The sequence below is a fragment of the Lysinibacillus sp. NPDC059133 genome (genome assembly GCF_042755925.1).
Lineage (GTDB): Bacteria > Bacillota > Bacilli > Bacillales_A > Planococcaceae > Lysinibacillus.
The window spans coordinates 1-57671 of the sequence record NZ_JBHZDH010000014.1 but is presented as its reverse complement, the minus strand read 5'-3'; the positions used below and the strand labels follow the sequence as shown (position 1 = coordinate 57671).

Genomic DNA, 57671 nt, shown 5'->3' with positions numbered 1-57671 from the left:
CACCAGCTACTCCAGCAAAAGCTGAAGAAGCACCAGCTGCACCAGTAAATAACGACCCATCGTTACATAAAATTGTATCTCCGATGGTTGGTACTTTTTATCAATCTTCAAGCCCGGATGCACCAGCTTACGTTAAAGTGGGGGACAAAGTTGGGGATGAAACAATTGTATGTATCGTAGAAGCTATGAAACTATTCAACGAAATTGAAGCAGAAGTTCAAGGGGAAATCGTTGAAGTACTTGTTAAAGACGGTGAATTAGTAGAATACGGACAACCATTATTCCTTGTAAAAGCTGAGTAAGGAGTGCACAACTATGAAAAAAGTTTTAATTGCAAACCGCGGCGAAATCGCTGTGCGTATCATTCGTGCTTGTAAAGAGTTAGGTATTCAATCTGTTGCCGTATATTCAGAAGCAGACGCAGACGCATTACATGTGAAATTAGCAGACGAAGCATATTGCATCGGACCAAAGCTATCAAAAGATTCATATCTTAGCTTCCCAGCTTTACTTAGCGTGGCAGAAAAAACGGGTGCGGACGGTATCCACCCAGGTTACGGTTTCGTATCTGAAAACGCTGACTTCGCTGAAGCTTGTGAAAACGCAGGTATTAAATTCATTGGACCTTCATCAGATTCAATTAAAATTATGGGTATTAAAGACGTTGCACGTACAACAATGGAAGCAGCAGGTGTTCCACTTGTTCCGGGTACTGGTATTGTTCCAGATATCGAAACAGGTAAAGAATGGGCTGCTAAAATTGGTTACCCAGTGATCATCAAAGCAACTGCCGGTGGTGGCGGTAAAGGTATCCGTGTAGCACGTACAGAAGAAGACCTTGTAAAAGGTATTGAAATTACGCAAAAAGAGGCTGCTGCAGCATTCGGTAACCCAGGCGTATATTTAGAAAAATTCATCGAGTACTTCCGTCACTGTGAAATCCAAGTATTAGCGGATGGCTATGGTAACGTTGTACATTTAGGTGAACGTGACTGTACAGTTCAACGTCGTATGCAGAAATTAGTAGAGGAAGCTCCGTCTCCAGCGCTATCTTCAGAGCGTCGTGCAGAGATGGGTGCGGCTGCCGTTAAAGCTGCTGAAGCTTGTAACTATGAAGGTGCTGGAACAATCGAGTTTATTTATGACTATCGAGAAGATAAATTCTACTTCATGGAAATGAATACTCGTATCCAAGTAGAGCATCCAGTAACTGAAATGATTTCTGGTGTAGATCTTGTACAACAACAATTAAAAATTGCATCTGGTGAAAAACTTCCTTTCACTCAAGATGATATTCAATTAAATGGATGGGCAATTGAATGCCGTATTAACGCAGAAAATGCTTATAAAAACTTCATGCCATCAGCTGGTACTGTAGATACTTACGTAACTCCAGGTGGCTACGGTGTACGTATTGACTCTGCAGTCTATGCTGGTTATACAATCCCACCATACTATGATTCTATGGTTGCAAAACTAATTGTTCATGCCAATACACGTGAAGAAGCGATTGCGAAAATGAATCGTGCGCTTAGCGAATTTGAAGTATCTGGTCCTGGTATCAATACAACAATTCCATTCCACCAAGCATTGATGAACAATGACGTTTTCAAATCAGCGCAATTCAATACGAAGTTCCTTGAAGAGAATGATGTTTTGGGGACAAGTAAGTAATTGATTTGTGGATTTAGGGAATAGAATAGGGAATAAAACACCTATTAAAGTTCGCAATTTTATGACCTTCTAACTTTTATTAGTTAGGAGGTTTTTTTTGTCTAAAAATAAGCAGAGAATAAGGATAAGTCTTTTCTAAGTGCTTGCTAGGGTTGTTATAAGCTAACTCAAAGTTAAAGCGGTAGACCTTATCGTGTTGCCTGTAGCAACAGTCAATCTCATTTATGCGCAATACCCATTCCACCACCAATTCATGATTTTCTATGTTACAATATCTTGTAGATAGAATTTTCAGTTATTTGAGAGGTGGGTTAAACTTCATTGAAAAAATTGTTATTTTTAGTGCTTTTGACAATATTTCTTTTAACAGCATGTAATTCATCAACGTTAAGTTTTAGTGAAATTGAGATTGTTCCAGATAAAGTGCAAAAGGCAATTGATGGAAAATATACACTTCAAAAAATCAATGTAGTAGATAAGGATATTTCTTATGTCGTTTTTCAATCAAAAGGAACGGTTACATCCGATCTTGAAACGCAAGGTGATACATTAATAATAAAGTTAGATGTTACGAATCAACAGGTTAATGCAATAAAACAGCATGTCTATAAATTAACTTTAGACCCAGACCTTGATACGATTGATATTCACATCAATGGTAAGTCAACAACTATTGATAATGTAACAGGGATAAAAGAAGGCTATTAATGATTTTCAACAGCCATCACACATAAAGAGGCGTTTACAAATAATGAATAGGGTGATTGTATGGAGGGATTTGAACTTTCATTTAAAAACAAAGCAGTACGAGTTTGGTTTTATACGATGCTACCTGCAATTATTTTAACTATTGTCCTTGATATTGTTTTGCCCAATGAGCAAAGTAGATATGTTTCATTAAGTTTATCATTAGTTACAATTTTATACTTTGTCTGGTTTGTGATTTATTCTAAAAAGAAACGCAAATAATATTTAAGATGGTGAAGAAATCTTCATAGATTTCTTCGCTTTTTGTTTTTATCGAGAGATTAATTTATTTGATCGCTAAGTTTTGTTGATTTATCGAATAAAACTTCGGGTTTATCGCCTAACTTTTTAAATTTATCGACATAAAGGTATATGATCTCGTTTGCAGAAAATGCATTACAGGGTGGATGTTAGTAATGGTATCAAGTAGTGGTGTGTTATTATTAGCTCCGGATTATTTAATGTGTAAGGGTTGAGTTCATAATTGTACAGGACTTAATCCTTTTCTTCGCTTTTTTATGTTTATCGAGGAAATATTTGAATTTATCGAATAAAACTTCGGGTTTATCGCCCAACTTTTTATATTTATCACCCGACTTCTTAAATTTATAGACATAAACCTGATCCAAATAAATTAAAGCGTCTTTACGAAGCCAAACCTTCCTTTTTATAGTATAATAAGCGTAAGTACAGCATTTGTTTGTGATGTGTAAGGGAAAGGATGATATTTGTATGGCAGAGAAAGTAGGACAATCTTTCGTACAACCAACGCCTTCTGGTAAAGAAGAACTTGGGAAAATTGAAGTAGCAGCGGAAGTTATCGAGGTTGTTGCTGGAATCGCAGTGAACGAGGTAGAAGGGGTTGCTGCCACTCGCGGTAATATTGCTACAGGCGTAGTAGAACGCTTCGGTAAAAAAGTTCACAATAAGGGCATTAAATCGGGTGTTACTGAAACTGGTGAGATTGCCATTGATGTATTTTGTTCTGTAAAATACGGCTATACAATCCCGAAAGTGGCGAAGGAAGTACAAACTCAAATTCGCCAAGCAATTTTAAATATGACAGCACTTGAAACAGCTGAAGTGAATGTTCACATTACGGGCATTCTCTTTGAAAAAGAAGAAGTAACTGTACAAGAATAAAAAGAAGGGTTGCCTATAAGGGCAATCCTTCTTTTTTAACGTTGTTAATGGAAATTGTTCAGCAGTGATTAGTATTGCTATTTTATTATATTTCAATATGCTTTGGTTTTCTCCAGAACAAAGCAAGGATAACGCCGAGTGTTAAAACAATTGTCGCAAAGTAATATGGGTAGTTCAAATTGATATCGAACAATACTCCACCTAAAATAGGGCCGAAGATATTACCAAGACTTGTAAACATGGAGTTCATGCCACCAACGAACCCTTGTTCATTACCAGCTATTTTTGATAAATAAGAGGTAACGGCAGGACGAATTAAATCGAAGCCGACGAAAATAAAGAATGTGACAAATAATATTGCGAAATAGTGGCTTACAAATGTCATAGCAAATGTTAAAACAGCAGATAGGACGAGTGAATAACGGATAAGATTAATCTCGCCCATTTTCTTTGTTAGCCAATCGAATAAAACTAGCTGAGCAAGTGCCCCGACTACTCCACTTCCCGTAATAATAATCGCGATATCTGAAGGTGTAAATGCGAATTTATGATCCACAAATAGGCTAAATAACGATTCAAATGCAGCTAAACCAAATGATAATACGAAAATAAGCACGAATGGAATAAGGTATAGTGGGCTAAAAATACGCTTCATACTGCCTAAAATTGATGGTGCAGATTGTTCATCATCGGTAGCACGTGTCGGTTCTTTTAGTAAAAAGAATGACAAGAGCGCTGCTAAAAATCCGAGTATACCAGCAGCATAAAACGGTAAGCGCGTTCCGAATTCGGCCAAAAATCCACCGATACCCGGTCCAATAATAAAGCCAGTACTAATCGCTGCGCTCATGTAACCCAATGCCTTTGGACGTTGTGACAAGGTTGTAATATCAGCGATATATGCAGTTACCGCAGGCATGATGAAAGCAGCACTGATACCACCTAACATACGTGAGATAAAGAGTATTTCAACTGTGCGTCCAAGCCCGAATAATAGCTCTGAAAAACCGAATATAAAAAGACCCGCAACGATCATAATTTTACGGCCAATGTTATCCACCATTTTACCAGAAATCGGCGAGACGATAAGTTGAGTGATAGCAAATGCGGCCACCATATAACCAACGACAGAGCCTGAAATTTTCAGCTCATTCATAAGTGTTGGTAGCACAGGTATAACTAAACCAATACCTAAAAAGGCAATGAATAAATTCGATAATAAAATACTTAAGGTTAAAAGTTGTTTCTTATTCATATTGTTCTCCTTCAATCTTTCACGATACATGAATCAAAGTCTACTAGAATATTTCCAAGTAATACAATAAACCCTATAGTAACTATAGAGTCAAAAGATTTGTTTTAACTTTTTATAAGTGTGGAAGTATTCGTTCGTGGTTATACAAAATGTTATATATTTCTTTCATACGATGTCAATGGAGCAGGCATATTTATTTCTCTACGTTCATTCATAAAATGCCCTTACTGGTAAGAGCTAAAGAAGTTTCATATCGCATCAAAATGAATTTTATATTTACAAGTATCGCAGTAAAATAGGCGGAATTTGCGTTCGTTCTTTTACGGCTTGTACATATAACTTCATAATGCGTAATGAACACCTAAAAAAATGATGTTTAATTTCCTTAATTATAACATTCTTGGTATTTAAACAATAAAGGTTGATTTTTAATTTCAATATATTTCTTAGAAAAGTTAATTGCAGGGTGTTAAAATAAGCAAAAAGTTGCTTGAAAAAGGTATCAGATTATTTAAAACTTGCTTGAATTCGTGTTTCTCTCACGAATTTATGCTATTATAAACCTTAATGCCACTTAAGAAGGAGAGCTTTACATGAAACGACATGAAGCACGCGAAAAAGCGTTGCAAGTTTTGTTTCAGCTAGACAATACCGATCTAACAGTTGAAGAAGCAATGGGTCATATCAAAGGCCAACCAACAAATGTCTTCTACGAAAAGATTGTTACTGGAACAGTTGAACATTTGGAGGAAATCGATGCTACTTTAGAACAGCATCTTGAAAAGTGGTCACTTGCCCGTTTACCTAAGATTGAAAGAACGGTTTTACGTCTAGCTGTATACGAAATTTTATACATGCCAGAAACACCAAAAAGAGTAGTACTTAATGAAGCAATCGAGTTATGCAAAACATTTGGAGACGATGGCTCGTCGAAATTTGTCAATGGCGTACTTTCTAAATTTACAGAACAATAACATGTGTTGAATTGGAAGGAGTAACTAAGGTCTATGTCAAGTGCAATTATTAATGGTAAAGAAATTGGTCAAGAAATTCGTAATTCAGTAGCAGAGCGAGTAACGCGTTTAAAAGAGCAAGGGTTAACACCAGGCTTAGCGGTTGTTTTAGTAGGAGACAACCAAGCCTCGGCTACATATGTGAGAAATAAGCAAAAGTCTTGTGAAGCCATCGGTATGTTTTCTGAGCTAATCAAACTACCAGAAGAAACTACACAAGAATCATTATTAGCACAAATTGAATTATTAAATAATCGTGAAGATATTCATGGTATTTTAGTACAATTACCACTCCCAAAACATATTGATGAGGATATTGTTATTGCCACAATTGCTGTTGAAAAAGACGTTGATGGCTTCTCACCAGTAAGTGTTGGGAAAATGATGCTTGGCCAAGAAACATTTTTGCCTTGTACCCCGTTTGGCGTAATGAAGCTTCTTGAATATTCAGGAATCGAAATAGCAGGAAAGCATGCGGTCATCGTAGGTCGTAGTCATATCGTTGGAAAACCAATGGGACAACTTCTACTACAAAAGGATGCAACCGTTACATATACGCATTCCAAAACACCAAATTTACCTTCATTCACTAAACAAGCAGATATATTAATTGCGGCAGTTGGACGTGCAAACTTTATTACGAAGGAGCATGTTAAAGAAGGCGCAGTTGTTATAGATGTTGGAATTAATCGTGATGAAAACAACAAGCTTTGCGGTGACGTAAACTTCAATGAGGTTGATGGAATTGCGTCTCATATTACACCTGTACCAGGCGGTGTAGGACCAATGACAATTACTATGTTACTATTCAACACAGTTCAAGCTGCAGAAAATAAGCTTGCACATATAGTTAAGCTATAATTTTGAATGACTCTTTATAAAAAGCTATCTCAATTTTATTGAGGTAGCTTTTTTGTAAGTATTTCGAGAACTTTCTCTTCGTTTTTAACGTCTAATATAATGTTTGGGTCATACATAATAAGGAGGTTTTTATGGAAAGCATAGATTTAATACTGATCATCAAACATATTATTATCGGTCTTGTACAAGGATTTACAGAGCCAATTCCTGTATCATCTAGCGGACATGTTATGATTGCAAGTGAAATTCTTGGTCTTGGTGAGCAAGGTTTTACATTTGCTATTTTAACGAACACAGCTTCTTTACTGGCTATTGTCTATATTTATCGAGAGGATATTGTCCGACTCATCACAAATTTTTTCCTTTATCTTAAAACAGGAGAGAATCGTTATAAAGCTGATTTTCGTTTCGCCATTTTCATAGTAATTGGTTCTATTCCAGCGGGCGTTTTAGGTGTTTTGTTAAGCGATGTTATTGCGGATAATGTTAGTATGACGACGATTGCACTTATGCTATTTGTGACAGGTATTGCCCTATGGCTAATCCGTAATATGCGTGGTACGAAAAGGGATGCGGATTTGACTGCGAAAGACGCCATCATCGTAGGTCTTGGTCAAGCTGTAGCATTAACACCTGGTATTAGTCGTTCAGGAGCAACGATTATTTCAGCCATTGCAGTTGGTATGAAACGGGAAACCGCTTTGCGATTTTCCTTCATGCTCTATATTCCTGTAAGTCTTGGTGGGGTTGTCCTTGGGATTTCTGATTTTTTAGGTGAGCCAAATAAAGGTGCATTAGCAATTCCTTATGCTGCGACATTTATTGCGACATTATTTATGACTTATTTTGCAATGCGTTGGTTTATGGGAATCATGAAAAGTGGCAAGCTTAGCTACTTTACATATTATTGCTTTCTTGTAGGTACGCTTCTGTTAATATTTTATTAATTTAAAAAGCCTCGTAACTTTATTAAGTTGTGAGGTTTTCTTGTTTTTGAAATAATGAAATGGTAGGTATTCTTCGTGAATGTCTTAGCGTTTAAATGAGGAGGTTACTGTTCCAGGCTACTCGCCATAATCGAAAAGAATAGACTTATAACAGTGAAATGATTGTACCTTTGCTTTTACTACTGCTATGTTTCGGTTTTATTGCTGGCGCATAGAAAACAAATATTGCTGCTCTTTTCGCTTTTGATTCCGTCACTTGGGCGGTTCAATCCGTCGTTCCGGCAGTTCTTACCGTCACTTTGACAGATCTATCTGTCGCTTCGGATTCTTACCGTCGCTCGGGCGGTTCAATCCGTCGTTCCGGCAGTTCTTACCGTCACTTTGACAGATCTATCTGTCGCTTCGGATTCTTACCGTCGCTCGGGCGGTTCAATCCGTCGTTCCGGTAGTTCTTACCGTCACTTTGACAGATCAATCCGTCGCTTCGGATTCTTACCGTCGCTCGGGCGGTTCAATCCGTCGTTCCGGCAGTATTTACCGTCACTTTGACAGATCAATCCGTCGCTTCGGCAGTACTTACCGTCACTTTGACAGATCTATCTGTCGCTTCGGATTCTTACCGTCACTCGGGCGGTTCAATCCGTCGTTCCGGTAGTTCTTACCGTCACTTTGACAGATCAATCCGTCGCTTCGGCGGTTTTATCCGTCCCCTGGAAAGCGCTCAGTCAGAACGGAAATTAACCCCTCGTTTTGCCGAAAAGACATACTTTATCTAATACGAAATCTTAAGATATGTTATAGTAAGGTTTTCAATTCTATACAAGACAGTCGTTTTTTTAACCGAAACTGCATTTTGACACGTCAGGCGCAATAAAAAATGTTATGATAGGTGTAGTTTTGTGAAAAACTTGATTTTAGTAAAGGAGCCGGAAAAATGTCATCTGCTTCTTATTTAACTGTAAAAGCATTAACAAAATATATTAAACGGAAATTTGATGCTGATCCGCATTTACGTGAAGTCTATGTAAAGGGCGAGCTATCCAATGTCAAGATTCATCAATCAGGGCATATTTACTTTACATTAAAGGATGATGGAGCACGAATTGCGGCTACAATGTTTAAATCAGCAGCCGGAAAGTTGGCGTTTGAACCCAAGGAAGGTATGCAAGTATTTATCCGAGGGGATGTAAACGTTTACGAAGGCTACGGTACATATCAATTATATGTACAGGAAATGCAACCAGATGGAATCGGTAGCTTGTTTGTTGCCTTTAACCAGCTGAAAGAGCAGTTACAAAAAGAAGGGCTTTTTAAACCTGAGTGGAAACAACCAATTCCGAGGTTTCCGGAAAAAATCGGTGTTTTAACGTCGACAACAGGTGCCGCCATTCGAGATATCTGTACAACACTAAAGAGACGCTATCCACTTGCTGAAATTTTTATTTATCCTACCCTTGTACAAGGAGCACAAGCAGCGCCAAATATTGTTCACAATATTGAGCGCGCAAATAGCGATGAGAGTTGCGATGTACTGATTGTTGGGCGGGGCGGTGGATCGATTGAGGATTTGTGGGCATTTAATGAGGAAGTTGTCGCACGAGCGATTTTTGGAAGTCGTATCCCTATTATTAGTGCGGTAGGTCATGAAACGGATACGACTATAGCAGATTATGTAGCTGATTTGCGTGCGCCGACACCAACGGCAGCGGCTGAAATGGCTGTACCTGATCAACAGGATTTATTTCAGCGGGTACTTACACAAAAATCACAGCTCCATCAAATAGTAAGAGCGCAACTTATGGCAGAACGACAACGTCTAAATAAGCTACAACAATCTTATCCGTTGTCAATGCCAGAACGTCTATATCGACCTTTCACGGAAAGACTAGCACAGCTTGAGTCGGGATTGCAAAAAGCAATGCAAGTCGATTTGATGAAGAAAACAGCGCAGTTTCAACAATTACGTAGTGCGGTAGAGCAGCACTCACCGAAAAAGGCATTAGCTTTCCATCAACGAGAGCTAGAAGCACACGTCCAACAATTAACTCGTGCTACAACGCATTATGTAACGAAGCAAAAACAACAATTTGAGGCAACCGTCAGAACTTTAGAAGCATTGAATCCGCTTGCCATTTTGACAAGGGGCTTTACGGTAGCTTATAAAGATCATCAAATGTTAAAATCAGCAGCTGATGTAAAGCTACAGGATCAATTAACACTTTCCTTCCATGATGGAAAGGTTATTGCTGATGTGGTAAAGATCTTGCCAAAAAATGAGGGGGAATAATTGTGGCAGAGAAACAACAAAATTTCGCAGAAGCTATGACGTCACTTGAGGAAATTGTCCGCCAGCTAGAGCAAGGTGATGTGCCGCTAGAAAATGCGATTGATTTATATAAACAAGGTATGGAGCTATCACAATTTTGCCATAGCAAGCTGCAACATGCTGAAGAGCAGTTAATTTCTATTGTCCAAGAGACAGGTGAAACTACAGCATTTGATCCGCTAAAGGGAGAGAACTAAGAAATGAACGAGCAATTAAAGCATTTTATTGAAAGCAACATACCACAAGTTGAAGCTGAAATGTTTGCACTAGTTGAGAAAATTGATGCGCCAGCCAATTTAAAAGAATCAATGCTTTATTCATTAAAAGCTGGAGGTAAACGTATTCGCCCTCTTTTCGTATTGGCTGTTCTTGAACTCTATAATCAGAATTTAAAGGATGGTTTAACTGTAGGATCAGTCATTGAAATCATCCATACGTATTCGTTAATCCATGATGATTTACCAAGTATGGATAATGACGATTTCCGTCGAGGAAAGCCAACAAACCATAAAGTTTATGGCGAGGCATTAGCGACACTTGCAGGTGATGCGTTGAATACACTTGCATTTGGCATTTTAGCACGCATGGATGTATCCGCTGAAAAACGTATTGAACTTGTCAATCTGTTAAGTGTAGCAGCTGGTGCAGAAGGTATGGTTGGGGGTCAAGTACTCGATATAGAAGGTGAAAAGCGTCAGTTGAACTTAGCTGAGCTTGAGCATGTCCATATTAATAAAACGGGCGCTTTACTACGATTTAGTATTGAAGCGGGAGCGGTGTTAGCTGATGTAACGCAAAAAGAGCGCGAAACTTTAAAGGAATATGCGCATCATATCGGCCTTGCCTTCCAAATTCAAGACGATATTTTAGATATTGAGGGAACTACAGAAGAACTAGGTAAAACTGCAGGTAAAGATGTAGCAAGTGATAAAAGCACATACCCAGCTCTTTTAACTTTAGATGGGGCAAAAGAAAAGCTTGCTGAGCATTATCAGCATGCTAATAACGCACTAGATAAATTGCCAGTGGATGCCAGCTTATTACGTGATTTTGCAGCCTATATTGTTCATCGTAAAAACTAGGAGAAAAACGAGGCGTTAAAGGCATAGAGTATGCTAGAATAGGTGAGGGCGTTTGCCAATGTGCAAACAATAAAGTGTTCGTACTTTTAGCATATTGATAACACTGTTATAATGGTGGAAACACAATTACGGTGAATAATTTATTGAAAAGGTGTGTGAGAAAGGTGGATTTAAATCAGATAACTAGTCCAGCCTTTTTAAAAAGCTTAGATAAGAAGGGGCTTGAGCGACTTGCACAAGAAATTCGTACCTTCTTAATCGAAAAATGTTCTGTCACAGGTGGTCATATCGGACCGAATCTAGGTGTTGTGGAGCTAACAATTATGCTCCATAAAATGTTTGACAGTCCACAAGATAAGTTTTTATGGGATGTTGGCCACCAAGCTTACGTGCATAAAATTTTGACAGGTCGTGCAAGTCAATTTGATACATTACGTCAGTTCCAAGGGCTTTGTGGTTTTCCAAAGCGTGTGGAGAGTGAACATGATGAGTGGGAGACAGGTCATAGCTCGACATCTTTGTCAGCAGCCATGGGTATGGCAGCAGCACGTGATATCAAAAGTGAAAAGAACTTCGTGATACCAATTATTGGGGATGGAGCTTTAACTGGTGGTATGGCACTAGAGGCATTAAACCATATCGGCCATGCTAAAACCAATATGATTGTCATTTTAAACGATAATGAAATGTCAATCGCTCCAAACGTCGGAGCGTTACACAATGTTCTGGGACGTCTTCGTACAGCCAAGGAATATTCAAAAGCAAAAGAAGAACTGGAATCCCTCATGAATAAGATTCCTGTGCTAGGCGGTAAGCTTGCTTCAACTGCAGAGCGTGTCAAAGATAGCTTAAAATATTTAGTGGTATCAGGTGTGTTCTTTGAGGAGCTAGGCTTTAAATATCTAGGACCAATTGATGGACATGATTTTGAAGCTCTTGAGACAACATTATCACAAGCTAAAAAAGTAAAAGGCCCAGTGCTCGTTCATGTGATTACGAAAAAGGGCAAAGGTTATAAACCTGCTGAAGATGATACAATTGGTAACTGGCACGGGACAGGTCCTTATAAAATTGAAAACGGTGCATTTGTAAAGTCAGAGGCGAAAGGTCCAGCGTGGAGTAGTTTGGTTGCCGAGACTGTTCGTAAAATTGCCCATGAGGATAAACGAATTGTCACAATTACTCCTGCAATGCCAGTAGGCTCAAAACTACAAGGCATCCAAAAGGATTTCCCAGAGCGTTTCTTTGATGTTGGGATTGCCGAACAACATGCAGCCACGATGGCAGCAGGTCTAGCAACACAAAAAATGAAGCCATTTTTAGCTATTTACTCAACATTCCTTCAACGTGCCTATGACCAAGTACTACATGATATCGCACGTCCAAACCTTAATGTCTTTATTGGAATTGACCGTGCAGGCTTAGTTGGCGCAGACGGTGAAACACATCAGGGTGTATTTGATATTGCATTCCTTCGTCATATCCCAAATATGACAATTATGATGCCAAAAGATGAAAATGAAGGTCAACATATGGTGAAAACAGCCATTGAATATAATGATGGTCCAATTACGTTACGTTATCCACGTGGTAATGGTATAGGCGTTCCGTTAGATGATGAGCTTATGACGTTACCAATTGGTAGCTGGGAAGTATTACGCGAAGGGAAGGATGCTACAATCTTAACCTTTGGTACGACGATTCCTATGGCAATGGAAGCAGCCAATATTTTAGCGCAGCAAGGTGTAGAGATAGAAGTAGTCAATGCTCGTTTCATTAAACCAATGGATGAGGATATGCTTCACCGTATATTAACAAGCCGTAAACCAATATTGACGATTGAAGAGGCAGTTCTACAAGGTGGTTTTGGTAGTGGTGTATTAGAATTTGCCCATGACCATGGCTATTTAACTGCAATAATCGATCGTATGGGAATCCCTGATCATTTTATTGAGCATGGTAATGTAGATCAGCTTCTCGCTGAAATTCATATGACGGCTGAAGATACAGTGGCACGTTTGCATGTGTTACTTCAACAAAAACAGCAAGTAGGTTTGAAAAAATAATGACAAAACATCCAAAAGAACGTGTAGACATTTTACTTGTAGAGCGTGGGCTATGCGAAACGCGAGAAAAAGCAAAGCGCTCTATTATGGCAGGGCTTGTTTTTTCTAAAGAAATTCGCATCGATAAGGCGGGAGAAAAAATCGCTATAGATGCACCACTACAAGTAAAAGGCTCTGATTTAAAATATGTTAGTCGTGGCGGCTTGAAACTCGAGAAGGCGCTACAAATTTTTGATATGTCTGTAGAGGGGAAGCTAATGCTTGATATTGGCTCCTCTACAGGAGGATTTACCGATTGCGCATTACAGAATGGTGCAAGACATTGCTATGCATTAGATGTTGGTTCCAACCAACTAGCATGGAAAATCCGTTCTGATGAACGTGTAACTGTAATGGAAAAAACAAATTTCCGGTATACGACAGCGGCAGATTTAACAGATGGCTTGCCAGATTTTGCAACAATTGATGTTAGTTTTATTTCATTATCGCTTATTTTACCTGTCTTAAAAACAGTGTTAATGCCAGGTGGCGATGTAATGGCACTGGTGAAGCCTCAGTTTGAAGCTGGGAAAGAGAATGTCGGTAAAAAAGGCATTGTACGTGATAAAAAAGTACATTTAGCAGTTTTAGAAAAGACAGCTGCAATGGCGACAGAGGTTGGCTTTGTCGTGAAGGATGCTTCGTTTTCACCAATTACAGGAGGCGAGGGGAATATTGAATTTTTATTCCATTTAGTGAATCCTATTGGTGATGAAGATATCTCTGCATATACAGCTTTTAATGCACTCGTAGAAGAAGCGCATAGTGCACTAAAATAACACGTGCTCGTTTATAGAGCCGTGTTTTTTCTTGTGCTTTTATGTTTAAAATGGTAGTGTAAATATACAAATATTCAACTATTTATAAGAGGTGACCGATATGAACAAAGGACAGCGACATATACGAATTCGGGATATTATCGCCAATCATGAAATCGAAACACAAGATGATTTAGTCGATTTTTTAAAAGATGCAGGCTATAATGTGACACAAGCAACCGTATCACGTGATATTAAAGAACTTCATCTTGTTAAAGTACCTTTACAGGATGGACGCTATAAATATAGCTTGCCCGCAGACCAACGATTCAATCCTATACAAAAATTACATCGTGCGTTAGCTGATGCTTTTGTCAGCATTGACGGTGCATCACACTTTTTAGTAATGAAGGCTCTTCCTGGTAATGCCAATGCTATTGCATCACTACTTGACCATTTAGATTGGCCTGAAATTTTAGGGACTATTTCTGGAGACGATACTATTTTAATTATTTGTCGTAATGAAGATGAGCGTGAAAATACTAAAAATCGCTTATTAGACATGCTATAAAATAGCAGGGTAATTTGATACAGAGGTGACATTTTGTGTTAAGAGAGCTTAGTATAAGAAACTTTGCCATCATCGAGGATTTAACCGTTAGTTTTTCAGGTGGTTTAACTGTTTTAACAGGTGAAACAGGGGCAGGGAAATCCATTATTATCGATGCAGTGCATTTACTTGCTGGCGGACGAGGAAATACCGAATTTATTCGTCATGGCGCTAAAAAGGCTGAATTAGGTGGTTTATTTCAAATTTCAAGTTCTGAGCATCCTGTTCATAAGAAACTTGAAGATGCAGGCATTGAAATTGAAGAAGATACCATTATTTTACGCCGTGATTTAAATGATTCTGGAAAAAGTGTTTGTCGAGTAAACGGTAAACTTGTGCCATTATCTGTTTTACGTGATATAGGGGCTAGCCTTATCGATATTCATGGTCAACATGAAAACCAAGAGTTAATGGATGAGAAACAGCACATCTATTTACTTGATCACTTTGCCGAGGAACAACTTACACCAATTCAAGAAGCATACAGTTCTCAATATGATGAATATCGTTCACTAAAAAAAGAATTAGCTTCGATTTCGATTGATGAGCAGTTAATGGCGCAACGTATTGATTTGTATCAGTTCCAAATGAAAGAGCTGGAGGATGCCAATTTAAAGCTTGGCGAGGAAGATGAGCTTCTTGATGAACGTCGTCGTCTAATGAATTTCAATAAGATTTTCGAACGCTCCAGTGCAGCTTATGAAGCAATTCAAGGTGAATCAAAAGGCCTTGATTGGATTGGCAATGCAATGGGTGCTTTAGAGGATGCTGCGACTATTGACGAGCAATTTAAAGAGGCATCAGAATCTGTCACGACTGCATTTTATGCGTTACAGGATGCTGCTTACCAGGTCAAAAATGTATTGGATGAATTAGAATTTGATCCTGCTCGTTTAAATGAGGTTGAGCAACGTTTAGCCTTATTACAAAATTTGAAGCGCAAATATGGCTCAACAGTCGAAGAGATTTTAGCGTATTACGATAAAATTAAAACAGAGCTTAATGAGCTTTTAAATCGAGACGAAATTTTGCAAGTGAAAGAACGAAAAGTGCTGGAAATGGAAGCAGTACTTGATGAGCTTGCTGCAGAACTTTCTACTGTACGGAAGGGTGCTGCACATAATTTAAGTGAAGCTATTATGGCCGAACTGCGTGAATTACATATGGAAAAAGCGAAATTTATTGTTAATTTTGATGAATTACCTTTCTTTGATGCGAACGGAAAAGACCAAGTAATTTTTTATATTTCTACGAATGTAGGCGAGCCGCCAAAATCTTTGCCAAAAATTGCTTCTGGTGGGGAATTATCGCGTATGATGCTTGCGTTAAAGACGATTTTCTCATCCTCAAATGGCATTACATCTATTATTTTTGATGAGGTAGATACAGGTGTAAGTGGTCGAGTAGCGCAAGCAATCGCAGAAAAGATTGCAGCAGTATCCATTAACTCTCAAGTTTTATGTATTTCGCATTTACCGCAAGTGGCTGCGATGGCCGATCATCATTATTTTATTAAAAAAGAAGTCGAGCATGATCGAACATTTACGTCATTGCTGGAAATAGATACAAATGCTCGTATCGAAGAAGTCAGTCGCATGATATCTGGAGCGGAAATTACAGATTTAACATTGCAGCATGCAACAGAGCTCTTAAAAATGGCGAATGAACGAAAAAAACAAATGAGATAGCAAAGAATCCAGAAACAGTTCGTTGTTTCTGGGTTTTTTCTTTTTGCACAAATATTTACCGCTTATAAGAATTCCACAACAACACATAGTAAAAAGACAAAAACAAAAAGGAGGTGTCGTATGTATCGTCGTTGGCGTCAATTTGTCATTTTACCTATGCTCATTGTTTTATTATTCATGCCTGTAAAGGTTTTTGCCGCCAAAAAGCTTATTCCGATGGGCGAAGCAATTGGGATTCAACTTCAGTTATCACATGTGTTTGTAGCGCATGATGTGCTATTAGCTTCCAATCAATGGATGAAGGGAGGCGCTGTTATTGAAAAAATAAATGATATTACTGTAAAAACGCTTGCAGATGCCAAAAAAGCTGTTGCTCGACAAGGACAACAGAAATGGACGATAAAAAATGAAGGAAAAGAAGTGACACTTGAGTTACAGGAGCAAGAAGCTGAACATGTTATTTCCTTTCTAAAAGATGAAACAGATGGAGTAGGAACATTGACATACATTGATCCAGAGACAAAAAATTACGGTGCGTTAGGCCACCAAATCGTTGATTCAACCTTACAAGAAGCCCCTATTTTCCATGCTGGCTCCATTTTTTTAGCTTCGATTCAACAAATTCGTAAAAGTATACCTGGCCAACCTGGCTATAAAATATCCTCCATTGAAAAACATCAGGATCGATTAGGGAGTATAGATAAAAATACAGTTTATGGAATTTTCGGCCGTTGGGAAGACGGTTATCAAAAAAGTTTACCTAAAGCAATTGAAATTATGCATGAAAAGGATATAAAAGCAGGGAAAGCAGAAATCTCTACGGCGATCGAGGGCAGTAAAGTGGAAACTTTTTCAATTGAAATTATAAAGGTTGAAAATGAACGCCTTGAATTCATAGTCACTGACAAAAAGCTCATTGAAAAAACAGGTGGTATTTTACAGGGAATGAGTGGCAGTCCTATCATTCAAGACGGTCGTTTTGTAGGTGCGGTTACGCATATGTTTGTGGAGGAGCCGAAAAAAGGAGCGGCCATTACTGTAGCGGAAATGTTAAAAAAATCATCTTAAACGAAGGAGCTGCCAAGAGGTGGCTCCATTCTTTCGTGAAAATATATTATTGTTCATCAAGTATTTCGTTTATTTATGAAGTGATTAGCGATACGTGAACTGCCCCCCACTTAAAACCTAACGATTTTGAAGTGCGGGCTTCTCGACTCATCGTTGCTTTTAGTAGCCAACGAAAACTGACCGAGCTATCCCTCTTGTTCCAAAAGTTCTTTTTGCTACGCTAAGGATAATAACCGCAATCCTTCATGTTTAATGTTGATGGCGGCATTCCAGTCCCTGTCTGCTACAAACCCACAATCACAGTGGAACACACGCTCAGAAAGGGATAGAGATTCCTTTATTTGACCACAATAGGAACAAGTTTTGAAGATGGAAACCACTTGTCTATTTTGATCAACTTTTTCCCTTGCTCCTCTAACTTGAACCTAAGAAATGTTGGAAACATGCCCCATGCATTATCTGCATTTTTACCGAAATGGAGGGCTCGTGACATCCCCTTCATGCTGAGGTCTTCGATCACCACGCAATCATAGCGTTTTTTTCCAAGGATTGACGATAGAAATGTGGGTAATTGGCTGTCTTACCTTCTTCGCTATCGACAAATAAGCCATTCATGGAAAAATCTAATCCAACAACATCTTGTACTTCTTTTTGTATAGGTCGATGTTCATATTCGGTAAGAAAGGAAACATAGTAATTTCCCGTTTTAGTTCGAGATACCGTACAAGACTTGATGTGATGATGAGACGGAATTTTTTGATGTTGTTTTATTTTTACAAGTTTCAGTTTCGGTAATTTGATAGAGCCACCAAAAAGCATAATGTTTCCGTTTACCACATCGGTTGTGTAGAATTGTTTTGCCTTACGATTTTTGAACTTCGGAAATTCAACACGACCAGAAAAGAAATTGTTGTATGCTTTTTGCAAGTTCAGTTGAGCGTTTGCCAGTGCAAGGCTGTCTACTTCTTTAAGCCATGCAAATGCTTCTTTGTACTTGGCAGGAGTCGGGAATTTTTGCCTCTTTAACGCTTCCTTGTCGTCCTTGAATTGCTCATACATTTCTTTTCGCTCCGAAAGCATTTTGTTGTAGACAAAACGAACACAACCGAAAGTTTTCGCAAGAAGTTTCTCTTGCTCTTGCGTTCGATACAGACGAAACTTATAGGCTTTGTTTGCCATATCGAATCACCTCACTTCATGCCTTATTTTCTTATATAAGCATTGATGACCATATCGTGATTCCATTCGACCAAGAAGATATTGTAATCTTCATTCCAGTCGAACAGACATATCTTTCGCATAATCAGAAATGACATCATCCTTCACTTTTCTACGGTATTTTACGACTAGAACAAGAACACTGAATGATTATTATTGTACAATTTTTTTGATATAACAATCTTTAGCTAATTATATCATGGCAAAAAAAGAGACAACTGCTACACCTAACCGAAATTCATCTCTCACTTTCACTGATGCTGTCACATCACGTTTTAGAAGTGGGAAACTTATTTCGGAGGGAATTTTAAAAAAAACTGTAGTTTTATCTCCATTTTTTCACTAAAATAAATTGTATAAGCATTTGACGCTTTGCAAATATTTATCATAACTTGTCGATATTAAAAGAAAGTATCGGACTACATACTCATTTTTGGAAATAGAAAAGGTTTTTAAAACAAAAATGTCGAAAATTCCACAGTGTGCAAAAAAAGCATTGGGGTAGGTAACGCTTTGAGGTGATATTCGAAGCACAGTTCAGAAGGAGGAATTTAAATGACAAAGGTTAAAGTAGCGATTGCAGATGATAATCGTGAGTTATTAAAAACGATGGAGCAGTATTTTCAAGGACATCCTGAAATTGAAATCATTGCAACTGCTTCAAATGGAAAAGTTTGTTTACAAATGCTAGAGGAATTCACACCGGATATTTTATTGCTAGATATTATAATGCCACATCTTGATGGGTTAGCTGTTTTAGAGTCGATTTATCAAAATGAACGAATGTCATCAGTTCAAGTTATAATGTTAACTGCTTTTGGTCAAGAAGATGTGATGAAACAGGCTGTAGACTTAGGTGCATCTTATTTCATGCTAAAGCCATTTGAATTTGATCAATTGGTTCAAAAAATCTTACATTGTGCTGGACAGAAGGCAACACTTCCTAAAAAGTCAAGCGTTTTACAACCGGCGGCACCTCAAAAATTAAATCAACATCAATTGGATAGCACGATTACAGCCATTATTAAAGAAATCGGCGTTCCTGCACATATTAAAGGCTATTCTTATTTGCGAGAAGCTATTCAGATGGTATTCGAAGATATCGAGTTATTAGGCTCTGTGACGAAAATTTTATATCCAGAAATTGCTAAAAAATTCAATACAACGCCATCACGAGTTGAACGTGCGATTCGTCATGCCATTGAAGTCGCATGGAATCGTGGCAATTATGAATCGATTTCGTCGATGTTTGGGTATACAGTACATCATTTAAAATCGAAGCCGACAAATAGCGAATTTATTGCCATGATCGCTGACAAGATTCGTATTGATATGATGGCGAGCTAATCGTTATAGGTTTGTGGCTTAGCGGAGAATGACCATAAAATTATTATTTATAGCAATTATACTGCATATTTTATAACGCCTTTTTAGACAGTTTACGCCACTGTTTGAGGGGGCGTATTTTTTATGTTTTTTAATTCATTTTTAATATGTTGGATTGTTCCGCAAAAGGTCTTTCGCCTAAAACACAAAATCGTATGAACAAACACTTAGACTAAAGGTATCTCTTAGATAATGTCGGAATAGATGACGTTAAAAGCGACAAGATAGAGCATATACGCGCTTATATTCGTTCTATCGAAGAAAGAGGCAGGTTCGAGATAAGTGCTGCAGAAACGCCTGTAAACTACCCAGAACGACGAGGCGATTTTGGCAAGCTGGTAAGTAAAACGACAATAGCGAATTATATACGTAACATAAATGCATTCTATTCGCAGCAATCATTTGAAGGATTTGAAGAATGTTAAACCGAAGCGAAAAATCAAAGTTATGCTCGAAGATAATGAATGAAAACAGTATATCCGTTCTTTCGACGTTACGAAATTCGATCAGTACTGCGATTGGGTAATAGCTCGATTAATCTTTAATACTGTAGCTAGGATAGGTGAATTGTTGGAAGTTGTAGCATCTGATATAGATTTGCGGGGTAATGCGTTGTTATTACGTAAAACAAAGTTGGGAAAACAGGGCTTTGTTTATTATTCGCAGAAAATCAGAAATCAACTTAAATCGTGGTTGCTGTTAAAACGTAGCTAATGTTGAAAGAAGAAGATAGTGAAATTAATAATTTGTGATTTGATAAGTCGATCCTTAATGGAGATGTCACAAATTACCAGTATTTGCACCTTTTGTGAAGCGTGTTATTTGGATGTGTTATAATCAAATTTGTGAAGAAATGTATACTAACGATGCAGTATCGTTAAATGAGATAAGGGGGCGGATTATGGATAACCAATATTTCGTAGGTTGGGGTACATTGGCGTTGATAAATGCTGCCCTTGCACAAGGGAAAAATAGAACGGGGTTAAATTGGTTTTTACTTTCTCTTGTATTAGGCCCATTTGCAACACTAATTTTGTTATTTGTTGAAAAGAGACAGTAACACTACATATGCACAATAATTGATATAAGTTAATAAAGTGAGAAACGTGGTAATGTAGATTCTCGCTTATTCAGCAATTGGGGTGTTAAATGAACGTATATAGATCAGCTTATTTTTTTCTTCAATAATGTTATAACTTATAATTAACTAAATACGAACATGTGAATTTGACACGCCTACATTTATTGGTTTCCTTGAAAATCAAAAAGTGAAAGGGTGTCTTTTTTGCGAAATTACTTAAAGCAGGAACTCAGTATCACTGATGCCTAATCGTTATTGAATAGCTATGTGGTGGGGATAGAGGTAACGTAAAAAAGGACTTGTGTGTAATTTTACGCACAAGTCCTAGTGGTTATTGATTCTATTGTTGAAAAGGAGATAATAGTCCTTGTTAACGTATTAATTTTTTGTCAGCTTATCCCTTTAGGGGTGGGAGTCTCAACTTGGACTTATCATTATAAATCTCTATTATCTAAAGAATTTTTACATTCTTTCTCACTATATTTTGTCTCACCCTCAAATATTTCAGTAACACCATCTAATGAAAGTCTGTCTTTTTCACAAAATTGCTGAACTTGTTTTCCTTTTTTAGTTATTCCATAATAATAGGTTGTATTCGGCTCATCTTTAAAAATAACCATATAATGTCCATGAAAAAAATCTTTATTTATTAAGTACTTTGGCTGAACATAATGTGATTCTTCAATTTTTTCGTCTGTATATCCCTTCTCTTCCAAATATTCTGGAACATACTTATTAGCGATGTATTTTGTATATGGATTACCATTGTTTAGCACATAAATAAAACCCATTGGAATAGCAATGACAATAACAGCAATTAGGATACTAATTGTAATATATATCTTTTTTTTATTCATTTTACGTCACCCTTCTTTATTGTTGCTTCCTTCTTAACAATAATCATTTTTTACGCACAAGTCCTTGATTGATGTGTGATAGGCTTTGTTTTGCTTATTGAAAAATGGAATACTCCCTATTATTCCGAGTAAAATTGAAGCTACAAACCATTTGCTCAAATTTATCCACTAAAACATCTCTTGTAGTGTAATTTTACACTATTTTAGTATTTAGTCAATTGGAAATTGCTGCTTATTCGAAGTTATAAATAGGATCGTTTAACGGAGTTGTGTTGAATTTATGGAAAAAACATCTCATATTTTAAATGGAGGATGGACATTTGGAGGGGGAGTTAAGATGGGATTATTTGATGGTATAATAGGTAATGCTAGTGAAGTTAATCTAGAAAAATTACGGGAAGAAGTTAAAGATTTATTAACACCTAATGAAATAATTAAGAATGCCTATAAAATTATAAGAGACACGTTTATTTTTACGGATAAAAGACTTATCTTAATCGATAAACAAGGAGTCACTGGAAAGAAAACACAATATCATTCAATTCCGTATAAGAGTATTCTTCATTTTTCAGTTGAAACGGCGGGAACATTTGATCTTGATGCAGAGTTAAAAATTTGGGTTTCCGGTAGTGAATTACCGATACAAAAAAATTTTAATAAATCAACTAACATATATAAAATTCAAAGTGTGTTAGCGGAACATGTATTAGGAAAGTAATAAATTAAACGATCAACAATGCTGTTGATCGTTTATAACTTAATGGGGTGATAACATATGAAAAGCGTAAACATACAGCTTGACGAAAAAAACTCGTTAGAAATAACACAAATAGAAGATAATTTATTTGAAGTGCGGCTTGGAATGAATGGAAGCATTAGCGTTTACTATATGACACGTGAGCAGCTCCTAAATTTTGATCAATTAGGTGCGCACCTTCACATTGAGGCTATTCTAGAGTAGGGCTAGTAACCATCATTCAACTTTATTCGAACGTCTGTATAAACGGTTTCCAGGGCATGTTTATTTAGTATTGAAGGCCTAAGTATGATTATGAAAATTATGACAGATATATTATCAATTATTTAGGTTAGTTAAAAATTAAGTAAATTTCCTGATTATTAACAGTGAAATGTATACAATGTGGACAGTGAAATTTTGAAGACTGAGTAAAACCTTGCTTTTATATAGTATAAATCGACTAATAATGATGTGAAAATGAAAATGGTGGATGTATATATTGCTTATAAAGTACGTGTATCTTCTTTCTGAGTAGTGACAATTGTCTCTAAACAAATGTAAATAGATTGTATATACTTACAGTTAGAGGGAAGGAGGAGGTAGCTTGATTCTAGTTCGAAATGATAAATTCGAAATAACGGAAGAAAATGGCAAGGTATATATGTTTACTTACAGTGCCGGTTTTCCATTAAAAGAATTTGATAGTATTTTACGAAGTCATCCCCGACTTAAGTTGTCGAATTTTTCAATATTAAAAAATGTCTTAGCAACTGAAAGCACAAGCCCTGTTGAAATTGGACGCTGGCTTCCTAATGTTGAAGCTGAAGTTGCACGAGATAAAATGTCTGCCTCAATATTTGTCTATGAACCACATGATTATATTCTAAAGAATAAAGAGAAATTAACGGAACAAATTCTGGAAACTATCGAAAACGAAGGAATTGTTCATGGAATATTAAATTTTGATATTTCTAAGATTGAGACAGGAAAAGCATTTTTAATTGCTCAAGGTACACAACCAGTAGCAGGGACAGATGCACAAATTACATACTTACCTAAACCAGAGAGAAAGCCAGTAATTCGCGAAGATGGCAAAGCTGATTATTATGACATGAACTTTATTTCTGAAATATCCGAAGGTTCGTGGCTAGGCGAGAAAATACCTGCGACATTAGGTAAAACAGGGGAAAATGTACTAGGTGAAATGATGGCTGCAGTACCGGGTCGTGATTCTTCTATACGATATGATAAAAAATCGGCTTATGAGGTGGAAGAGGATGGGAAGACTGTCATCCGTTCAAAAATAGCTGGTGTATTAGATGATGTCAAAGGCATGATTGGTGTTAATAGACATTTGCCAATTCATGGGGACGTTGGCGTTGAAACAGGGAATCTCGAATTTAATGGCTCTTTAAGCATTAGAGGAACAGTTACATCAGGCTATACAGTCATTGCTACTGGAGATATTTCCATCGAGGGTGCTGAAGGTGTAAGCGGTGCCAAACTGATTAAATCCATTGAAGGTGACGTTTATATTCGTGGAGGGATTTTTGGTTTAGGCTCAACTATTGTAGAGGCAGGCGGCAATATTTTCGTTAAGCATGTCAATGAGGCAAATCTAGTTGCAGCTGACAGTATCCATATAGGATTTTATTCATTGGGATCCCAGCTAATTGCCCATTCTATCTTTGTGGACGAACGAAAAGGAAAAATTATTGGAGGCCGTGCAGTAGCAAAAAATACAATCGTTACTGCCATTTCAGGAAATCGTTTAGAGCGTCGAACGGATTTAATCATCGAAAGCGTCAATAAACAGGAAAGCTATTCTATTATGCAAGAGAAGGCGGGAAAGCTTAAGCAACTGCAATCGGAAATCTCTGAGTACGAGGGGAAAATAAAAAACTTATTGCCACTCCTAAACCAAATGTCTAAGGAGCAAATAGCTACATTTGAGGGTACGAAACAAATTTTAGCAAAATTGAAAGCGGATGCAGTGACCATTGATCGTGAGGTTAAGCTAATAATGGATGAAATGCGTCATGCTGGAAAAGAGGAAATTACTGTTACGAAGGAAGCTTATCCTGGTACCTATATTCAAATTGGCAAAAAATCATCCTTATTAAGTAAGGTGAAAAAGGGTAAATTTCTTATTGAGTTTGGTGAGTTAAATGCTTAGTGAATCTTTTATTCCTGTATTTGCCCATCGTGGAGCTTCAGCGTATGCACTTGAAAATACCTTGAAGTCTTTTGAAAAGGCATTAGACCTTGGGGCAGATGGAATTGAATTAGATATCCAGCTTTCAAAAGAGGGCATTCCAGTAGTGTTTCATGATCCACAGCTGTCAAGATTGGTTGGTATCAATAAGCTTGTGAACGAATGTACGAAAGAGGAGCTAGTAAGCTTTAAACTTGGGAAGCCGTGGAGACGATTATTTTCAACGTATAAAATTCCGACGTTTGAAGTTGTTTTAGCATGGGCAAATTCTCAACAGTTTCCCCTTAATATCGAATTAAAATCAACAATCCTTGATAATAAAAGCGCACTTATTCAAATGCTTCATGGGCTTACTTTGCCTACTGGCAGTCATTTTTCATCGTTTCACTATGAGCTTCTAGAGATTGTGAAACAATATAAGCCAGACTATGAAACAGCACTTATAGCAACGAAAAAATTAAAATGGGATTTGCTTAGTGATTACAAAGCAATTGATAGTGTTCATATGCATAAAAAGTATTATAAACCAAGATATTTAGAGGCTTGTGTAGCGAGTGATAAAGCATGTCGTTTTTATGCAATTGATGGAAATGAAACATTTTTAACGAATCCGCATCCTTCTGTAATTGGTTGGATTACTGATTTTCCGGATAAAGTAATTGAGAGACAACAACGTTAATCAATTTCACCTTGGCGAAGTCGTTGCTGACGCTTCGCTTTCGCACAAATAAACATGTGTTGTTTACGTTTTGAATGACTATAAAAATAGCTATCCAATAAGTCTGTTGAGACTTAATAGGATAGCTATTTTTATTTTTTTTGGAAGCGCGGAGCCACTTTTCCATTTTTTCGATCGCGGTGAAGTAAAAATCCTGCGAAAAAGCCAAAGCCTATAACAAAGAGAATAATGCCAACGACAAATTGTAGCCATAAAAATGGGAAAGGTGAGATGAGCTTACCAAATAATGTATCACGCATAAATTTAATGCCACCTGCAGCCATAAGACCTGGAATAAGCATTACTATAAATGCAGCAAAACGAGCCATGCATGTCCCTCCTTATTCCTAAGTTTAATTGTACCTGTGGAGATTGGAATGTCAAGAAACGTTATAAAACTATGGAACTGATTAACCCAACAACAAGTAAGACATAACATAGCAATCGTAACAGAATCTTTAGAAAATTCTTACTTAAACAAGAAAATGTAATAATAGTTGCTAAATTGTGAAATTGTCAGTATTGTAAAATTAAATGGAGCAATATTATCCATTGTTAAACAATTTTTCGAACTTTAATTATACTGAATTGGATGGGCATTTGAGAATGCACTTTCCAAAGCAAAGGGGCGAGTTTTCATGGAAATCTTCAAGTATATGGAAAAGTATGATTATGAACAATTGGTATTTTGCCAAGATGAAGCATCGGGGTTAAAAGCGATTATCGCTATCCATGACACAACACTTGGACCAGCATTAGGCGGGGCACGTATGTGGACATATGCATCAGAAGAAAATGCGATAGAGGATGCATTGCGTTTAGCACGAGGGATGACTTATAAAAATGCTGCAGCTGGTTTAAACCTTGGCGGTGGAAAAACGGTTATTATCGGTGACCCATTTAAAGATAAAAATGAAGAAATGTTCCGTGCACTAGGACGTTTTATCCAAGGGCTTAATGGTCGCTATATTACGGCAGAAGATGTAGGTACAACAGTGACAGATATGGATTTAATGCATGAGGAGACAAATTATGTAACGGGAATTTCCCCTGCTTTTGGTTCATCAGGAAATCCTTCGCCAGTAACTGCTTACGGAGTTTACCTTGGGATGAAAGCAGCTGCAAAAGAAGCGTTTGGCTCTGACTCATTAGAGGGGCGTACTATTTCTGTACAAGGTCTAGGAAATGTTGCCTACAAGCTTTGCGAGTATTTACATAATGAGGGTGCAAAACTTGTTGTTACAGACATTAATCAAGCGGCAATTGATAGAGTTGTAAATGATTTTGGGGCGACTGCTGTAGCACCGGAGGAAATCTATTCACAGGAAGTTGATATTTTCTCACCTTGTGCATTAGGGGCGATTTTAAATGATGAAACGATTCCGCAACTAAAAGCAAAGGTTATCGCAGGTTCTGCCAATAACCAACTACAAGATTCTCGACATGGTGATTATTTACATGAATTAGGGATCGTTTATACACCTGATTATGTGATTAATGCAGGTGGAGTAATAAATGTAGCTGATGAATTATATGGATATAACCGTGAACGTGCAATGAAGCGTGTCGAAGGAATTTATGATAGCATCGAAAAAATCTTCGCGATTTCTAAACGTGATGGTATACCGACATATGTTGCAGCTAATCGTTTAGCAGAAGAACGTATCGCTCGAGTATCAAAGTCTCGTAGCCAATTTTTAAAAAATGAAAAAAATATTTTACACGGTCGTTAAGAACCGCTTATTCGTTGAAAGAAGTCGCATTGTCGACTTCTTCTAACTTTATCGTAAATTAATAGATTAAATGAATGTTTAGTATTTTTCTCACAAGGGGGAATCCATATGGCTCAAAACTATGATGTTGTCATTTTAGGTGGAGGTACAGGGGGCTATGTTGCTGCAATCCGAGCTGCACAGTTGGGCTTAAAAACAGCTATTGTCGAACGTGAACGACTAGGTGGAACATGCTTGCATAAAGGCTGTATACCAAGTAAAGCCTTACTTCGAAGTGCAGAAGTGTATCGTATGGCAAATAAAACAGCTGCTGAATATGGTGTTGGTATTGAAGGAGTTACATTGCAATTCGACAAAGTGCAAGACAGGAAGCAAGCTATTGTTGAGCAATTGAGCCAAGGTGTGAATACACTGATGAAAAAGGGGAAAATAGACGTTTATCAGGGAATAGGGCGAATTTTAGGTCCATCCATTTTCTCACCGATGCCTGGAACTATTTCAGTTGAAATGAGTAATGGCGATGAAAATGAAATGCTAGTTCCAACAAATGTGGTGATTGCCACAGGATCGAAGCCAAGAGGAATGGCAGGACTAACGGTTGACGGTAAATATGTGATGAACTCTGATCATGCATTGGAAATGGAAGAACTGCCAAAGTCATTGTTAATTGTTGGTGGAGGAGTTATTGGAATTGAATGGGCCTCGATGCTTTGTGATTTTGGGGTTTACGTAACGGTCATTGAATATGGGTCATCTATTTTACCTGCAGAGGATGCGGATATTGTAAAAGAAGTAACCAAACAACTTGAAAAAAGAGGCGTCCGAATTGTGACGAACGCTCGCTTAGATTCGGGAACCTTTAAAGTTGAAAATGATAACGTTTACATTTCTGCAAAAATTAATGATCAGGATGAATTATTTGAGGCTGATAAATTATTGCTTTGTGTTGGACGCGAAGCAAATACACAAGGTATTGGCTTAGAAAATACAGAAATAGAAGTTGAAAATGGGTTTATCAAAGTCAATGATTCGTATCAAACGAAGGAATCACATATGTATGCCATAGGGGATGTTATCGGTGGCTTACAATTAGCTCATGTTGCTTCACACGAAGGGGTATCTGCGATTGAGCATATTGCAACGGGAAAAACAGAGGGACTCGATGTTCTAAATGTTCCGAAATGCGTTTATTCTTACCCTGAGGTCGCAAGTATTGGCTTAACAGAAAGTGCTGCACGAGAGCAAGGTTATTCATTGAAGATTGGTAAGTTTCCGTTCAAGGCGATTGGAAAAGCACTAGTTAATGGAGAGACAGATGGTTTTGTGAAAATTGTTGCCGATGAAGAAACGAATGATATTTTGGGTATTCATATGGTAGGTCCACATGTGACAGATTTAATTGGAGAAGCATCACTTGCTAAATTATTGGATGCAACGCCTTGGGAAATAAGCCAGGCTATTCATCCACATCCGTCACTGAATGAGGTGTTAGCGGAATCAGCGTTAGCAGTGGATCATCGCGCCATTCATTTATAAGGTTCATAGTTTCGTAACTAAAGTCTAGGATCAAAACAAAAATTTGTTCTTGATTAAAAGGTAGATTGGTATAAAAGCGCATAAAGGGGAAGGTGACGTTTGTGGAAAACGTCCTTCTGTGCAATCAAGTACATATTTTAGTGAAGAGCCATAAATGCTTTAGTTATCTATATCTAGAAAGTGCTTTTGTAGCGAAAGCGAAACGTTCGAAAGGGGTGTTCGTATGCAAGGTGTTCAAATTAAGCATGAGGATTTAGGTTTAAAAAATGAAGATGTACTTGCAATATTCGAAACGATGTTAATGGCGAGAAGACTAGATGAACGTATGTGGTTATTAAACCGTTCTGGTAAAATTCCATTTGTTATTTCATGCCAGGGGCAGGAGGCAGCACAAGTAGGGGCAGCCTTTGCTCTTGATAATAATAGAGATTATATTGCACCTTACTATCGTGATATGGGTGTTGTTTTACATTTTGGTATGACACCAAGAGAATTGATGTTATCAGCATTTGCAAAAGCAGAGGATCCAACTTCGGGTGGGCGTCAAATGCCAGGTCATTTTGGACATAAGAAACATCGTATTCTAACAGGTTCTTCACCGGTTACTACACAGGTTCCACATGCGGTGGGAGTAGCTCTAGCAGGTCGTCTACAAAAAGAAGATTTTCTTACTTTTGTTACGCTTGGTGAAGGCTCTTCTAACCAGGGTGATTTTCATGAAGGTGCGAATTTCGCAGGAGTGCATAAGCTGCCAGTTATTATAATGGTAGAAAATAATCAATATGCAATTTCTGTACCAGTTGAACGTCAATTAGGCTGTGCGAAAGTATCAGATCGCGGTATTGGCTATGGTATGCCAGGTGTTACAGTTGATGGAAAATGTCCGTTGCAAGTCTATAAGGTTGTGAAAGAAGCGGCTGATCGTGCTCGTAGAGGTGAAGGTCCAAGTTTAATAGAGACAGTGACTTATCGCTTAACGGCTCATTCTTCGGATGATGATGATCGTCAATATCGCACTGCCGAGGATATAGCAGAAGGAAAGGCGAAGGATCCCGTTCTGTTATTTGAAAAGTATCTAATAGATGCTGGAGTTATGACAGAACAACTACGTGCTGAAATAGAAGAGCGTGTCATGGCCGAAGTAAATGATGCAACAGATTATGCAGAAGCTGCTCCGTATGCAGCACCAGAGCATGCTTTGAAATATGTATATGCACCAGTGGACGGAGGTGACGTGTAATGGCAGTGATGTCTTATATTGATGCGATTACATTAGCGATGAAGGAAGAGATGGAACGTGATGAGCGTGTTTTCATTTTAGGAGAGGACGTTGGTCGTAAGGGCGGGGTTTTCAAAGCGACAGCAGGTCTTTACGAGCAATTTGGTGAACATCGGGTACTTGACACGCCTCTTGCAGAAAGTGCTATTGCAGGTGTTGGTATTGGTGCTGCGATGTATGGAATGCGTCCAATTGCCGAGATGCAATTCGCTGACTTCATCATGCCTGCCGTTAACCAAATCGTTTCTGAGGCAGCAAAAATCCGCTATCGTTCAAATAATGACTGGTCTTGCCCGATGGTTATACGTGCACCATTTGGTGGGGGTATTCACGGAGCGCTCTACCATTCGCAGTCTGTTGAGGCGCTTTTTGCAGGAACACCAGGGTTGAAAATTGTTATACCTTCAACACCATACGATGCAAAAGGCTTATTAAAAGCAGCAATCCGCGATGAAGATCCCGTGCTGTTTTTTGAGCATAAGCGTGCATATCGTCTTATTAAAGGGGAGGTCCCAGTAGACGATTACACATTGCCGATTGGTAAGGCAGATGTTAAGCGGGAAGGAGAAGATGTTACTGTTATTACGTATGGTTTAGCTGTCCATTTTGCATTACAAGCTGCAGAGCGTCTAGCAGCAGATGGTATTTCAGCGCATATTCTTGACCTACGCACGGTATATCCACTTGATAAAGAAGCAATCATTGAGGCGGCAAGTAAAACAGGTAAAGTTTTACTAGTTACTGAGGATAATAAAGAAGGTAGCATTATGAGTGAGGTTGCAGCAATCATTGCAGAGCATTGTTTATTTGAACTTGATGCACCAATTCAACGCCTTGCAGGACCTGATGTTCCGGCTATGCCGTATGCACCGACAATGGAAAAATATTTTATGATCAACCCTGATAAAGTAGAGCGTGCGATGCGAGAACTTGCCGCATTCTAATTTAAAAGGATCTATTTCTGATATCCACTCATGTGGTAAATAGAAGCTTTTAAAAGTTAAAATAAATGTGATTGTTTATCTATGCGTCATAGCCTAAAGCTTATAAATGTCACAGGTATTTTAAGGCTCTTCATCAAAAGTTCGGAATGACATTTTTTAAAACGTTATGTCATGTATATAAGTTGATTGGAGTGAAGGCTGGGCGACTCCTTAGGGATTACCGGCTCATCGGACGCCCTCAGGAAAGCGCCCAGTCGCAACGGAAATCAACCCGCACTTTATGATGATGAGTATATTATAAATATGATAGTAATTTGATAGATGCAATTACACCTAGGCATAATTGATGGGGGGAATAGATGATGGCTATTCAAAATATTACAATGCCACAGCTCGGCGAAAGTGTAACAGAAGGTACAATTGAAAAATGGCTTGTCAAGCCAGGTGATACAGTAAAAAAATATGATCCACTAGCAGAAGTTGTAACAGATAAAGTAAATGCAGAAATCCCGTCTTCTTTTGAAGGAGTCATAGCAGAGCTACTTGCAGAGGAAGGGCAAACGTTACCGGTTGGTGCAGTCGTTTGTTCTGTTGAAATAGCAGGTGACAGTGAGTTACCTCCTCCGCCTCCACCGAAAAAATCAGCGGTAAGTACGGCAATTTTAAATGCAGGTGTACAAAAGAAACAGGAAACACAGCAGCCAACTACTGCTATTAAAGCATCACAAAAAACAGTTCGCCAGGATAAAGTACGTTATTCACCAGCTGTTCTTCGACTTGCACAAGAGTATGAAATTGCCCTTGATCAAATCACAGGTACTGGTGAAGGTGGACGTATTACAAGAAAAGACCTAATGAAACTGATTGAAACAGGGAATGTGCCAAGTCCTTTAGTGGAAACTTCACCTGTAGTCGATGCAAACGTACCACAATCAGCACCAGTTACAGCACCTGCATCACAGGTGAATACTAAAGCCGCCACACCTACACAACCAATGCAAGCAGGCGATATTGAAATTCCAGTAACGAAGGTGCGCCGTGCTATCGCTAATAATATGGTACGAAGCGTTCATGAAGTGCCACATGCATGGATGATGATGGAAGTGGATGTTACAGATTTAGTCGCATATCGTGATAGTATGAAAACAGAATTTAAGCAAAAAGAAGGATTTAATATTACGTATTTTGCTTTCTTTGTAAAAGCTGTTGCTCAAGCTCTAAAGGAATTCCCGATGATGAACTCCATGTGGGCAGAGGATAAAATTATACAAAAGCATGACATCAATATTTCCATTGCAGTCGCAACAGAGGATGCATTATTCGTTCCTGTTATAAAACACGCTGATGAAAAATCGATTAAAGGCATTGCGAAGGAAATTAATGAGCTTGCAGTGAAAGTTCGTGCCGGAAAACTGTCGATGGATGATATTCAAGGTGGTACATTTACGGTCAATAATACGGGTGCATTCGGCTCTGTTCAGTCGATGGGCATCATTAATTACCCGCAAGCGGCGATCCTTCAAGTGGAAAGTATTGTAAAAAAACCGGTTATTCTACCTGGTGGAATGTTCGCTGCACGAGATATTGTGAATTTATGTTTATCTTTAGATCATCGTGTTCTTGATGGACTTGTCTGTGGTAAATTCCTCAATAGAGTGAAAGAAATACTCGAAAATACAAATAAATCTTCAACGTCAGTCTACTGATGACTTGTCGGAAGCCTGTTATATAACGGTTTCCGATTTTTTTTTGCTTTCCGAGTCGCAATTTGTCATGTAGAATAACAAATAGAAACTACTAAGGGGGGAAGCTGATTAAGCGTCCGCATGTCAAACAACATGAAAAATATTGAATTTGAAATGCCGTCCTATTCAGAATGGCAAGATGCAGCAATCAAGGCTTTAAAAGGGAAACCATTCGAGTCTCTTTTAACGAAAACGAGTGAAGGTATTACATTAGAACCTCTTTACACCCAAGAAAGTTTAGTAGCAAAACTTGGTGAAGAACTTGATAAACAAGTTGCTACAATCCGTTCCCTACAAAATAACGAAGCATTTCGAGTGGCACAGCAAATATATGCTGAAACAAGCGAGGCATTTTTCGCACAGCTTGATGATAGCTTAGCTCGAGGCAATGAAGTAGTAACAATTGATAGCCATGTGAATTTTGAATGGACTGAAGAAGTAGTGGCACAATTAGCGACTTATTTCTCTGAATATTCGTTTAAAATGTCGGTTGAAAATTCAAAGGACCCATTATTAGCAGTATTCGACAAAATAGCAGTTGATCAGCGAGAAGCTGTAAAAGGTTTCATCGTATCGAAATATCCTATCTCCATCTCTTTAAATGATTTCCCGAGCGTGCGCTCAATCGGTGCGGACACAACGGTTTATCATAATGAAGGAGCAAACGCAGTACAAGAGTTAGCATATGCACTTGCATTAGCCGCAAAATACGCAAATCAAGAAGAAAGCTTTGAAGCGTTCGCGAAGAAATTTTATGTATCATTTGCAGTGGATACACAGTTCTTTACAGAGATTGCCAAACTCCGTGCTTTTAAAGTACTTTGGAAAGCGTTCTCATCCGCTTATGGAGTAACTAATGGCGTAAAAGTTCCAACTATTGCCGAAACATCGTTAAGAAGCTTCTCGAAGCTGGATGTTTATGTAAACTTATTACGTTCTGCGAATGAAGCTCTTTCTGGTTTAATTGGTGGTGCGGATGTCTTTACAGTTCACCCTCATGATGCATTAACGAAACCAACAGATCAATCGGTTCGTATTGCACGAAATGTATCTTTAATCTTAAAAGAAGAAACAAATGTTTTAAAAGTGATAGACCCAGCTGGTGGCTCTTACTTTATTGAGTCATTAACAGCAGATTTTGTGAAAGAAGCTTGGGCATTATTTTTAGAAATTGAAGCAGCTGGAGGCATCGACGCTTACACTGTATCTGGAAAGCTTATGGAGGAACTAGAAAAATCCTATCAAGCTCGTATCAAAGCGGTACAAACGCGTAAGCAATCATTAATCGGTACAAATATTTATGCCAATCCAGCAGATGTGCTTGAAAGCGCAACAAACCCAGCGTTTGCAGAAATTAAGCGCATTGCTAAACCTTTTGAACAATTACGTGCGGAAATGACAGCAGCAAATGTGAAAACAGGAATCTTAGCATTAGGTACACTAAAAAATTCAAAACCACGTGCTGATTTCGTATCAGGTTTCTTAAATACTGTAGGTCTAGTACCAGAAAAAAGTGAACCAATTGCTACAGCTGAAGAAGCATTAGCTTGGTTAAATGCTACAGAAGCAACATACGTGGTCATTGCAGGTAATGATGACGATACAAAAGAATTGGTACCAGCCATTTTAGCTGGCAAACCAGCAAACGTAATTGTTGACGTTGCAGGTAAATTTAAAGACGAAGAAGAAGCTTGGTTAGCAAATGGCTTAAACGGCTTTATTTTCGCAGGACAGAACATCATCGAAAAATTAAATTCAGTGTTCGCTAGCATGAAGGAGGTCCAACGATGAGCAAGCCAAATTTTAGTGCAGTTGAAATCGAAAAAGTTTTAGCATCAAAAGCACCTCAAGCGTCAGAAGAAAAATTCATGACAAATGAAGGTATTGAAATAAAAGATGTATACACAAAAGAAGATATTAAAGAGGCTAAACATTTAAATGATGTGGCTGGTATTGCGCCAAATACGCGCGGTCCATACCCTACTATGTATGTAGCTCGACCTTGGACTGTTCGCCAATATGCTGGTTTCTCAACAGCTGAAGAATCAAATGCATTCTACAAACGTAATCTAGCAATGGGTCAAAAAGGACTTTCTGTTGCCTTTGACTTAGCAACTCACCGTGGCTATGACTCAGACCATCCTCGTGTAACAGGGGATGTTGGTAAAGCTGGAGTAGCGATTGACTCTGTAGAAGATATGAAAATCTTATTTGATCAAATTCCTTTGGATCAAATGTCAGTTTCTATGACAATGAATGGTGCTGTATTGCCAGTTCTTGCGTTCTATATCGTTGCTGCTGAAGAGCAGGGCGTTACACCAGACCAATTAGCGGGTACGATTCAGAACGATATTTTAAAAGAATACATGGTTCGTAACACATATATTTATCCACCGGCAATGTCAATGAAAATTATTGCAGATATTTTTGAATATACAGCGAAATATATGCCGAAATTTAACTCTATTTCGATTTCTGGTTACCATATTCAAGAAGCTGGAGCAACAAATGATATCGAGCTTGCTTATACATTAGCAGATGGTCTTGAATATGTTCGTACGGGGCTAAAAGCTGGAATCGATATTGATGCCTTTGCACCGCGTTTATCATTCTTCTGGGCAATCGGTATGAACTATTACATGGAAGTTGCAAAAATGCGTGCTGCACGCCGAATTTGGGCACAAATGATGTCAACGTTTAATCCGAAAAATCCTAAGACATTAGCACTTCGTACACATTCACAAACATCTGGTTGGTCATTAACAGAGCAAGATCCATTTAACAATGTGACACGTACATTAATCGAAGCGAATGCGTCTTCAATGGGGCATACACAATCTCTGCATACAAATGCACTTGATGAAGCGATTGCGCTACCAACAGATTTCTCTGCACGTATTGCACGTAATACACAGCTGTTCCTACAAGAAGAAACGGCAATGACAAAAGTAATTGATCCATGGGGCGGTTCGTACTATGTGGAAAAATTAACAGATGAGATTACGAAATCTGCATGGGCATTAATTGAAGAAATCGAAGAGCTTGGCGGTATGGCGAAAGCGATTGAAACAGGTCTTCCAAAAATGAAAGTCGAGGAAGCTGCGGCAAAACGTCAAGCGAAAATCGACTCTAAAACAGAAACGATCGTTGGTGTAAACAAATATCGTTTAGATAAAGAAGAACCTATCGACATTCTAGATATTGATAATACATTAGTTCGTCAAAAGCAAATTGAACGTTTAGAAGCCATGAAGGCGGCGCGTGATGAAGCAGAAGTACAAAAGCATCTAGCTCGATTAACGAAAGCGGCGCAAGATGGTGAAGAAAACTTATTAGCAATAGCAGTTGATGCAGCGCGTGCTCGTGCTTCTTTAGGTGAAATTTCTGATGCAATCGAAGTTGTTTCAGGTCGCCATAAGGCAGTAATTCGTTCAATCTCTGGCGTTTACTCTGCAAACTTCTCAGATGAAGAGCAAATTGCTGAAATGAAACAAATGACAGAGGAATTTCTTGAAAATGAAGGTCGTCGCCCACGTATTTTAGTAGCGAAAATGGGACAAGATGGACATGACCGTGGTGCGAAGGTTGTGGCAACAGGATATGCTGACTTAGGCTTTGATGTAGATATTTCACCATTATTTATGACACCTGCTGAAGCAGCTCAAATGGCTGTGGAAAACGATGTTCATGTCATTGGTGTATCTTCATTAGCTGCTGGTCATAAAACACTAGTGCCTGAATTAGTAGCAGAGCTAGAAAAACTGGGCCGCGAAGATATCATTATTATTGTTGGAGGCGTGATTCCAGCACAAGATTATGACTTCCTTTATGAAGCTGGCGCAGTAGCGATATTTGGACCTGGTACAGTTATTCCTGTATCGGCACAAAAGATTATTGAGGAGATCTACAAACGTTTAGGCTATGAGGAAGTGTCTGAATAATGGACAAAAACAAAGGAATGCCTGAAAGTGCGCTATTTGTTATGGACGGAGTAGAGGCAACTCACGACGGAATGCAATATGGTACACCGAAAAAATTCCGAAAGAAAAAAGCGGGCAATTTAAACATACAGGAGCTTGCACGAGAAGTACGTGCAAGCTCTCGTACACACTTGTCAAAAGCTATTACACTCATTGAAAGTTCAAATGCAACACATAAAGTACAAGCACAAGAACTCCTACAAGAGCTTCTACCACATACAGGAAACAGTGTCCGTATTGGAATAACAGGCGTTCCTGGTGCGGGAAAGAGTTCGTTCATTGAGGCTTTCGGAACGATGCTTTGTGAGATGGGGAAAAAAGTGGCAGTCCTTGCGATTGATCCAAGCTCTTCTTTATCGGGAGGAAGTATTTTAGGCGATAAAACTCGAATGGAGGAGCTCGTGAGAAAGCCTAATGCATTCGTTCGTCCCTCTCCATCAGCTGGTACCCTAGGGGGTGTTCATAAAAAGACACGTGAAACGATGCTTGTTTGTGAAGCGGCTGGCTATGATGTCATTTTAATAGAAACAGTTGGTGTTGGACAAAGTGAAACGTATGTCCGTGGTATGGTTGATTTCTTCTTGCTGTTAGTTTTAACAGGTGCCGGAGACGAGCTACAAGGCATGAAGAAGGGCATTATGGAGCTAGCGGATGCCATCGTTGTGCATAAGGCTGATGGTGATAATGTTCGTCTGGCTAAAAAGACGGTATCCGAGTACAAGCAAATTTTACATTTCTTACAGCCTGCAACTCCAGGTTGGATGTCCACAGCAATGCCGGTAAGCTCGTGGGAAAAACGTGGTTTCGACAAAGTCTGGAATACAATAGGGGAGTTCAGACAAATCGTTGAGGCCAATAATTACTGGTCAATCAGACGTCAAAATCAGACAAGAGATTGGTTCCAATCGATGATTACCGACCAGTTAATCGATATGTTTTATGGTAATCCAGAACGTAAAGCACAGGTGCAACTTTTAGAACGTCAAATTTTAAATGGACAGTTGACAGTTACACAAGGTGTAGATCGTTTATTTAGCGATGAACCATCGCAGAAATAATATCATCTAATATGTGAGCAAGTAGGTGCACAAATTCGTCACTAACTGCTATGATAGGAGATGTATGAGCGTCGAATATCTAAAGCTAGTAAGCTTACCTTCTTTCAGCTGAAAGAAGGTAAAGCCTTCGGACGCAATTATGCCGAAGCATAATTGATGATGATGACGCGAACTTGAAAGGAGCTATCGCTATATGAATATGGATTACGATTTATTTATGCAAGAAATTTTAAAAACAGCACGTGCAGAAATTGAGGCTGCTGGTTATGAGCAGCTTCGCACACCAGAAGCTGTTGAAGAGGCGTTTGCTCGTCCAGGTACAACATTAGTCATGGTAAACTCAGTATGCGGCTGTGCAGGAGGTATCGCACGTCCATCAGCGGCACAATGCGTACATTACGATAAACGTCCAGACCATCTTGTAACGGTGTTTGCTGGTCAAGACAAAGAAGCAACTGCAGCTGCTCGCTATCTCTTCGGTGAAGATCATTTACCATCTTCCCCATCATTTGTGTTATTAAAAGATGGACAAGTAGTAGCAGAAGTTGGACGCTATGAAATTGAAGGTCATGACCCAATGTCAGTAGTAACAAACCTACAAGCAAACTTTGAGGAATACTGCGACGAACTTTAATTTATTCAATTAAAGAAAAGCTATTCATTTAGCAGAAAACTCCGCAGGCTATAAAATGTCTGCGGAGTCTTACTACTAAAAAATTCTCCAAATTAGCATCGCTTTCTCCACTGATTTCAGTAGAATTGCATTTAGAATTTTCGTAATATTGGCTAAACGATTAGCTTATAGTTTTCTTTGAATTGAATAAAATAAGTAGAGTACTAAAAGATAGGAGGCAGTCGACTTGAAGAAGTTTTCAATCGGCTATCGTACATTAAAAACGGCATTTGGCGCAGCAATCGCTATTGCCATTGCCCAATACTTTCAATTAGCTTCTTATGCATCTGCTGGTATTCTAACAATATTATGTGTCCAGCCAACGAAGAAAAAATCTCTTCATGCTGCTTATACACGATTTGTCGCAAGTATTATCGCAATGTTTTATGCATTTTTGAGCTTTGAGCTATTTTCCTATCATCCGCTTACATTAGCAGGTATGCTGATCATTTTTATACCAACAATTGTGTCATTAAAGGTAGCAGATGGCTTTGTCTCTAGTGCCGTTATTATCATGCATATTTATGCTGCTAAAAGCTTTTCATTGGCACTTGTTTATAATGAATTCGCATTAATGGCAATTGGTTATGGTACGGGAATAGCTATAAATATGTATATGCCAGACATTCAAAAGGAATTAAATTACTACCGAGTTAAAATTGAGGAACTTTACAGTAAGATATTTTTAGAAATTGCCAACTATTTAAGAGAAGGCGATACTTTGTGGGATGGGCAGGAAATTATTGAAGCGATTAAAGCATTAAATAGTGCAAAATCCCTAGCGTTTAAAGATGTTGAAAATCATTTTACGAGACGAGAAAATGACTACTACGTGTATTTTGATATGCGTGAACAGCAGCTAGAAATTATTGATAGGGTTTTGCCAAAAATAACGGCGCTTCCTGTTATAGTACAAGAGGCTGTGATCGTTGCTGACTTTTTACAAGACCTCGGTGAACATGTTCATTCAGGAAATACGGCTAGTCATTTTAGAGAGAAATTAGAGCAGGTAAAGATAGATTTCGCCCAGTTACCTTTACCGAAAAATCATGAGCAATTTTTAGCACAAGCGGCACTTTATCAATTTATTGAGGAAATGGATCGATATTTAGAAATTAAGCAGTCTTTTAAGGGGTTAAAGGTAAAGAAAAAGCGCCCGCAGTAATGCGGACGCCTAGCTTTTCATTACACTATCATCGATAAACCAAATGCTAGAGTTGAAATTACCATGATTGCGACCATCGTATAAACTACGATTTTTTGAAATTTTTTATTACTCATATGCTCGTTCGCTCCTTCTTTTCTTATAAATAGTTTATCAAATCTGAAAAATTTCTCAAGTAGTAGAGTTTTGACGAAAAAGTCTGTAAAATAGATTATGTACCATAACAGAAGGAGATGTCACCATGGAGAAAGTAGATCATATTGGGATTGCAGTCCGCGATCTAGATGAACGCATTACATATTATACAGAAACTTTAGGCTTAAAGCTGCTAAAAGTGGAAGAAGTAGAATCTCAACAGGTTCGTGTTGCATTCATAGATGCGGGTAATGTGAAAATTGAGTTATTAGAACCGATGAGTGAAAAAAGTACTATTCACGGATATATCGAAAAACGTGGGGAAGGTATTCACCATGTAGCTTTCGGTGTAACAGGAATTCGTGAGCGTATGGCTGAACTTCGTGAAAAAGGCGTACGTCTTTTATCCGAAGAGCCAGGACCAGGTGCTGGTGGTGCAGAGGTTGCTTTCATGCACCCGAAATCATCTTTCGGTGTGTTATATGAATTATGCGATAAAAGTGGAAAAGGGGATAAGTGATCAGTATGGATATGTTCGACAAAATTAATGACTTGTATGACCGTAAGACAGTAATTGAACTTGGTGGCGGCTATGAGCGCATCGAGAAGCAGCATGATAAAGGCAAATTAACTGCTCGTGAGCGTATTGAATTATTAGTAGACGAAGGTACATTTTTCGAGATCAACCCATTCATTACACACCGTACAGTGGACTTCGGCATGGACAAGATGGAAGGCCCTGGTGATGGCGTAGTTACAGGTTTCGGTAAAATCAACGGACGTCCGGTATACTTATTCTCTCAAGATTTCACAGTATTTGGTGGAGCACTTGGTGAAATGCACGCAAAAAAAATGGCAACAGTAATGGATCTGGCTGCAAAAAATGGTACACCATTTATCGGTATTAATGATTCGGGTGGTGCTCGTATTCAAGAGGGTGTACTTTCACTTGATGGTTATGGTCATATTTTCTATCGTAATGCAATCTACTCTGGGGTAATTCCGCAAATCTCAGTGATCATGGGACCATGTGCTGGTGGGGCGGTATATTCTCCAGCAATTACAGACTTCATTCTAATGGTTGATAAAACATCTCAAATGTTTATTACAGGACCTAAAGTTATCGAAACGGTAACAGGTGAAAAAATCTCTGCTGAAGATTTAGGTGGTTCTAAAGTAAACAACGCTGTAAGTGGTAACGCACACTTCCGCGCACCATCTGAAGAAGCAGCGATTGATCAAATTAAGAAACTATTAAGCTACTTACCACAAAATAATAAAGAAAAAGCTCCGCGTCAGGCACGTCCAGAGGGTGATGACTATCGTCCAGAAATCGTGGATGCTGTACCAATCGAAACAACTCGTCCTTATGATGTGCGTAAAGTAGTCGAGCAAATCGTCGACGAAGGCTCATTTATGGAAGTTCATTCAGAATTTGCGAAAAACGTAGTAGTTGGTTTTGCGCGTATTGCTGGTGAATCAGTTGGTCTTGTATGTAACCAACCTAAAGTATTAGCTGGTGGGTTAGATATTGATTCTTCAGACAAGGCTGCTCGTTTCATTCGTACTTGTGATGCTTACAATATACCAATCATCACATTTGAAGACGTTTCTGGTTTCTTCCCAGGTGTTAAACAAGAGCATGGTGGTATCATCCGTCACGGAGCGAAAATACTTTATGCATACTCAGAAGCAACTGTACCAAAAATTACAGTAATTCTGCGTAAAGCATACGGCGGTGCGTACGTTGCGCTTAACTCTAAATCAATTGGGGCTGATTTAGTATTTGCTTGGCCAAACGCAGAAATTGCTGTTATGGGTGCGGCAGGTGCAGCTAATATTATCTTCGCGCGTGAAATTGCCAAATCAGAAGATCCAGAAGCAACACGTGCAGCGAAAATTGAAGAATATAAAGAAAAATTCGCAAACCCATACGTTGCGGCATCTCGCGGTATGGTAGACGATGTTATCGATCCACGTGATACGCGTATTAAGCTAATTCAAGGGCTAGATATGTTATCAAACAAACACGAAACACGTCCAGAGAAAAAGCACGGAAACATTCCTCTATAAAAATTGTACATGCCTAGTATCCTTTGGGATTACTAGGCTTTTCTTAGTGATTTTTACGAACTTTAGATAATAAAAGATCTATTAAAAATAACAGATAATTGAAACATATCCTGTTTTCATCCGTACATATATGTAAGAGGAGTTGAGATGAATGGAATGGAAACAATTACAAAAAGAGCAAGAAATGATTCATGCACAATTAAGAACTGCTAGTAGGTTAAGTGAACAAAAGGATTTAATTGAAAGGCAAATCGAGCGTGCACAACAGGAAATTTACAAACATTCTAAAGCACTCAATCAAATTCGTTTGAAACTCGATAAGTTAGAAGGTTTTTCTTTTATGAATACGATTCGTACGTGGACAGGGCAACAAGATGAGCTACGTGCAGAAAAAATTGATGAAGCAGCTATTCTTGAATTAAAAATAAATGAAGCAAAGAAGATGGAAGTTGATTTGACAGATGATTTACGGCAAATAAACACTAAACTTGCTCAAATTAACGAACAAGAGTTGCAAGAAATTTTAAAGCAATTAAATGCTAAAAAGAAAGGCTATTTACAAATACATGAGCCTGAACAGGCAAAAAGGCTTGAACAATTAGCGCATGAAGAAATGTTAACGAAACAACTTATTATAGAGATAGAGGAAGCAGAAGAAGCTGGTGAAGCAGCACTTACTAAGCTTGGACAAGCTGCAGAGTCCTTGCATTCTGCAAGTGGTTACTCAGCGTGGGATACGTTTTTTGGTGGGGGTCTCATTGCTACACATTTAAAGCATGATGCACTTGATGAGTCCGAAAATTATCTTCATAATGCTCAAATTGCATTACAGCGCTTCCAAAACGAACTACTGGATGTACAAGATATGTCAACGAAATCGTTAGCAGTTGAAACAGATGGATTTGTAAAATTTGCGGACTATTTCTTTGATGATATATTTTCAGCTTGGTCTGTCCATTCTAAAATATCTACCGCAAGAGAGCAGGTTTCTCGTGTACAAGATGATGTACATAATACGATCTTGCGTCTACAGGATAAACATAATAAGGCAGATGGCTATTTGCAATCTCTACATAAAGAAAAAGAAGCGATCTTTCAAAATGAGATGTAAAGTAACCTGTGAAAAGAATTTCCCTCTTTTCACAGGTTTTTTCTTCGTTGTAGCCTACCCAACCATAATCCATTTTTTCTTAAAGGTAAATTCCTAATCGTTCACAAGTAACGGATGCAATTAAGTTTCTTCTTTCCTAAAATTATAGTAGGGAAAGTAATTTTTTGATGTATGTCTATTGAATAGAAATATGCTGATGACTAAAATGAAAAATAACTACATTTCAATCTTAGCCTTCATTTTGCATTTTCCTAATCTCAACAATATTCTTCCAGATCGCCCTATCAACTTTGGCAAAACTACGTATGCTTGGCGTTGTATTTACTTCAAATAATATAGGTTTTCCTTCAAGATTTATTCCAAAATCAATGCCATATTCTCTACAAGGAAAGTGGGATGCTATTACTTCAGATGCTAAAATTGAATCTTCTTTTAGAGAGTCTATTGTTTGATCTTTCTTTGTATTATCCATCATCAAATAACCTGATAATAATTCTTCAATCGATATTGCTTGAGAACCCCGATTTGAATTGACAATCCCATGATCCTCAGTTGCAAGCCTTCCGTAAATTCCACCAATTATCCATTTTCCCTTTAGATTTTGAACATGAACACGAATGGATATTGAATCCCCATTAGGGGTTAGACTTTTGACCCCCTCCTGTATAATATAAATTCCGCTTAATCTACCGTGTTTCTCATATGGATGTAGAACTTGGTGGAAATCTTCAATTGCTGCCACACATTTACTTATTTCTTCACCTTGCATGGTAAATCCGTTAAAACAATAGTGTCCATCTTTTCTTTTGTAGACTTTATAAATTGCTCTTCCTTGTCCAGCGCTATTATGTTTCACATAAATATACTCATACTTATTTAATAAATAGATTAGGTTTTCTAGACTGTAAAGTGTTGATTCTGGAATGCAGTTAGTTGTTAAAGGATTTTGTTTTAAAAGTAAGAATTGTTCCCATTTTCCAAGTCCGTTTTTCAATAAACTCACCTCATTTAGTTAGATATTTTTATTTCTTTTGTATTAATAGTGTAGTCCTCCCCACTTATGGAGGTTACTGTATTGTATGTAAATAGATATATCTTGCATGGGTGGGTGAGACTTGGTAACGCGACTAATATCTCCTATTTTTCTGTTAGAGTCATAATAAATTTACTACACTAGAAAAGTAGCATTATGATTGTTCTCAATACATCCATTTTATTGATTTCAAAATCATTAGTTTCTAATATATTTGCCCCGCTAATCTTTACTTTTAGTCATATAGACAAAAAAAGAATGTGTGAAATTGCAGAAGCTTATCAGCTGGATTGGATTGAGTTTGTAAGTCCATCTGATCAACCGATTAAATTACAGGTAAAACCTCGTATTTTGATCAAACTTTGTTCAAAATCCGAGGCTTATTTTTATCCCAAAATTGAGGATTGTCAATTTTAATCAATCTTTTTTCAAAAGTTACAGAGGCTGGGCGAATCCTTGGGGGTCAGCAATAGAGGAACGAAGGCTAAAACCATCACATCCTGTGATAACGCCTTCGTACCAACATCGTGTTGGCCCGAGCCCATGGAGTGAGCCAATAGCGTAAAGGCATCACGTCCTATGATAACGCCTTCGTGACCAAACTCGTGTCGCTGTCGCTACGTTAACACTCCGCTTTCGCACAAAAAACATCTGTCGCTGTCGCTATGCTTTCGCGCAGATAAAATTTGTTGGTCCGGCGCCCCCAGGAAAGCGCCCAGTCGGAACGGAAATCAACCCACGTTTTGCCGAAGAGCTATTTATCTAAACGAAGCATCAGTATAATTACGCTAAGAAATAATTGCTATTCCTTCATAAAATAGCATAGTTCATGTTAGCGAATTATTTCAACTCTTTAAACGTTGTGCTAAAATAAAACGTATACTATAACGTGGAAAACCACGTAAACTAAGGGAGTCCTACAACATGACAAGTCGTTTAGTAGAAGAGTTTTTTGAGCTCGTACAAATCGATTCAGAAACAAAACACGAAGAAGTGATTGCGCCGATTTTAATCGACAAATTAACAGCGCTTGGTTTTACAGTAGAACAAGATGATGCACATACTCGAAACGGGCATGGAGCAGGTAATATACTTGCTACACTAAAGGGTTCATTAGATATCGAACCAATTTATTTTACTTCTCACATGGATACAGTTGTCCCAGGTAAAGGGATTAAACCATCTCTACGTGAAGATGGTTATATCGTTTCAGATGGTACAACTATTTTAGGTGCTGATGACAAAGCTGGTCTTGCTACATTGTTTGAAATGGCTAAACGCTTAAAAGAGCAAAACATTGAACATGGTGATATTGAATTTATTATTACAGCTGGCGAGGAAAGTGGACTCGTTGGCGCTAAAGAGTTAGATCCATCTAAAATTAAAGCAAAGTATGGCTTTGCAGTAGACAGTGATGGAAAAGTTGGAGGAATTGTCACAGCAGCTCCATTCCAAGCGAAGATTTCCGTTAAAATAATTGGGAAAACAGCGCATGCTGGTGTTGCTCCAGAAAAAGGAATTTCTGCGATTACAGTTGCTTCCAAATGTATCGCAAAAATGAAGCTAGGTCGATTAGATGAAGAAACAACAGCAAATATTGGTCGCTTTGAGGGTGGTCAGGCAACAAACATTGTGTGTGATGAAGTAACGATTCTTGCAGAAGCTCGTTCAATCGACAAAGCGAAGCTAGATGAACAGACTAAGCATATGCAGGAGACGTTTGAGCAAGTCGCTGCTTCGTTAGGTGCAAAGGCTGAAGTTGAAGTGAAGCTAATGTATCCTGGATTCCGTGTAACAGAATCAGATAAAGTTGTTCAAGTGGCAATGGCAGCTGTACACAACATCGATCGTACACCAAAGCTTGGTATCTCAGGCGGAGGTTCCGATGCTAATGTTATTGCGGGCTTTGGCATCCCTACAGTAAATCTTTCTGTTGGGTACGAGGACATTCATACAACAAATGAAAAAATCCCAGTAGAAGAATTAGAGAAATTAGCAGATTTACTTGTTGAAATCGTCAAAGAGTCTGCGAAAAAATAACAACAAAAATCGAAGGATGTGAAAGCATGGAAAGTGTAAAGGCAGTAGTTTTTGCTTGTGGTACAGAGGAATATGCAGTGCCTGTGGAACAGGCGATTTCGATTGAAAAGTTAGAGCAAGTAACACCGATTCCTCACTTACCTAATTATCTTCTGGGTTTCACAAGAATTCGTGGCGAGCTCGTGCCTGTACTTGATTTTGAGCGTATTCTTTATAATCGTTCCTCTAATGCTGCAACAGCACGGATTATTGTGTTAAACACGGATGTTGTAAATTATGGATTACTTGTAACAGAAGCTCGTGAAATTCTTGATTTTGATGAGACGGTTTTAAAGCAGATGGGACTTGTCAATTATTCAAAAACTCGCTACTTTACAGCTGTGGCAAATCTTGAAAATCGTATGATCACATACGTGGACCCGAAAATACTTGTGAATTCATTAGAAGGTATACGTGAAATAATTAATTATTTGCACAAAATGCTTGAAAATGAAAAAGAAAACGTAGAGGCTTGAGTTTTTTATAATTAAGAATTAATTCAATACAATAATTTACACATCATAGTTGATGTTTTAGGCAGAATTACAAATTTGTGATTCTGTCTTTCTTTTTCCAAGTAGTAAAAGGATAATGAATACTCGATGTTGAATTTTAAGCCTATAACCACAATGTGTGGTTGATTTCCGTTCCGGCTAGGTGTTTTCCTAGGGCGTCCGATGAGCCGCTTCGACTCCGGACGCAATTATGCCAAGGCATAATTGATTTAAGCATAATTATGAATATATCTATCTATAGTATAAATAAGTAAATAAATATTTTAGGGAGGTATTTGTCACATGGATTCAAAGAAAAAGGAAACACCAGAAGAAAAAAGGGAGCGTTTAAGACAAAGTGAATTAAAAAACAATCCTACGGGTTCTCTAAATGATGGAGTAAATAGAGGAAACAGTGGGAATTTAAATGGTATGGGCTGGAAAGAGACGCTAGTATTAATTTTAGTGTTATTTATAGGATACATTACATACAAATTAATCTTCAGTTAAAGGAATTTTGACTTCCAATTTTTTGCATTTTATATTCCTAATTGCTACACCAATAGCTTCACCTAGATAATTACTTCTACGTTTTTATTCTGATATAGTAAAAATAACCTGTGTTCCTATTATTTTATTTGAAAAATTGTTAACAAAATTATGCGTTTTACCTACAGACATCTCCATTCTAACGTCGTATTATGTAAGGTAAGAAAACTACTGTAAAAGGCAAACTTCACCGAAAGGGAAGGACGCAAAGCCGTGAGTCTAAACACTATTTTTTAGTGCATGATCGTCAGGTTGCCAGGTTCGTTCTATGAGCCTCGGCAAATAGAATGGAGATGTGATTATATGGTAAGTCGTTCACTATCAAAAGCAATTATTGTTTTTATAGTAACAATTGTTAGTACGCTAGGATTATCAATGGGAAAGGTAGACGCAAAGGCCATGCAAGAAAAGGCAACTTGGTTATGGGATACGGCAAAGATTGTCGAAGATGAATCAGGGGTACTCTCATTTTTAGAAAACAAACAAGTTAATAAATTATATTTACAAATTAATAGTGATATAGCAAGTAACTATTACAAAAGTTTTATCAATAAAGCTACATCAAAAGGTATAAAAGTATATGCGTTGGATGGTTCTGCAAGCTGGGTATCAGCAGAAGGTTATAAAATGCAGGATCAGCTGTTTGATTGGTTACATACATATAATGATAATGCAGCAGCAACAGAGCGATTTTCTGGAGTTCATCTCGATGTAGAGCCTTACTTAAATAGTGGTTGGAGCTCGAACCAAGTAAAAACGATTGAATTCTATCAAGCGCTCCTTACTAGAGCGAAAGGGGATACTGATCAATTACAATTGCCTTTGGAAGTTGATATGCCATTTTGGTTTGACGAAGTTTCATACAATAACCAATTTGGTCAAGGTTTATTAGCTGACTGGGTCATTGACCAAGTGGAAAGTGTTTCAATAATGGCATATCGTGATACTGCTAAAGACATTATTAAAATAGTAGAACATGAAATAAACTATGCAAAAAAAGTAAATAAATCAATTGTTATTGGTGTAGAAACAGGAGCCTCTGATGAAGGGGAAAATATTACCTTCTTTGATGATGGAGAAGCCTATATGAATAAACAGTTAGCACAAGTTCATAAACAGTATGCCAATAAAACAAGCTATAATGGTTTTGCCATTCATCATGTTGATAGTTGGATGAATATGAAGCCGTAACAAAAATCCTCTCCAGTTAGTCGAATATAGGGTAAAAAGTATAATAAAATAAAACAGTATCTTATATTTAGAGAATTTAAGTTTGATTATATATAATCAAACTTTATAATCAAACTTTTATTTGCATATAAAAATACATCCATTAAATCTTTATTGAGATAATGGATGTATTTTTAATTTTAGTCTTCACTTTACTTAAGGCTGTTTTCGTAAAGATTGTTGCTCTTCAACTAACGGAGCAGTTTAGTTGAAGAAGGATTTATTATGGTACATCAAGAAAATCCTGTTTATATCACTTCTTAAATTAAGAGAAAGATTACTACAGCAGGAATAATTTAATAATAATTGTCACACGAGGAGACCCTTGGACACTATTTGATCCAACGGATAAAGTAAATGAGATTTTCTGGCCAACAGGTTATACTCAACAAACCACTCCACAACGATTTACTTATGCAACCTCAAACGGTAACTTGACTGCTTCATTAAAAAAAGCTGGTATTAATGCTTAAGTAGATGAGGCTGTCTCATAAGTCCCTTTTGAAGTAAATTCACATAAAATTGAAAAGACAGAAACGTTGTTAAATCAATGTTTCTGTCTTTTTCTTTTTATTTATTTTTGGCTAAAATACCCCTTTTGGGACAGTCCCATCTTAAATTTAAATCAACTACTTCATTTGTGGTCAGGAAGTTTCTGTATGATATCAGAATATATATTCATTTTTGTTTTAATTTTTACCTGTTCATTTTTATCTTCCTGGTAAACTATTGTAGCCATACCATCATCGTTCTCAAAAAAGAGTACACTACGATGATCAAAAGGTTCCATAAACGGGTCTCTATCTAAACTCATTTCGGGTGAAACATTCCCTCTTGCCTGAGATGGTTTTCCTCTTTCCCGGTATAATTGTCCAATGGCTATTGCATCGCCATCTTTGATTTGTACAAATGTATAATTTCCATCATTAAAATAGTAAGTGTCTGCTCTTCCATGAGGAAACGTATATTGGTGCAAACGATAACCATCTAATGTACCAAGTGGTATGAAATCCCTGTTGATTGGTAATGCGATAGCAGCTTTACGCGCTGCTTGAAGGTCATCCTGATACAATAATTTTGAATCAAACGAATAGTCCTGTGAGTTAACAAAAACAAATTTGCGAATGGATTCATATTGAACTTTGTACCCTAAGGATTCAGAGACAAATCGGATAGGAACAAGAATACGGCCATTGCTATTTTGAGCAGGTACATCCATTTGAATAGCCTTGTCATTTTTATAGGCAGTGCTGCTATTTGCACTTATTTTTAGATAATCTCCCTCTTTATTTTGAACTGTAGCAACGCTAGTCGTTGAGTTAAAACTATAAGAAAGACCAAGAGATGCAAGCGCTCGGATGGGAACAAATAGACGGTTATTATCCATCAGAGGATCTACATCCATCTTTATAAATTCACCATTCGCAACGATTTCTATTGGTCTAACATTCTCTTCTGATTTAACTAGCGGTCCTGCGCTTGCATATGAATAATGGAATAAACCTAAACTTAACGTTAATACTAACCCTGACATTATTTTCTTCATTTTGTATCTCCCCCATCTTTTTTCAACGTACAATTAAGGTAATAAGTGGAAAACTATAAGTAATTGTAACACTTAATAACAGATAAAAACATACAGTTAAAACAAGATTTTAAAAGAATATATATATTAATTGAGCAAAGCAACAAATATGGTTCTGGTGCAAAAACTTCAAGACAATGGAGAGTTTAAAAAGTTATCTAGTAAACCTAATGAAGACTATCGAGAAGTAATTAAAAATCACGCAAAACAAGGATGGCGTTTTGTTCAAATTTTCTCCCCTGACTTTGCAACTTCAGGAGTTGCAGTAGGGTCATACTATGAATTGATTTTTGAAAGACCTATAAAACAGTAAACAGAAAACATTCGTTATGAAAGTTTGTGAAACATTACACTTAAACTCCCATGAAAGAACTTAATCATCTTTCATTTTCTGTGGTGAAGTGCTGATTTTTGTGCTTCATGGATGGCTAACGGGGTGCTTTAGTTTAATAAGATAGACAAACCAGAAGCAATAATCTTTGAGAAAACAGCCTTTAAGTAAAGTGAAGACTAAAATTAAAAATACATCCATTATCTCAATAAAGATTTAATGGATGTATTTTTATATGCAAATAAAAGTTTGATTATAAAGCTTGATTATATATAATCAAACTTAAATTCTCTAAATATAAGATACTGTTTTATTTTATTATACTTTTTACCCTATATTCCATAGGTTGGAGAGGATTTTCTTTGTATTATGAAAGTCGACCACTATAGTCCTCAAATTTAAATTCACGAATGACTTTAATGCCTTCTTCATCGTTATAAGAAACGATAGATGGAAGGTTTACACCATTAAACATATGATTTTTCACCATTGAGTAATGCGCCATATCTGTAAATACTAGACGATCGCCTGGTTGTAAAGGTTGTTCAAATGAATAATCACCAATTACATCACCGGCAAGACAAGTAAGCCCGCCTAAGCGATATGTGTAAGCTAGCTCATTTGGTTGACCTGAACCGATAATCATTGGGCGGTATGGCATTTCTAGAACGTCTGGCATATGGCAAGTTGCCGATGTATCTAAAATTGCTAGCTCCATACCGTTTCTCTGTACATCAAGAACAGTTGCTACTAAATAACCTGTATTAAGTGCAACAGCTTCACCTGGCTCTAAATATACGAGAAGGTTATACTTGTCTTGAATGTAATTAATGATATTCACAAGCTTTTCTATATCATAATCCTCACGAGTAATATGGTGACCTCCACCAAAGTTTAACCAATTCATTTGATGTAAGACATCACCAAATTTTTCTTCGACAACTTGGATAATACGCTCTAACGTATCTGAGTTTTGCTCACACATAGCATGGAAGTGTAAGCCATCAATACCGTCAAGCTGTGACTTGTCGAAGTTGGCTAAAGTTGTGCCAAGACGAGAATTCGTGTAGCAAGGGTCGTAAAGTGCCGTTTCAATTTCAGAGTACTCAGGATTGATACGAATACCACATTCAATTGTTTTACCAGAAGATTTTACTTTGTCCTTATATTGATTCCATTGGTTCAATGAATTAAACACAATATGATCAACATAGCCAAGAAGCTCGTCCATTTCATGCTCCACGTAAGCTGGTGCATAGGCATGAACTTCTTTGCCCATTTTTTCATAGCCTAGTCGAGCTTCAAATAATGAGCTGGATGTAATCCCTGCTAAATATTCACCCACTAATGGGAATGTTGAATGCATTGAAAATCCTTTTAAGGCAAGTAAAATACGGCAGCCTGTACGATCTTGAATCGATTTTAAAAGTTCTAGATTTTTTGTTAATAATCGTTCATCCACTACGTAAGAAGGGGATGGAACTTTTGTGAAATCAATTGGCTTCATCGACTTAATTCCTTTGCATCTAACTCAAGGTCAAGTAATTCTGGATTATGGCTTTCTTGCCATGGTAGACCCCATTTATTTAGTGCATCCATGAATGGATCTGGATTGAAATCTTCGACATTCCAAACGCCAGGTTTACGCCATTGGCCGTTCATCACAAGCATTGCACCAATCATTGCTGGCACACCAGTTGTGTAGGAAATTGCCTGTGAACCAACCTCGTTATAACATTCCTCGTGGTCACACACATTGTACACATAATAAGTTTTTTCCTTACCATCTTTTAGACCACGAATAATACAACCGATGTTAGTTTTTCCTTTTGTACGTGGTCCAAGTGATGCTGGATCAGGTAGTACAGCTTTAAGGAAATGAATTGGTTGAACCATTTGTCCTTCAAATTCAATAGGCTCGATAGAAGTCATACCAACATTCTCTAATACTTTTAAATGTGTTAAGTATTTTTCAGAGAATGTCATCCAGAAACGGATTTGCTTTAAGCCTTTAATGTTTTTAGCAAGTGATTCTAGTTCTTCATGGTATAAAAGGTAAATATCTTTTGGTCCGATTTCTGGTAAGTTATAAACCTCTTTTTTCTCAAGTGGTGCAGTTTCAACCCACTCGCCTTCTTTCCAGTAACGACCATTCGCAGTAATTTCACGAATGTTGATTTCTGGGTTGAAGTTTGTTGCGAAGTGGTAACCGTGATCACCAGCATTTGCATCCACAATATCAATGTAGTGGATTTCGTCAAATTCATGTTTTTGTGCATGAGCTGTGAAAACGCCCGTTACACCTGGGTCAAAACCGCTACCAAGTAAAGCAGTTAAGCCAGCTTTTTCGAACTTCTCTTTATAAGCCCATTGCCATTTATATTCAAATTTTGCCGTTTCAGGTGGCTCGTAGTTTGCAGTATCCACATAGTGTACACCCGTCGCTAAGCAAGCATCCATAATTGTTAAGTCTTGATAAGGCAGTGCTACATTAATAACAACTTCTGGTCCAAAGGCTTTAATAAGCTCAATAACCTCTTCTGTATTGTCTGCGTCTACCTGTGCGGTATGAATCTTTGTTTTTCCGCCGTCTAGTTTTTCTTTTAGAGCGTCACATTTTGAAACAGTTCTACTTGCGATACAAATCTCCTCAAATACGTCCGAATTTTGAACACACTTGTGTACCACAACACTGGCTACTCCGCCAGCTCCTATAATCAATGCTTTACCCAATTGTCTACCCCCAAGTTCATATAAGTATTGTCAAACAAGCTGATTATACAGAAAATTGAATTACTACTCAATCATTCTTTTTAAATTTATACAAAATTTTTTATTTTTCAACAATAATTTGGCGTATTCAGAGGGGAATGCAACGAAAAAAGAAGCTTTTCGTGAAAAAAAATCCCTAAACTACGGATGTAGAGAAGGGGAAAAATTACTTTTTTGTTCAATGAGCGTTTGAAAAAATTTAGTCACTTCAAAACTGTAGTTTAAAATCCCACGAGTTATTTAGAAAAACGATTCGATATTTGTTGTTTTTCATCTCCCCATAAATAAAAAAAGATCAGTAGTAATGTGCTTAAAAACCCCATCACAAGGGCATATGTGCTGATGGCCACATCCACTTGACTTTGCATAGCATAAATGAAAATAGCTCCTAGTGTTAACAAATTCCCAATGATAAGCGATACAAAATGAAATCGTCTATTCATAGCACAAGCCCTCCTATATATAGTTTACATGTTCTCAAAAAATGAAAATACACTTCAATTATCTCATAATTCAGAACTTTATCCAATCCTTTTTCATTTTGAGGCTTATCACTATAACGTAGGGGTGATTTCCGTTCCGACTGGGCGCTTTGTAGCTGCCGCTTTGCTTTCGCTACAGAAAACATTTGTTGTTGCTGTCGCTACGCTTTCGCACAGAGCAAAGCTTCCTGGGGGCGTCTGATGAGCCGCTTGGGCCAAAAGGATGTTGGTCACGAAGGCGTTATCACAGGACGTGATGTTTTTAGCCTTCGTTCCTCTATTGCTTTTCCCCGAGGAGTCGCCCAGTCTCCACTCCAATCAACTTATTTACATAGCGTACGTTTTGAAAAATATCATCCTTTTGGTGATAAATCATTTTGATTATTGAAATTTAATAAAAGTGATTCTAGTATAGTTCTTTGCTATGGAGGTAGTGCTAAATAATTGAGAGAATTATAGAAAAATTATTGCTATTTAGTTTGTTTTAGATTTAAAGATGGTAAAATACCTATAAGACTTTTCTTTTGGTGAAGGTGAGGATTTAAATAGTGATCAAACAATTTGATGAGCAAGTCCAACAAATAAATGAGTTATTTTTAAATGGTCATATGAAAGAAAGCTATCAATTAGCCAAAGCACTTTTAGCTAATAGTGCGTTTACAGAACATGAATCATGTTTAGGCATTCAACAGCACGTCGCATTGTTGGAAGCGAACGGTTATGCAAATATGCCTATTTCTACTACTGAAAAAATGAAGCAAAGTGTTGAACGAACAGATGGCTCTTATCCAGAGCGTGATGTACTTGCTGCATACATAGGAAGTGAGGATGAAAAGCAATTCGGTAAAGTAGTAGATGAATTATTAGCTGGATCAGTCGAGGCTCAAGCGAATGCTTACTATACAATGGCCGAATATTTTGTACTTGCTAAGGAGCATGACAAAGCACTTGTGCAATATGCAGAAGCGATAAAACTACAGCCAAATAAAGCTCTTTACTGGGGAGCCTTCGCACAGTTTTTGAGCCGCAATGAAGGCAGTCCATATTTGGCACTACGTCTTATTGAAGAAGCAATTCAGCTAGATAGTATGAACCCTCGCTGGTACTATATTCAAGGAAATATTTTTTTACAGCTTGTCGCAACTACAAAAAATTTAAGCTATTTACCTGCTCTAGAAGAAGCTTGGGAAAAGGCTAAAAAGCGTTGCTCTGCTAAACAAGTGGCATTAAAAGTGGACATTGCGAAATCCAATGACGTGCTGTCACAATGGAAAAAACAAATGCTATAAGAGGAATGAGAAGCTGTACTAAAAGTTGTATGCTGGCAATGCTATGAATATGGCAAAGACTTAAAAGCTAGCGCACTTTTAGAAGCCATTAATACGAATGCACTTGTATCACGTCAAGTAGCGACATTCTTTGAAGATTATGATGTGCTTTTAAGCCCAACAATCGGCACATTACCAGCTAAAATTGGTGAGCTTAATGCAGATAATCCAACTATCTCGGCAATTAAATGGACAGAGCAAATCTTCACATACGCGCCGTTTACAAATTTATTTAACGCAACAGGTCAACCATCGTTATCATTACCGCTTGCAATGAGTGCGTCTGGCTTACCAATCGGGCTGCAATTTACAGGACGCTTCGCAGATGAGTTAACCCTTCTACAGCTTGGAAAACAATTAGAAGAATCTGCGCCATGGAAAGATCGTAAACCAGCCGTACATGTAGGCGCAGAAGTTGCAGAAATTTCTACAACATAAAAAAAGTGGGTGCAAGATTTTTTCTTGTACCTACTTTTTGGTATTTTACGGACATGTACGACATTCCTTTAAAACGTTGTTATAACAACGACTTACTAGTTCTTGAACTAACCTCTATTATTTATGATACGGTTCACCATAAGGTAAATAAATGAGGTTTTTACATACATATTTTTTAATACCTACTGCTATCAAAAGAATTAAAGTGTACTTTCTTAAATAGTCTTCTACAACCTTGTCAATTCTGGTAATCATTAACCTCTATTTGATTAAAGGAGGATTTTTCTCGCAAAAAAATTTTATGGTATGATGTTTAGGTTGTATATCTACTATGTGACACATTTACATTCATCTAAGAAAAGAGGTATTTATGCATCCTACAAAATTATCCAAGCGACATTGGTTGCTCATTTTAACACTTTCTTTATTAACGTTTGTTCTAGGAACAAGCGAATTTGTTATTGTCGGAATCTTAACAGATATTTCTTCAAGCCTTCAAATGACAAACGCAAAAGCAGGCACACTCATTTCTGCGTTTGCAATCACGTTTGCCATCGCCACACCATTAGTGATGTCAGCAACAAGTCATTTTCCAAAGCGTAAATGGATGTTGTTTTTAATAGGGACTTTCATCGTCTTGAATGCTTTGTGCGTAATTTCGACGAGCTACATCATGCTTCTTACACTTCGGATTATGACAGCGATTGTAACAGGAGTATTAATCTCTCTAGCTATGATTGTTGCTAGTGAAACCATGCCGATTAAAAAACGCGGACTGGCTATATCATTCGTTTTCGGCGGTTTCACACTTGCAAATGTAGTTGGAGTGCCAATTGGTATTATGATCGCTGAACGATACGGCTGGAATGCCACTTTCATGTTAACCACTCTCTTAGGAGGATTGGCGTTTTTGGCATCCTTTTTTGTCTTACCTAATAGCCTTAGTCAAACTCGGAGTTCGATACGGGATCAATTTTCATTAATGACCAAGCCACGAATTTTGATGGCTTTTTTCATTCCTGCTCTCGGGTTCGGCGCAACTTATGTCGTCTTTACGTACCTAGTTCCTATCTTGAAGGAAATGGGGGCACCAAATAATTCAATTAGTTTAATCTTATTTGGTTACGGATTCGTCTCGATTTTCAGCAACATTCTCGCTGGTAAGATTGCCAACCATAATGCAATCGGTCGCCTTCGGTTTGTTTTTCTCGTGCAAGCAGTTGTTCTGACAACTTTATTTTGGACTACAAATCATTTTATTTTAGGTTTGATAAACATTGGATTAATGTCTTTAATGGCCATTCTCTTAACAACATCTACTCAGCTTTATTTAATAGATCTCGCCGGAATTTATCATCCAAATGCTACAGGACTCGCTGCTTCACTTATGCCAGTGGCAAGTAATGTAGGTATCGCTTTTGGTTCTGCATTAGGCGGAATAGTATACCATCAAGGAAATTTGATGAATGTAACGTGGGTCGGTGGAGTAGTTGCAGTTTGTGCAAGTCTGCTAACTTTCATTAGTCATCTATTAGACCAAAAACAAAAGAAATCAGCATAAAAATGATAGGAGCAATCGTCCATGAGTGAAATTTATTCTACAACGATAATTGCTGGGCTGAGTCTAATTGTTTTAATCAGTATACTTTCACACTTCCTTATGATAAAACGAACACATAAGGATTTCTATCTTGTGGTAATCGTATGTGGTTTTTTTATGTTATGTGCGCTGTACTTGGTTGTTACAGGATTAATAGACATTAATAATAATAACTTTGAGAATTATCAAACCGCCTGAATAAATATTAGTACAATGTTCTATTTATGTATTTTTATGCTATAATGCAATTATAAACGGACGTATGAAACTTACTTTATTTGAAAGAAGTGTTTATTTGAGTTTATATGTAGCGTATGTATTGGTTGGACTTGCGATTGCTATGCCTGTTGGAGCTATTACAGTTGAAATGACAAAGCAAGGACTTAAAAATGGGTTTATGCATGGTTGGGCTGTTGGACTTGGTGGAATGACAATCGATATTGTATTGGTTTTTGCGTTGTATATGGGACTAGCTTCCATTTTAGCAATGCCGATCATTCAAATCCCTATGTGGATTATAGGGGCTGGATTTTTATTCCTTTTAGGACTAGATTCTATCAAAAATGCTGATCATGATATTACGCTTGCAGGAGAGAAAGTGACAAAATCATTTTTTACTTCTTATCGGAATGGTTTACTCGTTGCCATTTCGCCTGGAAATCTAGTATTTTGGGTAACTAAACTGTTACAACAAATTTAGACAAAACTATACAAACCTGTATAGAAGCATAAATTTATAACAGAATACCCTTCGTATCAAGCGATTGGTGCGAACTCCACGTTAATTGCTTTTAACTCCTAAAGCCTTGTGACCAAAGCGGAGCTGG

General features: G+C 37.7%; 52 protein-coding genes, 4 pseudogenes and 1 riboswitch (1 of these 57 running past the window's edge). Of the genes and pseudogenes, 45 read left to right on the top strand and 11 right to left on the bottom strand.

Annotation, left to right across the window (positions count from 1 at the left end; genetic code table 11):
* The 5 genes from accB to ACFXN8_RS10045 all read left to right on the top strand — a co-directional run.
* Positions 1-302 carry the 3' portion of an acetyl-CoA carboxylase biotin carboxyl carrier protein gene (gene accB, locus ACFXN8_RS10065; protein ID WP_386844769.1) on the top strand. It extends 193 nt beyond the left edge of the window, so only the last 302 of its 495 coding nucleotides appear in the window; the start codon falls outside the window, past its left edge; the stop codon is at positions 300-302.
* Between the two features lie 13 nt (positions 303-315).
* Positions 316-1674 carry an acetyl-CoA carboxylase biotin carboxylase subunit gene (accC, locus tag ACFXN8_RS10060; RefSeq protein ID WP_376074092.1) on the top strand — a complete coding sequence of 453 codons (1359 nt, stop codon included), beginning with the start codon at positions 316-318 and terminating at the stop codon, positions 1672-1674.
* A gap of 321 nt (positions 1675-1995) precedes the next feature.
* Complete coding sequence (locus ACFXN8_RS10055) at positions 1996-2382, top strand: peptidylprolyl isomerase (RefSeq protein WP_386844767.1); 387 nt, start codon at positions 1996-1998, stop codon at positions 2380-2382.
* Positions 2383-2442: 60 nt separating this feature from the next.
* Positions 2443-2643: a hypothetical protein gene (locus tag ACFXN8_RS10050; protein WP_386844765.1), complete on the top strand. Its 201-nt coding sequence runs from the start codon at positions 2443-2445 to the stop codon at positions 2641-2643.
* Between the two features lie 510 nt (positions 2644-3153).
* Positions 3154-3564, top strand: a complete 411-nt coding sequence (locus ACFXN8_RS10045; RefSeq protein ID WP_376074095.1) for an Asp23/Gls24 family envelope stress response protein — start codon at positions 3154-3156, stop codon at positions 3562-3564.
* A gap of 85 nt (positions 3565-3649) precedes the next feature.
* Here the strand turns inward: ACFXN8_RS10045 and ACFXN8_RS10040 are convergent, their stop codons facing one another.
* Positions 3650-4819: an MFS transporter gene (locus ACFXN8_RS10040; protein ID WP_386844763.1), complete on the bottom strand. Its 1170-nt coding sequence runs from the start codon at positions 4817-4819 to the stop codon at positions 3650-3652.
* Positions 4820-5412: 593 nt separating this feature from the next.
* On the opposite strand from ACFXN8_RS10040, the gene nusB reads away from it, so the two are divergent.
* The 11 genes from nusB to ACFXN8_RS09985 all read left to right on the top strand — a co-directional run bounded on the left by nusB (position 5413) and on the right by ACFXN8_RS09985 (position 17277).
* Positions 5413-5793, top strand: a complete 381-nt coding sequence (gene nusB, locus ACFXN8_RS10035; protein WP_376074097.1) for a transcription antitermination factor NusB — start codon at positions 5413-5415, stop codon at positions 5791-5793.
* 33 nt (positions 5794-5826) lie between these two features.
* The gene (gene folD, locus ACFXN8_RS10030) at positions 5827-6693 is read left to right on the top strand and encodes a bifunctional methylenetetrahydrofolate dehydrogenase/methenyltetrahydrofolate cyclohydrolase FolD (protein WP_323647073.1); all 867 of its coding nucleotides are present in this window, start codon (positions 5827-5829) and stop codon (positions 6691-6693) included.
* Positions 6694-6824: 131 nt separating this feature from the next.
* Entirely contained in the window at positions 6825-7640 is an 816-nt protein-coding gene (locus tag ACFXN8_RS10025) for an undecaprenyl-diphosphate phosphatase (RefSeq protein ID WP_376074098.1), read from the top strand.
* 934 nt (positions 7641-8574) lie between these two features.
* Positions 8575-9927, top strand: coding sequence for an exodeoxyribonuclease VII large subunit (xseA, locus tag ACFXN8_RS10020; protein ID WP_386844760.1), 1353 nt, complete (start codon positions 8575-8577; stop codon positions 9925-9927).
* Between the two features lie 2 nt (positions 9928-9929).
* The gene (gene xseB / locus ACFXN8_RS10015; protein WP_386844758.1) at positions 9930-10163 is read left to right on the top strand and encodes an exodeoxyribonuclease VII small subunit; all 234 of its coding nucleotides are present in this window, start codon (positions 9930-9932) and stop codon (positions 10161-10163) included.
* Positions 10164-10166: 3 nt separating this feature from the next.
* Positions 10167-11048 (top strand): polyprenyl synthetase family protein, encoded by an 882-nt coding sequence (locus ACFXN8_RS10010; RefSeq protein ID WP_386844756.1) that lies wholly within the window; start codon positions 10167-10169, stop codon positions 11046-11048.
* A gap of 164 nt (positions 11049-11212) precedes the next feature.
* Complete coding sequence (gene dxs, locus ACFXN8_RS10005) at positions 11213-13114, top strand: 1-deoxy-D-xylulose-5-phosphate synthase (RefSeq protein WP_376074102.1); 1902 nt, start codon at positions 11213-11215, stop codon at positions 13112-13114.
* Complete coding sequence (locus ACFXN8_RS10000; protein ID WP_386844754.1) at positions 13114-13932, top strand: TlyA family RNA methyltransferase; 819 nt, start codon at positions 13114-13116, stop codon at positions 13930-13932. Before dxs ends, ACFXN8_RS10000 begins: the two co-directional genes overlap by 1 nt.
* Before the next feature lie 100 nt (positions 13933-14032).
* Positions 14033-14482 carry a transcriptional regulator AhrC/ArgR gene (ahrC, locus tag ACFXN8_RS09995; RefSeq protein WP_053483721.1) on the top strand — a complete coding sequence of 150 codons (450 nt, stop codon included), beginning with the start codon at positions 14033-14035 and terminating at the stop codon, positions 14480-14482.
* 35 nt (positions 14483-14517) lie between these two features.
* On the top strand, positions 14518-16209 hold the full coding sequence (gene recN, locus ACFXN8_RS09990; protein ID WP_376074104.1) for a DNA repair protein RecN: 1692 nt from the start codon (positions 14518-14520) through the stop codon (positions 16207-16209).
* Positions 16210-16329: 120 nt separating this feature from the next.
* On the top strand, positions 16330-17277 hold the full coding sequence (locus tag ACFXN8_RS09985) for a SpoIVB peptidase S55 domain-containing protein (RefSeq protein ID WP_376074105.1): 948 nt from the start codon (positions 16330-16332) through the stop codon (positions 17275-17277).
* Between the two features lie 215 nt (positions 17278-17492).
* Here the strand turns inward: ACFXN8_RS09985 and ACFXN8_RS09980 are convergent.
* Positions 17493-18456, bottom strand: a pseudogene (locus ACFXN8_RS09980) (RNA-guided endonuclease InsQ/TnpB family protein).
* Positions 18457-18506: 50 nt separating this feature from the next.
* A pseudogene (locus ACFXN8_RS09975) lies at positions 18507-18671 on the bottom strand (transposase); the annotation flags it as partial.
* 379 nt (positions 18672-19050) lie between these two features.
* On the opposite strand from ACFXN8_RS09975, the gene spo0A reads away from it, so the two are divergent.
* Complete coding sequence (gene spo0A / locus ACFXN8_RS09970; protein WP_376074106.1) at positions 19051-19842, top strand: sporulation transcription factor Spo0A; 792 nt, start codon at positions 19051-19053, stop codon at positions 19840-19842.
* 940 nt (positions 19843-20782) lie between these two features.
* Positions 20783-20941 carry a hypothetical protein gene (locus ACFXN8_RS09965; RefSeq protein WP_376074107.1) on the top strand — a complete coding sequence of 53 codons (159 nt, stop codon included), beginning with the start codon at positions 20783-20785 and terminating at the stop codon, positions 20939-20941.
* A 455-nt stretch (positions 20942-21396) separates the two neighbouring features.
* On the opposite strand, the gene ACFXN8_RS09960 is transcribed toward ACFXN8_RS09965, so the two are convergent.
* Positions 21397-21819, bottom strand: coding sequence for a DUF3139 domain-containing protein (locus tag ACFXN8_RS09960; RefSeq protein ID WP_376074108.1), 423 nt, complete (start codon positions 21817-21819; stop codon positions 21397-21399).
* A 337-nt stretch (positions 21820-22156) separates the two neighbouring features.
* Between ACFXN8_RS09960 and ACFXN8_RS09955 the strand changes: the two genes are divergently transcribed.
* The 4 genes from ACFXN8_RS09955 to ACFXN8_RS09940 all read left to right on the top strand — a co-directional run bounded on the left by ACFXN8_RS09955 (position 22157) and on the right by ACFXN8_RS09940 (position 25452).
* Positions 22157-22537 (top strand): PH domain-containing protein, encoded by a 381-nt coding sequence (locus ACFXN8_RS09955; protein WP_376074130.1) that lies wholly within the window; start codon positions 22157-22159, stop codon positions 22535-22537.
* A 57-nt stretch (positions 22538-22594) separates the two neighbouring features.
* The gene (locus tag ACFXN8_RS09950; protein ID WP_376074109.1) at positions 22595-22780 is read left to right on the top strand and encodes a hypothetical protein; all 186 of its coding nucleotides are present in this window, start codon (positions 22595-22597) and stop codon (positions 22778-22780) included.
* A 382-nt stretch (positions 22781-23162) separates the two neighbouring features.
* On the top strand, positions 23163-24734 hold the full coding sequence (locus ACFXN8_RS09945; protein ID WP_386844749.1) for a flagellar assembly protein A: 1572 nt from the start codon (positions 23163-23165) through the stop codon (positions 24732-24734).
* Positions 24727-25452, top strand: coding sequence for a glycerophosphodiester phosphodiesterase (locus ACFXN8_RS09940; RefSeq protein WP_376074111.1), 726 nt, complete (start codon positions 24727-24729; stop codon positions 25450-25452). Before ACFXN8_RS09945 ends, ACFXN8_RS09940 begins: the two co-directional genes overlap by 8 nt.
* Before the next feature lie 131 nt (positions 25453-25583).
* On the opposite strand, the gene ACFXN8_RS09935 is transcribed toward ACFXN8_RS09940, so the two are convergent.
* Entirely contained in the window at positions 25584-25820 is a 237-nt protein-coding gene (locus ACFXN8_RS09935; protein WP_079561768.1) for a DUF2627 domain-containing protein, read from the bottom strand.
* A 309-nt stretch (positions 25821-26129) separates the two neighbouring features.
* On the opposite strand from ACFXN8_RS09935, the gene ACFXN8_RS09930 reads away from it, so the two are divergent.
* From ACFXN8_RS09930 to ACFXN8_RS09885, 10 genes are all read left to right on the top strand, one after another.
* Entirely contained in the window at positions 26130-27224 is a 1095-nt protein-coding gene (locus tag ACFXN8_RS09930; RefSeq protein WP_376074112.1) for a Leu/Phe/Val dehydrogenase, read from the top strand.
* Positions 27225-27332: 108 nt separating this feature from the next.
* Positions 27333-28760 (top strand): dihydrolipoyl dehydrogenase, encoded by a 1428-nt coding sequence (gene lpdA / locus ACFXN8_RS09925; protein ID WP_376074113.1) that lies wholly within the window; start codon positions 27333-27335, stop codon positions 28758-28760.
* A gap of 223 nt (positions 28761-28983) precedes the next feature.
* A complete protein-coding gene (locus ACFXN8_RS09920; protein ID WP_376074114.1) occupies positions 28984-30000 on the top strand; it encodes a thiamine pyrophosphate-dependent dehydrogenase E1 component subunit alpha in 1017 nt (338 codons plus the stop codon).
* Positions 30000-30983 carry an alpha-ketoacid dehydrogenase subunit beta gene (locus tag ACFXN8_RS09915; protein ID WP_142507157.1) on the top strand — a complete coding sequence of 328 codons (984 nt, stop codon included), beginning with the start codon at positions 30000-30002 and terminating at the stop codon, positions 30981-30983. Before ACFXN8_RS09920 ends, ACFXN8_RS09915 begins: the two co-directional genes overlap by 1 nt.
* 362 nt (positions 30984-31345) lie before the next feature.
* A complete protein-coding gene (locus ACFXN8_RS09910) occupies positions 31346-32689 on the top strand; it encodes a dihydrolipoamide acetyltransferase family protein (protein WP_376074131.1) in 1344 nt (447 codons plus the stop codon).
* A 132-nt stretch (positions 32690-32821) separates the two neighbouring features.
* A complete protein-coding gene (locus tag ACFXN8_RS09905) occupies positions 32822-34519 on the top strand; it encodes a methylmalonyl-CoA mutase family protein (RefSeq protein WP_483869453.1) in 1698 nt (565 codons plus the stop codon).
* On the top strand, positions 34516-36669 hold the full coding sequence (gene scpA, locus ACFXN8_RS09900; RefSeq protein WP_376074116.1) for a methylmalonyl-CoA mutase: 2154 nt from the start codon (positions 34516-34518) through the stop codon (positions 36667-36669). Before ACFXN8_RS09905 ends, scpA begins: the two co-directional genes overlap by 4 nt.
* Positions 36669-37766 carry a methylmalonyl Co-A mutase-associated GTPase MeaB gene (gene meaB / locus ACFXN8_RS09895; protein WP_386844743.1) on the top strand — a complete coding sequence of 366 codons (1098 nt, stop codon included), beginning with the start codon at positions 36669-36671 and terminating at the stop codon, positions 37764-37766. Before scpA ends, meaB begins: the two co-directional genes overlap by 1 nt.
* Before the next feature lie 193 nt (positions 37767-37959).
* Complete coding sequence (locus ACFXN8_RS09890; protein ID WP_079561759.1) at positions 37960-38400, top strand: BrxA/BrxB family bacilliredoxin; 441 nt, start codon at positions 37960-37962, stop codon at positions 38398-38400.
* A gap of 226 nt (positions 38401-38626) precedes the next feature.
* On the top strand, positions 38627-39604 hold the full coding sequence (locus ACFXN8_RS09885; RefSeq protein WP_376074118.1) for an aromatic acid exporter family protein: 978 nt from the start codon (positions 38627-38629) through the stop codon (positions 39602-39604).
* 20 nt (positions 39605-39624) lie between these two features.
* On the opposite strand, the gene prli42 is transcribed toward ACFXN8_RS09885, so the two are convergent.
* On the bottom strand, positions 39625-39720 hold the full coding sequence (gene prli42, locus ACFXN8_RS09880) for a stressosome-associated protein Prli42 (RefSeq protein ID WP_323647026.1): 96 nt from the start codon (positions 39718-39720) through the stop codon (positions 39625-39627).
* A gap of 125 nt (positions 39721-39845) precedes the next feature.
* On the opposite strand from prli42, the gene mce reads away from it, so the two are divergent.
* The 3 genes from mce (at position 39846) to ACFXN8_RS09865 (ending at position 42923) form a co-directional block, all read left to right on the top strand.
* Positions 39846-40259: a methylmalonyl-CoA epimerase gene (gene mce, locus ACFXN8_RS09875; RefSeq protein WP_283868549.1), complete on the top strand. Its 414-nt coding sequence runs from the start codon at positions 39846-39848 to the stop codon at positions 40257-40259.
* 5 nt (positions 40260-40264) lie between these two features.
* Positions 40265-41812 (top strand): acyl-CoA carboxylase subunit beta, encoded by a 1548-nt coding sequence (locus ACFXN8_RS09870; RefSeq protein WP_376074119.1) that lies wholly within the window; start codon positions 40265-40267, stop codon positions 41810-41812.
* A gap of 151 nt (positions 41813-41963) precedes the next feature.
* On the top strand, positions 41964-42923 hold the full coding sequence (locus ACFXN8_RS09865; protein WP_386844739.1) for a hypothetical protein: 960 nt from the start codon (positions 41964-41966) through the stop codon (positions 42921-42923).
* A 229-nt stretch (positions 42924-43152) separates the two neighbouring features.
* On the opposite strand, the gene ACFXN8_RS09860 is transcribed toward ACFXN8_RS09865, so the two are convergent.
* Positions 43153-43917: a YheC/YheD family protein gene (locus ACFXN8_RS09860; RefSeq protein ID WP_386844737.1), complete on the bottom strand. Its 765-nt coding sequence runs from the start codon at positions 43915-43917 to the stop codon at positions 43153-43155.
* A 963-nt stretch (positions 43918-44880) separates the two neighbouring features.
* On the opposite strand from ACFXN8_RS09860, the gene ACFXN8_RS09855 reads away from it, so the two are divergent.
* From ACFXN8_RS09855 to ACFXN8_RS09840, 4 genes are all read left to right on the top strand, one after another.
* Complete coding sequence (locus ACFXN8_RS09855; RefSeq protein WP_386844735.1) at positions 44881-45996, top strand: M20/M25/M40 family metallo-hydrolase; 1116 nt, start codon at positions 44881-44883, stop codon at positions 45994-45996.
* A gap of 26 nt (positions 45997-46022) precedes the next feature.
* On the top strand, positions 46023-46511 hold the full coding sequence (locus ACFXN8_RS09850) for a chemotaxis protein CheW (RefSeq protein WP_376074126.1): 489 nt from the start codon (positions 46023-46025) through the stop codon (positions 46509-46511).
* Between the two features lie 321 nt (positions 46512-46832).
* The gene (locus tag ACFXN8_RS09845) at positions 46833-47039 is read left to right on the top strand and encodes a DUF6366 family protein (protein WP_376074127.1); all 207 of its coding nucleotides are present in this window, start codon (positions 46833-46835) and stop codon (positions 47037-47039) included.
* A 208-nt stretch (positions 47040-47247) separates the two neighbouring features.
* Positions 47248-47338, top strand: a riboswitch (cyclic di-GMP riboswitch).
* Between the two features lie 43 nt (positions 47339-47381).
* The gene (locus ACFXN8_RS09840) at positions 47382-48269 is read left to right on the top strand and encodes an amidase (RefSeq protein WP_376074128.1); all 888 of its coding nucleotides are present in this window, start codon (positions 47382-47384) and stop codon (positions 48267-48269) included.
* Positions 48270-48942: 673 nt separating this feature from the next.
* Here the strand turns inward: ACFXN8_RS09840 and ACFXN8_RS09835 are convergent.
* Positions 48943-49854 carry a copper amine oxidase N-terminal domain-containing protein gene (locus ACFXN8_RS09835; RefSeq protein ID WP_386844732.1) on the bottom strand — a complete coding sequence of 304 codons (912 nt, stop codon included), beginning with the start codon at positions 49852-49854 and terminating at the stop codon, positions 48943-48945.
* Between the two features lie 130 nt (positions 49855-49984).
* Here ACFXN8_RS09835 and ACFXN8_RS09830 point away from each other — a divergent pair, with 130 nt between their 5' ends.
* Complete coding sequence (locus tag ACFXN8_RS09830) at positions 49985-50206, top strand: DUF4177 domain-containing protein (protein WP_376079105.1); 222 nt, start codon at positions 49985-49987, stop codon at positions 50204-50206.
* A gap of 385 nt (positions 50207-50591) precedes the next feature.
* On the opposite strand, the gene nspC is transcribed toward ACFXN8_RS09830, so the two are convergent.
* From nspC to ACFXN8_RS09815, 3 genes are all read right to left on the bottom strand, one after another.
* Positions 50592-51731 carry a carboxynorspermidine decarboxylase gene (nspC, locus tag ACFXN8_RS09825; RefSeq protein ID WP_386844729.1) on the bottom strand — a complete coding sequence of 380 codons (1140 nt, stop codon included), beginning with the start codon at positions 51729-51731 and terminating at the stop codon, positions 50592-50594.
* Entirely contained in the window at positions 51728-52957 is a 1230-nt protein-coding gene (locus ACFXN8_RS09820; RefSeq protein ID WP_386844727.1) for a saccharopine dehydrogenase family protein, read from the bottom strand. The genes nspC and ACFXN8_RS09820 overlap by 4 nt, the downstream gene beginning before the upstream one ends.
* Before the next feature lie 275 nt (positions 52958-53232).
* Positions 53233-53439, bottom strand: coding sequence for a hypothetical protein (locus ACFXN8_RS09815; protein ID WP_376078803.1), 207 nt, complete (start codon positions 53437-53439; stop codon positions 53233-53235).
* Positions 53440-53679: 240 nt separating this feature from the next.
* On the opposite strand from ACFXN8_RS09815, the gene ACFXN8_RS09810 reads away from it, so the two are divergent.
* The 5 genes and pseudogenes from ACFXN8_RS09810 to ACFXN8_RS09790 form a co-directional block, all read left to right on the top strand.
* Positions 53680-53859, top strand: a complete 180-nt coding sequence (locus ACFXN8_RS09810) for a hypothetical protein (RefSeq protein ID WP_386844725.1) — start codon at positions 53680-53682, stop codon at positions 53857-53859.
* Positions 53860-54026: 167 nt separating this feature from the next.
* Positions 54027-54767 (top strand): tetratricopeptide repeat protein, encoded by a 741-nt coding sequence (locus tag ACFXN8_RS09805; protein WP_386844723.1) that lies wholly within the window; start codon positions 54027-54029, stop codon positions 54765-54767.
* A 69-nt stretch (positions 54768-54836) separates the two neighbouring features.
* Positions 54837-55244 (top strand): annotated as a pseudogene (locus ACFXN8_RS09800) (amidase family protein); the annotation flags it as partial.
* Between the two features lie 370 nt (positions 55245-55614).
* Entirely contained in the window at positions 55615-56805 is a 1191-nt protein-coding gene (locus tag ACFXN8_RS09795; protein ID WP_386844721.1) for an MFS transporter, read from the top strand.
* A 334-nt stretch (positions 56806-57139) separates the two neighbouring features.
* Positions 57140-57520: pseudogene (locus ACFXN8_RS09790) on the top strand (LysE family translocator); the annotation flags it as partial.
* Positions 57521-57671: the final 151 nt, after the last annotated feature.

Bases quoted from the DNA above. Each gene is read 5' to 3' on its own strand.
- accC (WP_376074092.1), top strand. From the start codon at position 316: ATGAAAAAAGTTTTAATTGCAAACCGCGGCGAAATCGCTGTGCGTATC.
- ACFXN8_RS10050 (WP_386844765.1), top strand. From the start codon at position 2,443: ATGGAGGGATTTGAACTTTCATTTAAAAACAAAGCAGTACGAGTTTGG.
- ACFXN8_RS10045 (WP_376074095.1), top strand. From the start codon at position 3,154: ATGGCAGAGAAAGTAGGACAATCTTTCGTACAACCAACGCCTTCTGGT.
- ACFXN8_RS10040 (WP_386844763.1), bottom strand. From the start codon at position 4,819: ATGAATAAGAAACAACTTTTAACCTTAAGTATTTTATTATCGAATTTA.
- nusB (WP_376074097.1), top strand. From the start codon at position 5,413: ATGAAACGACATGAAGCACGCGAAAAAGCGTTGCAAGTTTTGTTTCAG.
- folD (WP_323647073.1), top strand. From the start codon at position 5,827: ATGTCAAGTGCAATTATTAATGGTAAAGAAATTGGTCAAGAAATTCGT.
- ACFXN8_RS10025 (WP_376074098.1), top strand. From the start codon at position 6,825: ATGGAAAGCATAGATTTAATACTGATCATCAAACATATTATTATCGGT.
- xseA (WP_386844760.1), top strand. From the start codon at position 8,575: ATGTCATCTGCTTCTTATTTAACTGTAAAAGCATTAACAAAATATATT.
- ACFXN8_RS10010 (WP_386844756.1), top strand. From the start codon at position 10,167: ATGAACGAGCAATTAAAGCATTTTATTGAAAGCAACATACCACAAGTT.
- ACFXN8_RS10000 (WP_386844754.1), top strand. From the start codon at position 13,114: ATGACAAAACATCCAAAAGAACGTGTAGACATTTTACTTGTAGAGCGT.
- ahrC (WP_053483721.1), top strand. From the start codon at position 14,033: ATGAACAAAGGACAGCGACATATACGAATTCGGGATATTATCGCCAAT.
- ACFXN8_RS09985 (WP_376074105.1), top strand. From the start codon at position 16,330: ATGTATCGTCGTTGGCGTCAATTTGTCATTTTACCTATGCTCATTGTT.
- spo0A (WP_376074106.1), top strand. From the start codon at position 19,051: ATGACAAAGGTTAAAGTAGCGATTGCAGATGATAATCGTGAGTTATTA.
- ACFXN8_RS09965 (WP_376074107.1), top strand. From the start codon at position 20,783: ATGGATAACCAATATTTCGTAGGTTGGGGTACATTGGCGTTGATAAAT.
- ACFXN8_RS09960 (WP_376074108.1), bottom strand. From the start codon at position 21,819: ATGAATAAAAAAAAGATATATATTACAATTAGTATCCTAATTGCTGTT.
- ACFXN8_RS09955 (WP_376074130.1), top strand. From the start codon at position 22,157: ATGGGATTATTTGATGGTATAATAGGTAATGCTAGTGAAGTTAATCTA.
- ACFXN8_RS09950 (WP_376074109.1), top strand. From the start codon at position 22,595: ATGAAAAGCGTAAACATACAGCTTGACGAAAAAAACTCGTTAGAAATA.
- ACFXN8_RS09940 (WP_376074111.1), top strand. From the start codon at position 24,727: ATGCTTAGTGAATCTTTTATTCCTGTATTTGCCCATCGTGGAGCTTCA.
- ACFXN8_RS09935 (WP_079561768.1), bottom strand. From the start codon at position 25,820: ATGGCTCGTTTTGCTGCATTTATAGTAATGCTTATTCCAGGTCTTATG.
- ACFXN8_RS09930 (WP_376074112.1), top strand. From the start codon at position 26,130: ATGGAAATCTTCAAGTATATGGAAAAGTATGATTATGAACAATTGGTA.
- lpdA (WP_376074113.1), top strand. From the start codon at position 27,333: ATGGCTCAAAACTATGATGTTGTCATTTTAGGTGGAGGTACAGGGGGC.
- ACFXN8_RS09920 (WP_376074114.1), top strand. From the start codon at position 28,984: ATGCAAGGTGTTCAAATTAAGCATGAGGATTTAGGTTTAAAAAATGAA.
- ACFXN8_RS09915 (WP_142507157.1), top strand. From the start codon at position 30,000: ATGGCAGTGATGTCTTATATTGATGCGATTACATTAGCGATGAAGGAA.
- ACFXN8_RS09910 (WP_376074131.1), top strand. From the start codon at position 31,346: ATGGCTATTCAAAATATTACAATGCCACAGCTCGGCGAAAGTGTAACA.
- ACFXN8_RS09905 (WP_483869453.1), top strand. From the start codon at position 32,822: ATGAAAAATATTGAATTTGAAATGCCGTCCTATTCAGAATGGCAAGAT.
- scpA (WP_376074116.1), top strand. From the start codon at position 34,516: ATGAGCAAGCCAAATTTTAGTGCAGTTGAAATCGAAAAAGTTTTAGCA.
- meaB (WP_386844743.1), top strand. From the start codon at position 36,669: ATGGACAAAAACAAAGGAATGCCTGAAAGTGCGCTATTTGTTATGGAC.
- ACFXN8_RS09890 (WP_079561759.1), top strand. From the start codon at position 37,960: ATGAATATGGATTACGATTTATTTATGCAAGAAATTTTAAAAACAGCA.
- prli42 (WP_323647026.1), bottom strand. From the start codon at position 39,720: ATGAGTAATAAAAAATTTCAAAAAATCGTAGTTTATACGATGGTCGCA.
- mce (WP_283868549.1), top strand. From the start codon at position 39,846: ATGGAGAAAGTAGATCATATTGGGATTGCAGTCCGCGATCTAGATGAA.
- ACFXN8_RS09870 (WP_376074119.1), top strand. From the start codon at position 40,265: ATGGATATGTTCGACAAAATTAATGACTTGTATGACCGTAAGACAGTA.
- ACFXN8_RS09865 (WP_386844739.1), top strand. From the start codon at position 41,964: ATGGAATGGAAACAATTACAAAAAGAGCAAGAAATGATTCATGCACAA.
- ACFXN8_RS09855 (WP_386844735.1), top strand. From the start codon at position 44,881: ATGACAAGTCGTTTAGTAGAAGAGTTTTTTGAGCTCGTACAAATCGAT.
- ACFXN8_RS09850 (WP_376074126.1), top strand. From the start codon at position 46,023: ATGGAAAGTGTAAAGGCAGTAGTTTTTGCTTGTGGTACAGAGGAATAT.
- ACFXN8_RS09845 (WP_376074127.1), top strand. From the start codon at position 46,833: ATGGATTCAAAGAAAAAGGAAACACCAGAAGAAAAAAGGGAGCGTTTA.
- ACFXN8_RS09840 (WP_376074128.1), top strand. From the start codon at position 47,382: ATGGTAAGTCGTTCACTATCAAAAGCAATTATTGTTTTTATAGTAACA.
- ACFXN8_RS09835 (WP_386844732.1), bottom strand. From the start codon at position 49,854: ATGAAGAAAATAATGTCAGGGTTAGTATTAACGTTAAGTTTAGGTTTA.
- nspC (WP_386844729.1), bottom strand. From the start codon at position 51,731: ATGAAGCCAATTGATTTCACAAAAGTTCCATCCCCTTCTTACGTAGTG.
- ACFXN8_RS09815 (WP_376078803.1), bottom strand. From the start codon at position 53,439: ATGAATAGACGATTTCATTTTGTATCGCTTATCATTGGGAATTTGTTA.
- ACFXN8_RS09810 (WP_386844725.1), top strand. From the start codon at position 53,680: ATGAGCCGCTTGGGCCAAAAGGATGTTGGTCACGAAGGCGTTATCACA.
- ACFXN8_RS09795 (WP_386844721.1), top strand. From the start codon at position 55,615: ATGCATCCTACAAAATTATCCAAGCGACATTGGTTGCTCATTTTAACA.